Source organism: Bacillus sp. FSL R10-2780 (assembly GCF_038006125.1).
In the GTDB taxonomy this organism is placed as follows: Bacteria; Bacillota; Bacilli; order Bacillales; family Bacillaceae_G; genus Bacillus_A; species Bacillus_A cereus_U.
In genome coordinates, this window is the sequence record NZ_JBBOUQ010000001.1 from 3980001 (window position 1) to 4037671 (window position 57671).

Here is a 57671-nt window from a genome sequence, read left to right on the forward strand (position 1 = left end):
ATGTACCGGGGCTAAATACACCACCGAAGCTGCGAATTGATACCAATGGTATCAGTGGTAGGGGAGCGTTCTAAGTGCAGTGAAGTCAGACCGGAAGGACTGGTGGAGCGCTTAGAAGTGAGAATGCCGGTATGAGTAGCGAAAGACGGGTGAGAATCCCGTCCACCGAATGCCTAAGGTTTCCTGAGGAAGGCTCGTCCGCTCAGGGTTAGTCAGGACCTAAGCCGAGGCCGACAGGCGTAGGCGATGGACAACAGGTTGATATTCCTGTACCACCTCTTTATCGTTTGAGCAATGGAGGGACGCAGAAGGATAGAAGAAGCGTGCGATTGGTTGTGCACGTCCAAGCAGTTAGGCTGATAAGTAGGCAAATCCGCTTATCGTGAAGGCTGAGCTGTGATGGGGAAGCTCCTTATGGAGCGAAGTCTTTGATTCCCCGCTGCCAAGAAAAGCTTCTAGCGAGATAAAAGGTGCCTGTACCGCAAACCGACACAGGTAGGCGAGGAGAGAATCCTAAGGTGTGCGAGAGAACTCTGGTTAAGGAACTCGGCAAAATGACCCCGTAACTTCGGGAGAAGGGGTGCTTTCTTAACGGAAAGCCGCAGTGAATAGGCCCAAGCGACTGTTTAGCAAAAACACAGGTCTCTGCGAAGCCGTAAGGCGAAGTATAGGGGCTGACACCTGCCCGGTGCTGGAAGGTTAAGGAGAGGGGTTAGCGTAAGCGAAGCTCTGAACTGAAGCCCCAGTAAACGGCGGCCGTAACTATAACGGTCCTAAGGTAGCGAAATTCCTTGTCGGGTAAGTTCCGACCCGCACGAAAGGTGTAACGATTTGGGCACTGTCTCAACCAGAGACTCGGTGAAATTATAGTACCTGTGAAGATGCAGGTTACCCGCGACAGGACGGAAAGACCCCGTGGAGCTTTACTGTAGCCTGATATTGAATTTTGGTACAGTTTGTACAGGATAGGCGGGAGCCATTGAAACCGGAGCGCTAGCTTCGGTGGAGGCGCTGGTGGGATACCGCCCTGACTGTATTGAAATTCTAACCTACGGGTCTTATCGACCCGGGAGACAGTGTCAGGTGGGCAGTTTGACTGGGGCGGTCGCCTCCTAAAGTGTAACGGAGGCGCCCAAAGGTTCCCTCAGAATGGTTGGAAATCATTCGTAGAGTGCAAAGGCATAAGGGAGCTTGACTGCGAGACCTACAAGTCGAGCAGGGACGAAAGTCGGGCTTAGTGATCCGGTGGTTCCGCATGGAAGGGCCATCGCTCAACGGATAAAAGCTACCCCGGGGATAACAGGCTTATCTCCCCCAAGAGTCCACATCGACGGGGAGGTTTGGCACCTCGATGTCGGCTCATCGCATCCTGGGGCTGTAGTCGGTCCCAAGGGTTGGGCTGTTCGCCCATTAAAGCGGTACGCGAGCTGGGTTCAGAACGTCGTGAGACAGTTCGGTCCCTATCCGTCGTGGGCGCAGGAAATTTGAGAGGAGCTGTCCTTAGTACGAGAGGACCGGGATGGACGCACCGCTGGTGTACCAGTTGTTCTGCCAAGGGCATAGCTGGGTAGCTATGTGCGGAAGGGATAAGTGCTGAAAGCATCTAAGCATGAAGCCCCCCTCAAGATGAGATTTCCCATAGCGTAAGCTAGTAAGATCCCTGAAAGATGATCAGGTTGATAGGTTCGAGGTGGAAGCATGGTGACATGTGGAGCTGACGAATACTAATAGATCGAGGACTTAACCATATAATATGAAGCAAATGTTATCTAGTTTTGAAGGAATATACCTTCAATAGTTTGGTGATGATGGCAGAGAGGTCACACCCGTTCCCATACCGAACACGGAAGTTAAGCTCTCTAGCGCCGATGGTAGTTGGGACCTTGTCCCTGTGAGAGTAGGACGTCGCCAAGCAAGATAAAAACACAAGTCTTTTGACTTGTGTTTTTTTATTTCCCATGAAATAGGTTGGATTCCTTTAGTAAAAATGCTGAAATATAGTAAGGGATTTTTTGAGCAGAAATATTGAGAAACTGATAAATAAATGGATAATCTTCAGATCCATAGCTTCCAAGTAAGTCATACCACCAATCTGTTTCATACCTCGAAATCATACTTAAATTATAGAGCAATAAATAATGAACAAGGAGCTCAGGCAACACTGGCTTAGAGTTTCTAGGGTCGTTCGTAAGTGGTAAATAATAAGTATCAGCAAGATACTCGTAGTATAAAGGTGTGCTATACATAGGATTCCATGATTGAATAGGTGCTGAAAAAAACACATTTAATTCATTATTTTTCTCAGGTACGTGTTGTATTGATAAATGCTTACAAGCTGTTTCGATGTAACGAGAAAATCTCTCTTTAGTCATATGTAGTCGATCTAGTATGTTGACTGAAAAGGAGAGCTCATTTTTATTTGTTGAATCGATTTTATATAATGTTGTTCCTTTTTGACTATAGCGAAATAAATGTTGTAACTCAGGGATTGTCCCCATTAACTCTAACATATTAAACTTTTCTGTTTCCAAGTGTTTCATGTGAAACAGTTGTTCTGCAGCGTGAGTAAATAGTCCGTTTTTCTGTATTTTCACCTCATCTTCTAAAAATTGATATCCTTGTTTTTTTCGTTTACGGGTTGTCACTCCATGTGCTAAAACAGTTGTTGATTCTGGATAGTTTGGATTAATAGTTAATAAACAAGCTTTAAAAAGTTGTCCCATTCCATAAAATAACAGCATTGGCTGAATGGAAAATGGCGCTGTTTTATATAATTCATAATAATTTTTACCGTGTTCTAAGTAATAAATAAATGGATAACAATTTTCAAAACCTTTTTTTTCGGCATCCTGAATCGAGGATTTTTCATAACAACGGGCAAGATAATGTTGTACGTTTTGAGATGAAAAGAAGAAACTTAATTGCTGCCAAGCACAAGGTGTATGATGCATATATTACGCTCCTTTTATTGTCTAAAAATTCTAACATATTCATACTTTCTTGACAGTATTTTAACCAATTGATAAGCTACTAATAATAATTTCTGGTATTATGGGGGGAACAATTATGTGGGAATCTAAATTTGTTAAAGAAGGTTTGACTTTTGATGATGTATTACTTGTACCAGCAAAGTCAGATATATTACCAAGAGAAGTAAGTGTTAAAACAGTTTTATCTGAAAGCTTACAGTTAAACATCCCGTTAATTAGTGCAGGAATGGATACAGTAACAGAAGCTGATATGGCTATTGCAATGGCTCGTCAAGGCGGTTTAGGAATCATCCATAAGAATATGTCTATTGAGCATCAGGCAGAGCAAGTTGACAAAGTAAAACGCTCTGAAAGCGGCGTTATTTCAGATCCATTCTTTTTAACTCCAGAACATCAAGTATATGATGCGGAACATCTTATGGGAAAATACCGCATCTCAGGTGTACCAGTTGTAAATAATTTAGATGAGCGAAAATTAGTTGGTATTATTACAAACCGTGATATGCGCTTCATCCAAGACTACTCAATCAAAATTTCTGACGTAATGACAAAAGAACAGTTAATTACAGCCCCAGTTGGTACTACACTAGGAGAAGCTGAAAAGATCCTACAAAAGTATAAAATTGAAAAGCTTCCTCTTGTTGATAATAGCGGTGTATTACAAGGGCTTATTACAATAAAAGATATTGAAAAAGTAATTGAATTTCCAAACTCTGCAAAGGATAAGCAAGGACGCTTATTGGTTGGAGCGGCAGTTGGTGTAACAGCTGATGCAATGCTTCGTATCGATGCATTAGTAAAAGCGAGTGTAGATGCAATTGTACTTGATACAGCTCATGGACATTCTCAAGGTGTTATTGAAAAAGTAAAAGAAGTTCGCGCAAAATATCCAGCACTAAATATTATTGCTGGAAATGTTGCTACAGCTGAAGCAACGAAAGCATTAATTGAAGCTGGTGCAAATGTAGTTAAAGTTGGTATTGGACCAGGTTCTATTTGTACAACGCGTGTTGTAGCTGGAGTTGGTGTACCACAATTAACAGCAGTTTATGATTGTGCAACTGAAGCTCGTAAACATGGTATTCCAGTTATTGCAGATGGCGGTGTTAAGTACTCTGGTGATATGGTTAAAGCTTTAGCGGCAGGGGCACACGTTGTTATGCTAGGTAGTATGTTCGCTGGTGTAGCTGAAAGCCCTGGAGAAACTGAAATTTACCAAGGCCGTCAATTTAAAGTATATCGTGGTATGGGTTCTGTTGGAGCAATGGAAAAAGGAAGTAAAGATCGCTATTTCCAAGAAGGAAACAAAAAACTTGTTCCAGAAGGTATTGAAGGACGAGTACCATATAAAGGACCTTTAGCAGATACAGTTCATCAATTAGTTGGTGGATTACGTGCAGGTATGGGATACTGCGGAGCACAGAATTTAGAATTCTTACGTGAGAATGCGCAGTTCATTCGTATGTCAGGTGCTGGTTTACGTGAAAGCCATCCTCATCACGTACAGATTACAAAAGAGGCTCCAAACTACTCATTATAATGTCTTATATGTAAATAGACGGAGATTTGATATCTCTGTCTATTTTTTTTTGATTATGTTAGAATAACGGTTATGTGAGTACATAGATATTGGGGGTAGCAAAAGTGAAAGGTATGTTTTGCAAAAGATTCATTGCGTTGGTAACAGTGCTTACAATAGCTTGTAGCATGCTTGTACCATATAGCAATGCATCAGCAGAAACAGGAGCCGCTTTAAACATTGAAGCAGGTGCGGCAATTTTAGTAGAAGCGAATTCTGGGAAGATTTTATATCAAAAAAATGCAGATGAGTTATTATCAATTGCTAGTATGACAAAAATGATGAGTGAATACCTAGTGAACGAGGCTGTTGCGAAAGGGAAACTAAAATGGGATCAAAAAGTTAAGGTTTCCGAATATGCGTATAACATTTCGCAAGATCGTTCATTATCGAATGTGCCTCTACGAAACGGTGAGTCTTATACAGTAAAAGAGCTATACGAAGCAATGGCAATTTATTCTGCTAATGGTGCAACAATAGCGTTAGCTGAAGCAGTTGCTGGAAAAGAAGTAGACTTTGTAAAAATGATGAATGATAAATCGAAAGAGTTTGGATTAAAAAATTATAAGTTTGTAAATTCTACGGGCTTAACGAACAAAGATTTAAAAGGACACCATCCTGAAGGGACAACTCCAGATGAAGAAAATAAAATGTCTGCGAGAGATGTAGCAATTTTAGCACAACGTCTTATTCAAGATTTCCCTAAAACATTAGACATAGCAAAAATTTCAAAAAAAGTATTCCGTGAAGGTACTCCGGATCGGATCGAAATGCCTAACTGGAACTGGATGTTAAAAGGGTTAATTAAGGAATATGAAGGCGTAGATGGTCTGAAAACAGGATCAACTCCAGAAGCAGGAGATTGTTTCACTGGTACGATTGAAAGAAATGGTATGCGTTTCATTTCTGTAGTTATTAAAACAAAATCTCATACAGCAAGATTTGATGAGACAAAGAAATTATATGATTATGGCTTTGCTAACTTTGAAATGAAGAAAATGTATGAAAAAGGTTCTTCGGTTAAAGGAAAAGAAACAGTAAGAGTTGAAAATGCGAAAGATAAAGATGTAGCAGTTCAAACGAAGCAAGCTGTTTCAGTTCCGGTGCCAAAGGGAAGTAAAGACGTTTATAAAACAGAATTTAAAGAAGGAAATAAGGTACAAGAAGCACCTATGAAAAAAGGAGTTGCACTTGGCCAAATGGTTGTAACGTCTAAAGATAGTAATGACCCTGGATTTTTATCAGGAAAATCATTACAAGTAGACCTTGTAACAAAGTCTGAAGTAGAAGAGGCAGGCTGGTTCACACGTTCTATGCGCGGAATTGGTTCTTTCTTTAGTGGTATGTGGAATAGTGCTGTTGATACAGTAAAAGGTTGGTTTTAAAAGCTCCTCATTGTAGGAGCTTTTTCTTATTCCTATTTTTCATACCGACTTTATGAAAAAGTAGTGGACAAGCATCAGATAGTTAGTGGTAGAATGTAAGAGTATTCTTAATTTTCTTCTTTAACGGGGGAAAGCAATTCACCTAGGGGGGTTTTTGTACATGACAAATGTAACAGGGACAGAACGTGTAAAACGTGGAATGGCAGAAATGCAAAAAGGCGGCGTTATTATGGACGTAGTTAACGCTGAGCAAGCAAGGATTGCAGAAGAGGCAGGCGCAGTTGCTGTTATGGCATTAGAGCGTGTACCTGCAGATATTCGTGCAGTAGGTGGCGTTTCTCGTATGGCAGATCCAACAATTGTTGAAGAAGTTATGGGTGCTGTGTCAATTCCGGTTATGGCAAAATGCCGTATCGGTCACCTTGTAGAAGCACGTGTATTAGAATCATTAGGGGTAGACTATATCGATGAGAGTGAAGTATTAACTCCTGCTGATGAAGTATACCATTTAAATAAACGTGATTACACAGTTCCGTTTGTATGTGGTTGCCGTGATATCGGAGAAGCTGCACGTCGTATTGCAGAAGGTGCATCTATGCTTCGTACAAAAGGTGAGCCTGGAACAGGAAACATTGTAGAGGCAGTGCGTCATATGCGCCAAGTCAATGCAGAAATCCGTCAAGTTGCGAGTCTACGTGAAGATGAGTTAATGACATATGCAAAAAATACTGGTGCTCCTTATGAAGTACTACTTGAAATTAAACGCCTTGGTCGTTTACCAGTTGTAAACTTTGCAGCAGGTGGTGTAGCAACACCAGCAGATGCAGCGTTAATGATGCAACTTGGTGCTGATGGTGTATTTGTTGGATCTGGTATCTTCAAATCAGAAAACCCAGAGAAATTTGCACGTGCAATCGTTGAAGCAACGACTCATTATGAAGATTACGAACTAATTGCAAGCCTTTCTAAAGGACTAGGTAATGCAATGAAAGGTGTCGAAATTTCAACGTTATTACCAGAACAACGCATGCAAGAGCGTGGATGGTAATTAAAGGAGATCTTTAAAATGGTGAAAATCGGTGTGCTAGGTCTTCAAGGTGCTGTTCGTGAGCATGTGAAATCAGTTGAAGCAAGTGGTGCAGAAGCTGTTGTTGTAAAGCGTATAGAACAACTTGAAGAAATTGATGGTCTTATTTTACCAGGCGGTGAAAGTACAACAATGCGCCGTCTTATTGATAAGTATGCTTTCATGGAGCCTCTTCGTACATTTGCGAGGTCTGGTAAACCAATGTTTGGTACATGTGCAGGAATGATTCTTCTTGCGAAAACACTTATTGGCTATGAAGAAGCACATATTGGTGCTATGGATATAACGGTTGAGCGCAATGCGTTCGGACGCCAAAAAGATAGTTTTGAAGCTGCACTTTCAATGAAGGGTGTGGGAGAAGACTTTGTTGGTGTATTTATCCGTGCTCCGTATGTTGTAAATGTAGCTGATGATGTTGAAGTACTTTCTACACATGGCGATCGAATGGTAGCGGTAAGACAATGTCAGTTTTTAGCTGCTTCTTTCCATCCAGAATTAACGGATGATCACCGTGTAACAGCATACTTTGTAGAGATGGTAAAAGAAGCGAAAATGAAAAAAGTTGTATAAGTAACTTGCAACTTGTATAAGATTATAGTAAATTGATGGTAACAATTTTATAAAATAAGCGTGTTGATAGGAAGTAGTAACAAATGTTGTTTCTTATAGAGAGTCGATGGTTGGTGGAAATCGATAGAAACAGTTTGTGAATCCATCCTGGAATGGAATGTGGAATATCTTTTGATTAGTAAGCATTCCCGGTGAAGAGCCGTTATTTCTACTTGAGAGGAAAGCGGTAATGCTTTCAACTAGGGTGGCAACGCGGGTTAACTTCCGTCCCTTTGTATAGGGACGGGAGTTTTTTGTGTTTTATAAAATAAAAGGAGGAGTATATAATGCTTGATATTAAATTTTTACGTACAAATTTTGAAGAAGTAAAAGCAAAATTACAGCATAGAGGCGAAGATTTAACGGATTTTGGTCGCTTTGAAGAACTTGATACGAGAAGAAGAGAGCTACTTGTTCAAACTGAAGAACTAAAAAGTAAGCGTAACGAAGTATCTCAACAAATTTCAGTATTAAAGCGTGAAAAGAAAGATGCGGAAGCTCTAATTCTAGAAATGCGTGAAGTTGGGGAAAAAGTAAAAGATCTTGATAATGAGCTTCGTACAGTTGAAGAAGATTTAGAAAGATTAATGCTATCTATCCCAAATATTCCTCATGAATCTGCTCCAATAGGTGAAACAGAGGATGATAACGTAGTAGCACGTACTTGGGGAGAAGTGAAAGAATTTACTTATGAGCCAAAACCACATTGGGACCTTGCTACTGATTTAGGGATTTTAGATTTTGAACGTGCTGGGAAAGTAACAGGAAGCCGATTTGTATTTTACAAAGGTGCTGGTGCAAGATTAGAACGTGCTTTGATTAGCTTTATGCTTGACCTTCATACTGATGAGCATGGATATGAGGAAGTATTGCCTCCTTATATGGTAAACCGTGCAAGTATGACAGGAACAGGACAACTTCCGAAGTTTGAAGAAGATGCATTCCGTATTGAAAGTGAAGACTATTTCCTAATCCCAACAGCTGAAGTACCTGTAACGAATATGCATCGTGATGAGATTGTGAGTAAAGAGCAATTGCCGATACGATATGCTGCGTTTAGCTCATGCTTCCGTTCTGAAGCAGGTTCAGCTGGTCGTGATACACGCGGTTTAATTCGCCAACACCAATTTAATAAAGTTGAGCTTGTGAAGTTCGTGAAACCAGAAGATTCTTACGAAGAGTTAGAAAAATTAACAAATGATGCAGAGCGCGTGTTACAATTATTAGAGTTGCCATATCGCGTTATGAGCATGTGTACAGGAGATTTAGGATTTACAGCAGCGAAGAAATACGATATTGAAGTATGGATTCCAAGCTATGGCACATATCGTGAAATTTCTTCTTGTAGTAATTTTGAGGCTTTCCAAGCGAGACGTGCGAATATCCGTTTCCGCCGTGAGCCAAATGGCAAACCGGAACATGTTCATACACTAAATGGATCTGGTCTTGCAATTGGACGTACAGTGGCAGCTATTTTAGAGAACTACCAACAAGAAGATGGTACAATTATAATTCCAGAAGTTCTTCGCCCTTATATGGGAGGAAAAACAGTTATTAAATAAGTTAAAACATTCATCGGTATGAGTGATTGGTAATTATGGGCGTTGTCAGCAATGTCATAAAGGAGAGGGAAAGTAAAATTTCCCTTTCCTCATAATTTATTATAGTAGGGTTGACTAACTGTTTTTCTTTTGATATTATATTTGATGTCAATATGGAGGTATACCCAAGTCTGGCTGAAGGGATCGGTCTTGAAAACCGACAGGCGGCGAGAGTCGCGCGGGGGTTCGAATCCCTCTACCTCCTCCAGATATAATTGACAACAGCGCATATAAGTGGAGATTGGAGAACTCGTTACCAACACGTAACGAGTTTTTATTTTAAAACCAATCATAAAGTATGATGTAAGGATATAGTGTCCTTATTACACACTCATATTCCGATGATTATCTTCATAGATATGAAAGGAGTTAACATGGATCTTATTATACAAACGTTTCCTTTAGATGGAAAAACTTTATATTATGTACAATGTCCTGTCTGTAAGAACAATAGAATTTTAAACAGTGGTGCAAATGTGTCGCGCATTATAAGTGATGATACATTCCGTAAGCTTTGTGGTTGCACTTGTGATGTAAAACAGGTTGCAAAAAAAGTAGAGGTGCCAAAAGAAGCTGAAAAACCAGCTGTGCAAAAAGAAGTAACTCCAAAACGTACAGGGAAATTACTAACAGCAGTAATTAACGGGAAAGAAATGACCGTTAAAGAGATTGCTGAAACATATGATATTAGTACGAGTACTGTTCGTCAGCGTATTAATGCTGGAAAGCCAGAGAGTGAAATTATTGCTCCAACGAAAAAGAAAAAGTAATTTCATAGGAAAACCCGTGCATATGCACGGGTTTTTTATTTTACAAGTTTACGTGTTTGTTTTAAAAAATGTCCAATTTTTTTAATGATTGGTTCGACTGAATCGCCATCTTTTAAAATATCGTATTCATTAATGTTTAATCGTAAAATAGGGCATGAATTAAAGTTATTAATCCAGTTATCGTAACGTCCATGCATCTCTTTCCAATACTCGATTGGTGTTTGCTGCTCCATTGGACGTCCTCGTTCTTGAATACGATCGACAATATCATCAAACGAACCTTCTAGGTAAATTAATAAGTCTGGATGAGGGAAGTAAGGAGTCATGACCATAGCATCAAATAAACCTTTGTATGTTTCATAATCAGTTTCAGTCATTGTACCTTTTTCGTGATGCATCTTTGCGAAAATACCAGTGTCCTCATAGATAGAACGGTCTTGAACAAAACCGCCACCATATTCGAAAATTCTTTTTTGTTCTTTAAATCGTTCTGCTAAAAAGTACACTTGTAAGTGAAAGCTCCAGCGTGTGAAATCAGCATAGAACTTGTCCAAATATGGGTTGGAATCTACTTTTTCAAAAGATGTACGATAACCTAAAGCGTTAGCTAATGCAGTTGTCATAGTGGATTTACCGACACCTACTGTTCCAGCAATAGTGATAACTGCATCATTTGGTATATCATATTTTTGCCTTAAATTCATTGTTATTTCGACTCCTTCAAGAGAGTATTTTGAAGAGCGGATAAGATGACATTTAAATCATCAGGATTTCTTACAAAATCCATATCGTCTCCATTAAATTTCAATACTGGAATATCTGGATGGTCCTTTTTGAAAGCATCCATTGCTGTTTCGTAATCTTTTGTAAGCTGTAGTAAGTAATTTGGATCCATATTTTTTTCGAATTCTCTTCCGCGCATCGCAATTCGTTTTTGTAATGTTTCTAGGCTCGCTGTTAAATAAACGATGACATTTGGTACAGGCATATCTTGCGTAAGAATGCGATAAATTTGCATGTACTTGTCATATTGAGCATCTTTTAATGTACGGGATGCAAAAATTAAATTTTTAAATATATGATAATCTGCTACTACAGGCTTCCTTTGATTCAAATACTTTATGTTAATATCCTCTAGTTGTTTGTATCTATTACAAAGAAAGAACATCTCTGTTTGAAAACTCCATTCGTCGATGTCTTCATAGAATTTTCCTAAAAAAGGATTTTCATCAACAATCTCTTTTAGTAAGTGGAGTTGCATGTGAGTTGAAAGTTCCTTCGCAAGTGAAGTTTTTCCAACACCAATTGGTCCTTCAACCGTGATAAATGGTACTCCGGTCACGCTGTTTCCTCCTTTCAATCAGTGATTTACCGTGACTACTAAAAACACAAAACAGAATTATTGTAGCACAAGAGGGGAGCGAGCGGACTAATTTGATATAAAAAGTTAGAAAATAGATATGTATTAATTAAATTTTATTTGGGATGACGGTACAATATTTGCCTTTAATGTGGCCTCCATTATTTTTAAAGCATGTTCATTATCTTGCTCGTTATTAGAAGCGATGCAATCCCGTGGTACATAAAGTGTATAATTTCTCATATGGGCATCATTAGCTGTAAAAAGGATGCATATGTTCCCGGCAATTCCTGTTAAAATGAGATTTTCGATTTTCAAATAACCTAATAAAGAATTCAAAGGTGTTTCATAAAAAGCAGAATAATGTGGTTTAATAAAAATGTAATCGTCAGTATGCGGAGCAATGGCCTCGATAATATTTTTACTATACTTATTTGTACAATGAGTAATAAGTTGATTAATATCAGATCTCCAAAGTTGATAGTGATCATTGACATAAATTATTGGATAGCCCAATGATTTCATGGTGTCCTTTAATTGTAGAATGGGGTTCTTTATAATTTCACATTTCTGTGCCAGGATGGGCCCGTGGGAGAATTGAAAATCATTAATCATATCGATAATGAGTAAGGCAGTATTTTTCATATGTAATTCCCTCTCTTTCTTCTTTAGGTTGGATTGAATTTGCAAAAGTTATCCCACCTGCAAGAAATGAAAAAGTGTATTTTATTTTTGGTGAAAGGACTATATTATGGAGCGAGATATATATTTTATGCAGTTAGCAATAGAGGAAGCAAAGAAGGCAGAGGCGATACAAGAGGTACCAATTGGTGCTGTAATTGTGCTAGATGATGAAGTGATTAGTGTCGCGCATAATTTAAGAGAAACTGAACAGAGATCAATAGCTCACGCCGAGCTCTTAGCTATTGATGAAGCTTGCAAAAAATTAGGGACATGGCGTTTAGAAGATGCAACGTTATATGTAACATTAGAACCTTGTCCAATGTGTGCAGGGGGAATTGTTTTATCGCGTGTAAAAAGGGTTGTATATGGAGCGAGCGATCCGAAAGGTGGATGTGCAGGTACATTGATGAATCTTTTAACTGATGAGCGTTTTAATCATCAGTGTGAAGTAGTGGCTGGTGTACTTGAAGAGGAATGTGGTACGTTGTTAACGATTTTTTTTAGGGAGCTTCGTAAGAAAAGAAAAGAAGCGAAAAAACTAGAGAAAAGTAATGGTAACTAACGTATTTGCATTTTGTAAAAAAACAAGTTATACTGATAATGCCTTATCCAAGGCAACCGAATATTGGTTTTAACTTTGCCGTGCTAAGCGGGGAGGTAGCGGTGCCCTATACTCGCAATCCGCTCTAGCGAGGCTGAATCCCTTCTCGAGGTTATGCTGCTGTAAGGTCTGCCTTAAGTAAGTGGTGTTGACGTTTGGGTCCTGCGCAACGGGACCCCGTGAACCTTGTCAGGTCCGGAAGGAAGCAGCAATAAGCGGGTTTTCTCGTGTGCCGCAGGAGTGCCTGAACCGAGCTAACTGCTTGAGTAACGCTTATGGTACGTAATCGACAGAAGGTGCACGGCAGTTATATATGTATACAAAACTCACCTTAATATAAAGGTGAGTTTTTTGTATGGAAAATAACTTTTGGAATCTATAAACAGAATGGGTTATAATAAATGAGATAATAACCTTTGAGGGAGGCCGTATTTTCGTGTCATACCAAGCGTTATACCGAACATGGAGACCGCAAAAATTCGAAGATGTAGTCGGTCAAAAGCACGTGACAAAAACGTTGCAAAATGCCCTTCTTCAAGAGAAAGCTTCACATGCTTATTTGTTTTCTGGTCCGAGGGGAACAGGGAAAACGACAATTGCAAAAGTATTTGCAAAGGCAATTAACTGTGAACACGCCCCGGTAGCTGAACCTTGTAATGAATGTCCTTCTTGTTTAGGAATTACACAAGGATCTATTTCAGATGTATTAGAAATTGATGCGGCTTCAAATAACGGTGTAGATGAAATTCGAGATATAAGAGATAAAGTAAAATATGCTCCAAGTGCTGTAGGATATAAAGTATACATTATTGATGAAGTTCACATGCTTTCTATGGGTGCCTTTAATGCGCTTTTGAAAACTTTAGAAGAGCCGCCAGGACATGTTATTTTTATTCTGGCGACAACAGAACCGCATAAGATTCCAGCTACAATTATTTCACGTTGTCAGCGTTTTGAGTTTCGAAAGATATCAGTAAATGATATCGTTGAGAGGTTATCGACAGTCGTGACAAATGAAGGTACGCAAGTAGAAGATGAAGCGTTACAAATCGTAGCGCGTGCTGCTGAAGGTGGTATGCGTGATGCGCTCAGTCTTATCGATCAAGCTATTTCTTATAGTGATGAGACGGTGACGAGCGAGGATGTTTTAGCTGTAACGGGATCTGTATCTCAGCGATATTTAGGTGACCTGGTAGAATGTATACGTGAAAATGATGTATCAAGGGCGTTACGTATTATAGATGAGATGATGAGTAAAGGGAAAGATCCAGTTCGCTTTATGGAGGATTTCATTTACTACTATCGTGATATGCTTTTATATCAAACTTCACCACAATTAGAACATATGTTGGAACGGGTAATTGTAGATGATCAATTCCGTACGTTAATTGAAGAAATGCAACCGGAAGCAATCTATGAAATTATTCATACCCTTAGTAAGGGACAACAGGAGATGAAGTGGACAAACCATCCAAGAATATTCTTGGAAGTTGTTATGGTGCAACTGTGTCAGCAGTTTATGATGCAAGCAAACGGCGCAGATCGTTTACAAGCGATTATGAACAGGATGCAGCAACTGGAGAAAGAGTTAGAGCAAGTTAAAAAGAATGGCGTGCCAGCTGGTGTGCAGCAGGAAGTAAGAGAGACGCGGGCAACACCAAAACCGGTACGAACAGGAAGTATGAAAATTCCTGTTGGACGTGTGAATGAAGTGTTAAAGCAAGCAAAGCGTCAAGATTTAGAACAGTTAAAAGCTGTATGGGGCGAATTGTTAGGAAGGCTCAAATCACATAACAAAGTAGCATTTGCTGTTTTATTAGAAAATAGTGAACCAGTTGCGGCTTCGGATGATACCTATGTGTTAGCATTTCAATATGAGATTCATTGCAAAATGGCTAGTGAAAATCGAGAAGCGATGGATACATTGGAACAAACTCTTTTTGAATTGTTAAGTAAAAGGTTAAATATGATTGCTATCCCAAAAAGTGAATGGGGTAAAATTCGTGAAGACTTTTTACAACGCGAAGGCGGGGATTCCGAAGAAAGCCCAGAACAAAAAAAAGATCCTCTTATAGAAGAGGCTGTAAAATTAGTAGGGCAAGAACTTATTGAAATAAAAGAGTAATAATAATGAGGAGGAATTAATTATGATGCGTGGCGGAATGGGAAATATGAATAATATGATGAAACAAATGCAAAAGATGCAAAAAGACATGGCGAAGGCACAAGAAGAGCTTGGCGAAAAAACAGTTGAAGGTACAGCTGGTGGCGGAATGGTTACTGTTATCACAAATGGCCATAAGCAAGTTCTTGAAGTGAAAATTAAAGAAGAAGTTGTAGATCCAGAAGATATTGAAATGTTACAAGACTTAGTATTAGCTGCAACGAATGATGCACTTAAAAAGGTTGATGAACTTTCAAACTCTACAATGGGCAAATTTACAAAAGGCATGAACTTACCAGGTGGAATGTTCTAGGAGGATATTGATATATGCATTATCCAGAACCGATATCAAAATTAATCGATAGTTTTATGAAGTTGCCAGGAATCGGACCGAAAACAGCGGTTCGATTGGCGTTTTTCGTGTTAGATATGAAAGAGGATGATGTACTAGGTTTTGCAAAAGCACTTGTGAATGCGAAGCGAGATTTAGCGTATTGTTCTGTGTGCGGACATATCACTGACCGCGATCCTTGTTATATTTGTGACGATTCGCATAGGGATCAATCGGTTATTTGTGTAGTACAAGAGCCGAAAGATGTAATTGCGATGGAAAAAATGAAAGAGTATCAAGGTGTATATCATGTTTTGCGTGGTGCCATTTCTCCAATGGAGGGAATTGGACCTGAGGATATTAATATCCCGCAGTTATTAAAGAGACTACAAGATGAAACAGTACAAGAAGTGATATTAGCAACAAACCCTAATATTGAAGGGGAAGCTACAGCAATGTACATATCCCGCCTCTTAAAGCCAACAGGGATTAAAGTAACTCGTATTGCACATGGTCTGCCAGTTGGTGGAGATTTAGAATATGCAGATGAAGTAACGCTATCGAAAGCTTTAGAAGGCCGTAGAGAGATATAAGAGGAGAAGGAAAATGTTCTTTCAAAAAAAGGGTAAGTTGCGTAAAGAGTATGACGATAAGTTAATTACATTATTAGAAAAGGTAAAGAATGAATGGCTACGTCAGAAGAGACTGGTTGAACAAAGTGTTGAGCCGTCTCAAAATGTACTTTGTTCTTTAAAAATAGCAGAGGCGAAATATTTTTTCTTGTTAAAAGAAGCAAAACGTCGTCCTGTGAAAATGGAACAATGGTAAAAGGTCCTGCTTTTTAAAGCGGGACCTTTTGCTTTTTATCGATTTATTTATGAGTAACAGGGCTACTTTATTTTTGGGATATAAAGAGGAGAAGGAAAAGGTGTGAATGGAATTAGTTGTATCTAATTGTTAGTGCTTAGAAGAAATATTACTGATTAAAGGTTATAAAGATGAAGTGGTAGGAGTTATGTTATAGATGTTCTTTTTTATTGTCTTGTCCCATACAAATGGATATGTATAGGTCATTCATAAGGAGGAAAAAATGAATTCTACAATTATTATTGTTGGCATTCTTGCTTTGGTTTTTATTTTTCTTGTTTTTGGTGTTTCTGCTAAACCAATACGTTTTATAGGGAAAGCACTCTTTCATGTCACTTTAGGTATAGCGTTACTATTTATTGTGAATGTTGCAGGGACATATTTTGATTTTCATATTCCAATTAACATGGGCACGGCTATGGTATCAAGTTTATTAGGGGTGCCAGGTGTTGCTGCATTAGTGATTATTAAGCTATATATAATGCCAAGATAAATTTATTTTGGCATTTTTTAAAAAAGCGTTGACTTATCGATTAGTAATATGATAAATTAATAAGCGTCGTCAGGAACGAAAGAAAAAAGTTGTTGACAGATTCAATTCTAAATGTTAAATTATAAAAGTCGCTGAAACGCGACATTGAACTTTGAAAACTAAACGAAACAAACAACGTGAAACGTCAATTTTTATTTTTAGATGCTAGACAAACTAACTTTATTGGAGAGTTTGATCCTGGCTCAGGATGAACGCTGGCGGCGTGCCTAATACATGCAAGTCGAGCGAATGGATTAAGAGCTTGCTCTTATGAAGTTAGCGGCGGACGGGTGAGTAACACGTGGGTAACCTACCCATAAGACTGGGATAACTCCGGGAAACCGGGGCTAATACCGGATAATATTTTGAACTGCATAGTTCGAAATTGAAAGGCGGCTTCGGCTGTCACTTATGGATGGACCCGCGTCGCATTAGCTAGTTGGTGAGGTAACGGCTCACCAAGGCAACGATGCGTAGCCGACCTGAGAGGGTGATCGGCCACACTGGGACTGAGACACGGCCCAGACTCCTACGGGAGGCAGCAGTAGGGAATCTTCCGCAATGGACGAAAGTCTGACGGAGCAACGCCGCGTGAGTGATGAAGGCTTTCGGGTCGTAAAACTCTGTTGTTAGGGAAGAACAAGTGCTAGTTGAATAAGCTGGCACCTTGACGGTACCTAACCAGAAAGCCACGGCTAACTACGTGCCAGCAGCCGCGGTAATACGTAGGTGGCAAGCGTTATCCGGAATTATTGGGCGTAAAGCGCGCGCAGGTGGTTTCTTAAGTCTGATGTGAAAGCCCACGGCTCAACCGTGGAGGGTCATTGGAAACTGGGAGACTTGAGTGCAGAAGAGGAAAGTGGAATTCCATGTGTAGCGGTGAAATGCGTAGAGATATGGAGGAACACCAGTGGCGAAGGCGACTTTCTGGTCTGTAACTGACACTGAGGCGCGAAAGCGTGGGGAGCAAACAGGATTAGATACCCTGGTAGTCCACGCCGTAAACGATGAGTGCTAAGTGTTAGAGGGTTTCCGCCCTTTAGTGCTGAAGTTAACGCATTAAGCACTCCGCCTGGGGAGTACGGCCGCAAGGCTGAAACTCAAAGGAATTGACGGGGGCCCGCACAAGCGGTGGAGCATGTGGTTTAATTCGAAGCAACGCGAAGAACCTTACCAGGTCTTGACATCCTCTGAAAACTCTAGAGATAGAGCTTCTCCTTCGGGAGCAGAGTGACAGGTGGTGCATGGTTGTCGTCAGCTCGTGTCGTGAGATGTTGGGTTAAGTCCCGCAACGAGCGCAACCCTTGATCTTAGTTGCCATCATTAAGTTGGGCACTCTAAGGTGACTGCCGGTGACAAACCGGAGGAAGGTGGGGATGACGTCAAATCATCATGCCCCTTATGACCTGGGCTACACACGTGCTACAATGGACGGTACAAAGAGCTGCAAGACCGCGAGGTGGAGCTAATCTCATAAAACCGTTCTCAGTTCGGATTGTAGGCTGCAACTCGCCTACATGAAGCTGGAATCGCTAGTAATCGCGGATCAGCATGCCGCGGTGAATACGTTCCCGGGCCTTGTACACACCGCCCGTCACACCACGAGAGTTTGTAACACCCGAAGTCGGTGGGGTAACCTTTATGGAGCCAGCCGCCTAAGGTGGGACAGATGATTGGGGTGAAGTCGTAACAAGGTAGCCGTATCGGAAGGTGCGGCTGGATCACCTCCTTTCTATGGAGAATTGATGAACACTGTTCATCAATATAAGTTTCCGTGTTTCGTTTTCGTTTAGTTTTGAGAGTTCAATATAAGTATTGACTCTTAAATAGGAATATGATATAAATAAATTCCGCAATTTGTATGGGCCTATAGCTCAGCTGGTTAGAGCGCACGCCTGATAAGCGTGAGGTCGATGGTTCGAGTCCATTTAGGCCCACCATACATTTTACGGGGCCTTAGCTCAGCTGGGAGAGCGCCTGCCTTGCACGCAGGAGGTCAGCGGTTCGATCCCGCTAGGCTCCACCAAAAAGCTATTTTATATAGCAAATGGTATGTTCTTTGAAAACTAGATAACAGTGTAGCTCATATTTTTTTAATTTTAGTTTGGTTAAGTTAGAAAGGGCGCACGGTGGATGCCTTGACACTAGGAGTCGATGAAGGACGGGACTAACGCCGATATGCTTCGGGGAGCTGTAAGTAAGCTTTGATCCGAAGATTTCCGAATGGGGAAACCCACTATACGTAATGGTATGGTATCCTTACCTGAATACATAGGGTATGGAAGACAGACCCAGGGAACTGAAACATCTAAGTACCTGGAGGAAGAGAAAGCAAATGCGATTTCCTGAGTAGCGGCGAGCGAAACGGAATCTAGCCCAAACCAAGAGGCTTGCCTCTTGGGGTTGTAGGACATTCTATACGGAGTTACAAAGGAACGAGGTAGACGAAGCGACCTGGAAAGGTCCGTCACAGAGGGTAATAACCCCGTAGTCGAAACTTCGTTCTCTCTTGAATGTATCCTGAGTACGGCGGAACACGTGAAATTCCGTCGGAATCTGGGAGGACCATCTCCCAAGGCTAAATACTCCCTAGTGATCGATAGTGAACCAGTACCGTGAGGGAAAGGTGAAAAGCACCCCGGAAGGGGAGTGAAAGAGATCCTGAAACCGTGTGCCTACAAATAGTCAGAGCCCGTTAATGGGTGATGGCGTGCCTTTTGTAGAATGAACCGGCGAGTTACGATCCCGTGCGAGGTTAAGCTGAAGAGGCGGAGCCGCAGCGAAAGCGAGTCTGAATAGGGCGTTTAGTACGTGGTCGTAGACCCGAAACCAGGTGATCTACCCATGTCCAGGGTGAAGTTCAGGTAACACTGAATGGAGGCCCGAACCCACGCACGTTGAAAAGTGCGGGGATGAGGTGTGGGTAGCGGAGAAATTCCAATCGAACCTGGAGATAGCTGGTTCTCCCCGAAATAGCTTTAGGGCTAGCCTTAAGTGTAAGAGTCTTGGAGGTAGAGCACTGATTGAACTAGGGGTCCTCATCGGATTACCGAATTCAGTCAAACTCCGAATGCCAATGACTTATCCTTAGGAGTCAGACTGCGAGTGATAAGATCCGTAGTCAAGAGGGAAACAGCCCAGATCGCCAGCTAAGGTCCCAAAGTGTGTATTAAGTGGAAAAGGATGTGGAGTTGCTTAGACAACTAGGATGTTGGCTCAGAAGCAGCCACCATTTAAAGAGTGCGTAATAGCTCACTAGTCGAGTGACTCTGCGCCGAAAATGTACCGGGGCTAAATACACCACCGAAGCTGCGAATTGATACCAATGGTATCAGTGGTAGGGGAGCGTTCTAAGTGCAGTGAAGTCAGACCGGAAGGACTGGTGGAGCGCTTAGAAGTGAGAATGCCGGTATGAGTAGCGAAAGACGGGTGAGAATCCCGTCCACCGAATGCCTAAGGTTTCCTGAGGAAGGCTCGTCCGCTCAGGGTTAGTCAGGACCTAAGCCGAGGCCGACAGGCGTAGGCGATGGACAACAGGTTGATATTCCTGTACCACCTCTTTATCGTTTGAGCAATGGAGGGACGCAGAAGGATAGAAGAAGCGTGCGATTGGTTGTGCACGTCCAAGCAGTTAGGCTGATAAGTAGGCAAATCCGCTTATCGTGAAGGCTGAGCTGTGATGGGGAAGCTCCTTATGGAGCGAAGTCTTTGATTCCCCGCTGCCAAGAAAAGCTTCTAGCGAGATAAAAGGTGCCTGTACCGCAAACCGACACAGGTAGGCGAGGAGAGAATCCTAAGGTGTGCGAGAGAACTCTGGTTAAGGAACTCGGCAAAATGACCCCGTAACTTCGGGAGAAGGGGTGCTTTCTTAACGGAAAGCCGCAGTGAATAGGCCCAAGCGACTGTTTAGCAAAAACACAGGTCTCTGCGAAGCCGTAAGGCGAAGTATAGGGGCTGACACCTGCCCGGTGCTGGAAGGTTAAGGAGAGGGGTTAGCGTAAGCGAAGCTCTGAACTGAAGCCCCAGTAAACGGCGGCCGTAACTATAACGGTCCTAAGGTAGCGAAATTCCTTGTCGGGTAAGTTCCGACCCGCACGAAAGGTGTAACGATTTGGGCACTGTCTCAACCAGAGACTCGGTGAAATTATAGTACCTGTGAAGATGCAGGTTACCCGCGACAGGACGGAAAGACCCCGTGGAGCTTTACTGTAGCCTGATATTGAATTTTGGTACAGTTTGTACAGGATAGGCGGGAGCCATTGAAACCGGAGCGCTAGCTTCGGTGGAGGCGCTGGTGGGATACCGCCCTGACTGTATTGAAATTCTAACCTACGGGTCTTATCGACCCGGGAGACAGTGTCAGGTGGGCAGTTTGACTGGGGCGGTCGCCTCCTAAAGTGTAACGGAGGCGCCCAAAGGTTCCCTCAGAATGGTTGGAAATCATTCGTAGAGTGCAAAGGCATAAGGGAGCTTGACTGCGAGACCTACAAGTCGAGCAGGGACGAAAGTCGGGCTTAGTGATCCGGTGGTTCCGCATGGAAGGGCCATCGCTCAACGGATAAAAGCTACCCCGGGGATAACAGGCTTATCTCCCCCAAGAGTCCACATCGACGGGGAGGTTTGGCACCTCGATGTCGGCTCATCGCATCCTGGGGCTGTAGTCGGTCCCAAGGGTTGGGCTGTTCGCCCATTAAAGCGGTACGCGAGCTGGGTTCAGAACGTCGTGAGACAGTTCGGTCCCTATCCGTCGTGGGCGCAGGAAATTTGAGAGGAGCTGTCCTTAGTACGAGAGGACCGGGATGGACGCACCGCTGGTGTACCAGTTGTTCTGCCAAGGGCATAGCTGGGTAGCTATGTGCGGAAGGGATAAGTGCTGAAAGCATCTAAGCATGAAGCCCCCCTCAAGATGAGATTTCCCATAGCGTAAGCTAGTAAGATCCCTGAAAGATGATCAGGTTGATAGGTTCGAGGTGGAAGCATGGTGACATGTGGAGCTGACGAATACTAATAGATCGAGGACTTAACCATATAATATGAAGCAATGTTATCTAGTTTTGAAGGAATATGCCTTCAATAGTTTGGTGATGATGGCAGAGAGGTCACACCCGTTCCCATACCGAACACGGAAGTTAAGCTCTCTAGCGCCGATGGTAGTTGGGACCTTGTCCCTGTGAGAGTAGGACGTCGCCAAGCAAGATAAAAACACAAGTCTTTTGACTTGTGTTTTTTTGTTTTTAAACAGTACACGAAAGAAGTAAAGGGAATACATAAGTAATACAAACACGTTGCCCAAGAATAAATCATATTATATAAGAAATTGATGTATATTTTCTGGAAATTTGTTAAGGAATAGAGGTATATAATATGTTTACTTAAAAAGGGAGGAAAGATTATGAAATTACCAAGTGAAATTTGCATCGTTTGTGAGACAAAAAGAGGAGAAGGAATATATGTATATAATAATTTAATATGTTATGAGTGCGAAAGAAATCTGGTGAATACTGAAACAAATGACCCGAAGTATATACATTATTTAACACAACTGCGAAAATTAGAAGTATCATATTTTTAAATAGGCATTATGCCTATTATTTTTTTTGCCCTAATATCTGTATAATAGATACAGAATGAATAATAAGGAAGAGATGTATATGAATCAAAATCGTATGCCTTTATATGAGGCGTTAATGGAATTTAAAGAAAGGCGACTACTATCTTTTCATGTTCCGGGTCATAAGAATGGTTTAAACTTCCCTAAGAAAGCTTCAGGGGGGTTTAAGGACATATTATCGATTGATGTAACAGAGTTAACAGGATTAGATGATTTACATAGTCCGTTTGAATGTATAGATGAAGCACAGCAATTATTAGCTGAAGTATATGGCGTGCACAAAAGTTATTTTTTAATTAATGGTTCAACAGTTGGAAATTTAGCAATGATTTTGTCTTGCTGCGGCGAACATGATATTGTCCTCGTACAAAGAAATTGTCATAAATCAATCATTAATGGTTTGAAATTAGCAGGGGCGAATCCGGTCTTTTTAAACCCATGGATTGATGAAGTACATAACGTACCAGTAGGTGTTCATGATGACATTATTAAGGAGGCAATTACAAAGTATCCAAATGCAAAAGCACTTATTTTAACACATCCTAATTACTATGGTATGGGAATTGATTTAGAGGCAAGTATCGCTTACGCACATGCACATAAAATTCCTGTTCTAGTAGATGAAGCCCATGGGGCACATTTTTGTATAGGGGACCCCTTTCCGAAGTCAGCATTAGTTTATGGTGCGGATATTGTGGTTCATTCCGCACATAAAACATTACCTGCGATGACAATGGGATCTTATTTACATATAAATAGCCGTTTAGTGAGCGAAGAAAAAGTTTCCTCCTATTTAAGTATGCTACAATCTAGTAGCCCATCGTATCCAATTATGGCTTCTCTTGATATAGCACGTTTTGCAATAGCAGTTATAAAGGAAGAGGGTCATGATGAAATTGTTGAGTTTTTACGCCGATTTAAAGAAGGATTGCGATCTATCCCACAAATAGCCATCTTGCAATATCCATCGCAAGATGAATTAAAGGTTACGGTGCAAACTCGCTGTCAGTTATCGGGGTATGAATTACAGTCTGTATTTGAAAAGGTCGGTATATATACGGAAATGGCAGATCCATATAACGTCCTATTTATATTACCGTTACAAGTAAATGAGGGGTATATGAAAGCTATAGAGATAATTCGAGTAGCTTTGCAGCAATATAAGGTAAAAGACAAGACAGCATCAATTCGTTATACTTATAAAGGGGAAATTTCCCCTTTACCGTATACGTATAAACAATTAGAGAGATACGAAACGAAGTTAGTATCTCTAGAAGAAGCCGTTGGTATGATAGCGGCAGAAATGGTGATTCCGTATCCACCTGGAATTCCATTGATCATGTATGGAGAGAGAATTACTCAAGAACATACAAAGCAAATTACTCATTTAGAGAAAACAGGGGCTCGTTTTCAAGGTAGTACGAAATATATGAACGTGTATGATATAGAAAGTAGGTTTTAGGATGAAGGGATTATTTGTAACAATTGAAGGGCCAGAAGGTTCGGGTAAAACAACATTAATTAAAAGTTTATTACCATATTTTGAGCAAAAGGCACAAAAGGTAATGGCGACCAGGGAACCGGGTGGTATTGCAATTTCTGAAGATATTAGAACAATTTTACATAAACAAGAGTATACGATGATGGAGGCACGTACAGAGGCGCTCTTATATGCTGCTGCACGTAGACAACATTTAGTGGAAAAAGTTATGCCGGCACTTGAGGAAAACTATCTTGTACTATGTGATCGTTTTATAGATAGCTCTTTAGCGTATCAAGGGTATGCAAGAGGCTTAGGTATGGATAAAGTATTTGAAATTAATCGTTTCGCAACGGAAGATTGTATGCCTAGTTTAACAATCTATTTAGATATTGAGCCAGAGGTAGGTTTAGCACGAATTGAAAAAGATGCAGGACGTGAAGTAAATCGACTAGACATGGAAGATATCTCTTTCCATAAACGTGTGCGTGAAGGGTATTTACAAGTTGTAGAGCGTTTTTCTAATCGCATTGTATTAGTAAATGCTGATCAACCAATGAAAAAACTTATAGAAGAAGTTGTTCAGATTATAGAAGATAAATTGTTATAATAGAAGGAAAGAATGAAATAAGTGAGGTATGCAGTATGATAAATACGTGGGAGCAGCTTTCTGCTATACAGCCCATCGGTGTCAAAATGTTGATGAATAGCATTGCAAAAGAGCGTATATCCCACGCTTACTTGTTAGAGGGAGGGAAAGGGACTGGGAAGTTCGCCACAGCAATTCAAATGGCAAAAAGTTTCCTCTGTTCACAAAGAAATGGTGTAGAGCCTTGTCATGTATGTACGAATTGTCGCCGAATTGATTCAGGTAACTACCCAAACTTACATATTGTAAAACCAGATGGATTATCTATTAAAAAACAGCAAATTCACGATTTACAAGAAGAGTTTTCAAAAACAGGATTAGAAGCAAATAAAAAAGTATATATTATTGAGCATGCAGATCGTATGACAGCAAATGCAGCGAATACGCTTTTAAAGTTTTTAGAAGAACCAAGTAGTGATACAACAGCTATTTTACTTACTGAACAAAGTCATCAGATTTTAAATACAATTTTATCTCGTTGTCAAGTTGTTACATTTAGACCGTTGCCTACAAAATCTTTAATTAAGAGATTAGAGGAAGAGGGTATTACAGTTTCTTTATCTACACTTGCTGCGCAGCTTACAAACAGTTTTGAAGAAGCTTTATTAATGTGTAATGATGAATGGTTTGCACAAGCGAGAGCTTTAGTGATAAAATTATGTGAAGCGCTCGAAAAAGATAAGGCCTCTATTTTTTTTGTACAAGAAAAATGGGGGAAGCACTTTGGAGAGAAAGAACAATTACAGCAAGGCTTAGATATGTTACTCCTTATTTATAAGGATTTATTATATGTTCAACTTGGAGAAGAAGATCGTCTTGTTTTTCATGAGCAGAAAGAGATGTTTGAATCCTTTTCTTATGCTCAGAAGCGCATTGTATCAGCTCTCTTTAATATATTAGAGGCAAAAAATAGAATCAACGCTAATGTAAATGCGCAGCTTGTGTTCGAACAGTTAGTGTTGCGGTTGCAGGAGGGATGACCGTTTTGTATGATGTAGTAGGTGTTCGCTTTAAGAAGGCCGGAAAGGTATATTACTTTGATCCAAATCAGTTCGATATCTCAGAAAATGAGTTTGTAATTGTAGAAACGGTAAGAGGTATTGAATACGGAAAAGTAGTTATTACCAAAAAGCAAGTTGATGAAAACGACGTTGTATTACCGCTTAAAAAAGTTATTCGTATTGCAAATGAAAATGATCGTACCATTGTTGAAGAGAATAGGCATGCTGCGAAAGAAGCATATCAAGTTTGTCAACAAAAGGTAGGAGAACATAATCTTGATATGAAGCTTGTAGATGTAGAGTATACGTTCGATCGTAATAAGATTATTTTTTACTTTACTGCGGATGGTCGGATTGATTTCCGGGAACTAGTGAAAGACTTAGCGGCAATTTTTAGGACAAGAATTGAGCTGAGACAGATAGGTGTTCGTGACGAAGCAAAAATGCTTGGTGGTATTGGTCCATGTGGTCGTATGCTTTGTTGTTCTACTTTCTTAGGAGATTTTGAACCTGTATCCATTAAAATGGCAAAGGATCAAAATTTATCATTAAATCCTGCAAAAATCTCTGGTTTATGTGGTCGCTTAATGTGTTGCTTAAAATATGAGAATGATGAATATGAGGCAGCAAAGGAACAACTTCCTGATTTAGATCAACGTATACAAACACCGCAAGGTACTGGCCGTGTTATCGGATTAAATATTTTAGAAAGATTAATTCAAGTGGAACTAGTAGACAAGGAACGGATAGTAGAATATACGTTAGATGAATTAATTAATAAAGGGGTCGTTTCGAGTCAAACCACAGATTAATGAGGTGGGTGCTTGTGGAGAAAAAGGATATTTTTGCATCGGTTTCTAGTATGGAAGAGCAAATTGGACATTTATACAAACAGTTGGGAGAATTAAAACAACATCTTGCAGAATTATTGGAAGAAAACCAACATATAAAAATGGAAAATGAAAATTTGCGACATCGTTTTGAAGAAGTGCAGAACAAGGAGAAACAAAAAACTCAAAAACGCAAAGAAATGAAGGCGAAGACAGATATTGGTGAAGGCTACGATAACCTAGCGAGACTATATCAAGAAGGTTTTCATATTTGCAATCTACATTATGGAAGTGTACGTAAAGAGGGAGATTGTTTATTCTGTCTGTCATTTTTAAATAAAAAGTGAGATTACCTTTCCAATATAATTGGAAAGGTAATTTTTTATACATGAGGGTAGAATGAAATTTATTTTTACATTAATAGCGGATGAAATAGGGTAGGTTAAGTGTAAGAAAGGGAGCAATATATGAATTTATATGAAGATGAGCGTTTAGATTACTTATTAGCGCAAGATATGAAGATTGTACAAAGTCCATCAGTATTTAATTTTTCTTTGGATGCCGTTTTACTTGCAGATTTTGCTTGGGTGCCAATTCAAAAAGGTAATTTACTTGATTTGTGTACAGGTAACGCAGTTATCCCTCTTTTATTAAGTACAAGGACAAAAGGGAAAATTACAGGTGTAGAAATTCAAGAGCGCTTATATGATATGGGAATAAGAAGCGTTCAATACAATAATTTAGAAGAAAGAATTCATTTAATCCATGGAGATTTGAAAGATATGCCGGAGAAACTTGGACGGCATCAATATGATGTTGTAACATGTAATCCTCCCTATTTTCAAACACCACAAACTTCTGAGAAGAATATCAATGAACATTTAGCGATAGCTCGTCATGAAATTATGTGCACATTAGAGGATGTTGTATATGCAAGTAGCCAGTTAGTGAAACAGGGTGGGAAAGTAGCATTTGTACATCGTCCAGGTCGTTTACTCGACATCGTCACATTAATGCGTAAATACAAAATCGAACCGAAACGTGTGCGATTTGTTTATCCTAAGGCTGGTAAAGAAGCGAATACATTGTTAATTGAAGGAATTAAGGATGGGAATGCAGATTTAAAAATCTTACCACCTCTTTTTGTATATGAAGAAAACAACGAATATACAAAGGAGCTTCGTTCAATTTTATATGGAGAAGAATAAGCATTGTTTTTATGTGGTGGAGTGTTCTGATGGAAGTTATTATGCTGGATATACAAATCATATAGAAAAACGGATTCAGACCCATAATAGTGGAAAAGGTGCTAGATATACCCGCGCTAGGCTTCCAGTTGGTTTAAAATATGTAGAGGATCATGAGGATAAACGAACGGCTATGCAAGCTGAATATCACTTTAAACAGTTAACGAGGAAACAAAAAGAAGAATATATGCAAAAAGGAGAACGCTATGTGGCAGCAAAAAAGCTTTCAGCAAAATGAAAAGGGAGTTTTATATTTAGTACCGACTCCAATCGGAAATTTAGAGGATATGACATTTCGTGCAATCCGAATTTTAAAAGAGGCAGACATTATTGCTGCGGAAGATACAAGGCAAACGAAGAAACTTTGTAATTACTTTGAAATTGAAACACCAGTTATGAGTTATCATGAGCATAATAAAGGAGTAAGTGGACGGAAAATTTTAGATAAGTTAGAAGAAGGTAAGACTGTAGCCATTGTGAGCGATGCTGGTATGCCATGTATTTCAGATCCTGGTTATGATATCGTTGTAGAGGCTGTAGCAGAACAATATCATGTTATTCCGCTTCCTGGGGCAAATGCGGCTCTTACAGCATTAATTGCATCAGGACTTGAGACAAAACATTTTTATTTCTATGGTTTCCTGCAAAGAAATAAAAAGGGACGTAAGCTTGAATTAGAAAAACTACGCTATATTCCAACTACAATGATGTTTTACGAGGCACCGCATCGTTTAGATGACACTTTAATCTCGATGCAAGAAGTATTAGGAGATAGGGAAATCGTATTATGTCGTGAGCTAACGAAAAAATTTGAAGAGTTTATTCGTGGAACAATTGAAGAAGCGATTGAGTGGACGAAGCAAAATGAAGTTCGTGGTGAGTTTTGTATTTTAGTAGCAGGTTCAACAGAAGAACCTACTCAAGAAGAACAATGGTGGGAAGCTATTTCAGTATATAATCATATTGAACATTATATAAATGAAAAAGGTATGAATTCAAAAGAAGCGATTAAAACAGTTGCTAAAGACCGAGATTTGTCGAAACGTGATGTATATCAAATCTATCATGTTGATAAAAAATAAGCTTCTCATAATTGAGAAGCTTATTTTGCTGTTTCGATATAATCTTGAAGTTCGTTTAAGACCTGTTCAGCGCCTTCTTTACTTAAGATAATTTTACCTTCAGCTAAAGATAGGTTACCATCAGATACTTCACCAGTTACTTGGCAAGTCATGTTTGGTTTATATTTCTTTAAGATGATTTTTTCTTCATCCACGTAGATTTCAAGAGCATCCTTTTCTGCAATACCTAAAGTACGGCGTAATTCGATTGGAATTACTACACGACCTAATTCATCAACTTTACGAACGATACCAGTAGATTTCATAATTCTTTTCCTCCTAAATAAATAGTTTATAAGTTTCGAGTCTATTTTTTTGATTCGTCATTTTTCGACAAAATACCCTATGGACATATGATACCAATCATTTACATTTCCGTCAATTCTTAAATTCTATATTTTTAAAAAAGATTTATAGATTTTTATACTTCTTATATATAATAGAATGTGAGTCATTTCTATAATTGTTTCGTATTATTTTTTATAATATTTATACTTTTCGGAAAAAATATTGTATATTTTTTTTGAATATGAGTAATAGATGGTAAAGATATCGAGCATTAACTCGTTTTTATATGTGAGTTTTTGATATACTGTTTATAAATACATATGAGGTTATTCGGGAGGTCCAAAACGATGAAAGAGGAAAATAAGTCCTTTTATATTACTACCCCAATTTATTATCCAAGTGGAAAGTTACACATTGGACATGCTTATACGACAGTAGCAGGAGATGCGATGGCACGATATAAGCGTATGCAAGGATACAATGTTCATTATTTAACAGGAACTGATGAGCATGGACAGAAGATCCAAAAGAAAGCAGAAGAACTAAATGTTACACCACAAGCATATGTGGATAACATTGTATCAGGGATTAAAGAACTTTGGGAGAAGATGGATATCTCTTATGATGATTTTATTCGTACAACTGAAGATCGTCATAAAGATGTTGTTGAGAAAATCTTCAAGCAGCTAGTAGATCAAGGTGATATTTATCTTGATGAATATGAAGGTTGGTATTCTGTACAAGATGAAACATTCTATACAGCGCATCAATTAGTAGATCCAATTATGGAAGGTGACAAAGTAGTTGGTGGGAAAAGCCCAGATAGTGGTCACGCTGTAGAACTTGTTCGCGAAGAATCGTATTTCTTTAGAATGGGTAAATATGTAGACCGACTATTAAAGTTCTATGAAGATAACCCTCATTTCATTCAGCCGGAGTCCCGTAAAAATGAAATGATTAATAACTTCATTAAACCAGGATTAGAAGATTTAGCTGTTTCTCGTACTTCATTTGACTGGGGAGTTCGTGTTCCAGGTAACCCAAAACACGTTATTTACGTATGGGTAGATGCGTTGTCTAATTACATTACTGCATTAGGATATGGAACAGAAAATGAAGAGAAGTATAAAAAATTCTGGCCAGCAGATGTCCATTTAGTTGGGAAAGAAATCGTTCGTTTCCATACAATTTATTGGCCAATTATTTTAATGGCTTTAGATTTACCACTTCCGAAGAAAGTCTTTGCTCATGGCTGGATTTTAATGAAGGATGGAAAAATGAGTAAGTCAAAAGGAAACGTAGTAGATCCAGTTACACTAATTGATCGTTACGGATTAGATGCATTGCGTTACTACTTACTTCGCGAAGTTCCATTTGGATCTGATGGAGTATTCACACCAGAAGGATTTGTTGAACGAATCAACTTTGATTTAGCGAATGATTTAGGGAACTTATTAAATCGTACAGTAGCTATGATTGATAAATACTTTAATGGGGAAATCCCTGCATTTAAAGAAAATGTAACTGAGTTCGATGAAACGCTAGTGACATTTGCCAAAGATACATTGAAAAAAGTAGAAGAGGCAATGGAGAATATGGAGTTCTCTGTAGCGTTAAGTTCCATTTGGCAATTAGTTAGCCGTACGAACAAATATATTGATGAAACGCAGCCATGGGTATTAGCGAAGGATGAGAATGATCGTGAAAAACTTGCGTCTGTAATGGCCCACTTAGCTGAGGTACTTCGTCAAACAGGTATTATGCTTATGCCATTCCTAACAGTAGCACCAAGTAAGATGTTTGCTCAACTTGGGCTTACTGAAGAGGCGCATAAATCTTGGGAAAGCCTATCTACAATTGGATGTATTCCAGCTGGAACAAAAGTAGAAAAAGGAAACCCTATTTTCCCTCGTTTGGAAATGGAAGTAGAAGTGGGGTATATTAAAGAACAAATGCAAGGTTCTGCTCCTAAAGTAGAAGAGAAAAAAGCAGAAGAACCAAAGGCAGAAGAAATTACAATTGATGATTTCTTTAAAGTAGAATTACGAGTAGCTGAAGTAATATCTGCTGAACCTGTGAAAAAAGCAGATAAGTTGTTAAAAATTCAGCTTGATTTAGGTACAGAGAAGCGTCAAGTGGTTTCTGGGATTGCTAAATTCTATTCCCCAGAAGAACTAAAAGGTAAAAAGGTTATTTGTGTAACGAATTTAAAACCTGTAAAATTACGTGGTGAATTATCACAAGGTATGATTTTAGCAGGTGAAGAGAATGGCGTATTGTCATTAGCATCGATTGACCAAAATTTACCAAATGGTACAAAAATCAAGTAATTGAGACAAGAAAAGAGATGTTTCACGTGTAACATTGGTGAAGCGTCTTTTTTCTTTTTACATTCCCTTTTTTTGCATTAAAATTGTAGTATTGTTATCGTTAAGTTAGAAAGAGCGTAGTTTTCTATGAGAGAATTGATTTCAATATAAAAGGAGCTATTTATTATGTTGTTTGATACACATTCACATTTAAATGCAGAGCAATTTGAAGAAGATTTACAAGAAGTTATCGCGAGGATGAAAGAAGCGGGAGTTACCTATACAGTTGTTGTTGGATTTGATGAAGTAACGATAAAGAAAGCAATTGAATTAGCAGAGGCTTATGATTTTATTTACGCTGCAGTTGGATGGCATCCCGTTGATGCAATCGACATGAATGAAGAACATTTAGCTTGGTTAGAAGAATTAGCTGCTCACCCTAAAGTAGTTGCCATTGGAGAAATGGGATTAGATTATCACTGGGATAAGTCTCCAAAAGAAATACAGAAGGAAGTATTCCGTAAACAAATTGCATTAGCAAAAAAGGTGAAATTACCGATTATTATACATAACCGCGATGCAACTCAAGATATTGTTGATATCCTAGAGGAAGAGAATGCAGCTGAAGTAGGAGGCATTATGCATTGCTTTAGCGGTAGTGTAGAAGTAGCGCAGCGATGTGTCGATATGAACTTTTTAATTTCATTAGGTGGGCCAGTAACATTTAAAAATGCCAAGAAACCGAAAGAAGTTGCTATGGAGATTCCGTTAGAAAAATTATTGATAGAGACAGATTGTCCATATTTAACACCACACCCATTTCGAGGGAAACGAAATGAACCGAGTTATGTAAAACTGGTAGCAGAAGAAATTGCGAATTTAAAAGGAATTTCTTATGAGGAAGTAGCACAAACAACAACAAAGAATGCCAAAGCCTTATTTGGTGTTGAATAAAAAAGAATGGGGAGTCCCATTCTTTTTTTGTTTTTTGAGAAGAGAGATAATAGAAATGATAAGAACCCACTATTTACTCATAACATAAGTGTAGAAATATTGCGGATAAATTAAGATAGAGATAGAAGTGTTACAATAAGGGGAGTGAACAAAGATTTTTCTCTTCTACTTTTTAAAATGTAAGATTGGGAAAATAATAATGGAAAAGTCGTCATTTTTTTGTTTTACTAAGTAGAGATGAAACGAGTGTGGAGGCAAGCATGAAAATTAAAGAGATTATCGTTGTAGAAGGTAAAGATGATACAGTTGCGATTAAACGTGCTGTTGATGGAGATACAATCGAAACGAACGGTTCAGCAATCGGTGATCATGTTATTGAGCGAGTGAAATTAGCGCAGCAAAAACGAGGCGTTATTATTTTCACAGATCCAGATTATCCTGGAGAGCGTATTCGAAAGATTATTTCTGACAAGGTTCCTGGATGTAAGCATGCTTTTTTACCGAAGGAAGAAGCACTTGCGAAAAGGAAGAAAGGCGTTGGAATCGAACATGCTTCTAATGAGTCGATTCGCCGTGCTTTAGAGAATATACATGAAGAAATGGAAGCTTACACAAGTGAAATTAGTTGGAGTGACCTAGTCGATGCGGGCTTAGTGGGCGGAGAAATGGCAAAGAGTCGCAGAGAAAGAGTGGGTAAGCTATTAAAGATTGGTTATACAAATGCAAAACAGTTACATAAACGTTTACAAATGTTTCAAGTTTCAAAGGAATCATTTGCAGAAGCTTATAAGCAAGTAATACAGGAGGAAAAAAAATGAAGGATATCGCAACACCAAATCGTACGAAAGACATTGTTGAAAAGTATGGATTTTCATTCAAAAAAAGTTTAGGACAAAATTTTTTAATTGATACAAATGTATTAAATCGTATCGTTGATCACGCAGAAATCGGTTCAGAAAGTGGCGCAATTGAAATTGGACCAGGTATCGGTGCGTTAACAGAGCAATTGGCGAAGCGTGCTAAAAAAGTAGTGGCTTTTGAAATTGATCAGAGATTATTACCAATTTTAGACGAGACGTTAGCTCCATATAGCAACGTTACAGTTATAAATAAAGATGTACTAAAAGCAGATGTACATGAAGTGTTTAGTGAGCAATTTGAAGAAGGGCAAGATGTAATGGTAGTAGCTAACTTACCATACTATATTACAACGCCAATCTTATTTAAATTGCTTGAAGAAAAATTACCGGTTCGCGGTTTTGTTGTTATGATGCAAAAAGAAGTTGGGGATCGTTTAGCTGCTAAACCAGGAACGAAAGAGTATGGTTCTTTATCAATTGCCATTCAGTATTATACGGAGGTAGAAACAGTTATGACTGTACCGCGTACAGTGTTTGTGCCACAACCAAATGTTGATTCTGCGATTATCCGTCTTCTAAAGCGTCCTAAACCAGTTGTAGAAGTGACAGATGAAACTTTCTTCTTTGAAGTAGTACGAGCAAGTTTCGCACAGCGTCGTAAAACTTTAATGAATAACTTATCAAATAATTTAAATGGTTTCCCGAAAGATAAAGAGCTGTTGGATCGAATTTTAACAGAGGTAGGAATTGATCCGAAGCGAAGAGGCGAAACGCTATCTATCGAAGAGTTTGCAACATTAAGTAATGCATTAATTCTTCATAAATTGTCATAAGAATATGAAAGGGACAGTTCAACTTGAACTGTCCCTTTTGTCACCTTTCCTTTCCTAAATTCATACTTTAAAAACAGGTAAGATGGCCTAACGAGTTTGGAGGTAGGAGAATGGCTTTACATGTTGGAGAATTAGTTGAACGATATTCTCATAATAGGGATATTCTTTTTCGTATTATAGAAATAAAAGGCGATATGGCAATATTATTTGGAGAGGAAATTAGACTTGTGGCGGATGCACCACTTGCAGATTTAGTTAGTATAGATCAACGAGAACATAAAAATAGAGTGAAGCGTGAAAAAGAAACGATGGAGCGTACTTACCGGTTGTTTCAGCAAGATTACGTGTTGATGAAACAAAGACATGAACATAATTCAACTGGTGGATATACAAGTGAAGTGAATTATTTTCAAATGCCAGGGCGTGTATTGCATATAGATGGAGATCCTTTATATTTGCGCAAGTGCTTAGATTTATATAATAAAATAGGCGTTCCTGTTCAAGGTATTCATTGTAAGGAAACGGAGATGCATGAAAAGGTAGTAGACTTAATAGATCATTTTCGCCCAGACATTTTAGTTATTACAGGACATGATGCATATACAAAGTCAAAAGGAGTTATGGGAGATTTAGCAGCATATAGACATTCTAGACATTTTGTACAGGCTGTTCGAGAAGTGCGGAAAAAGTATCCATCATTAGATCAACTCGTTATTTTTGCTGGGGCTTGTCAATCACACTTTGAGGCGTTGATTCGAGCAGGTGCTAATTTTGCTAGTTCACCGTCTAGAATTAATATTCATGCTCTAGATCCGGTATATGTAGTTGGCAAAGTTAGTTTCACCTCATTTATGGAAAGAGTCAATGTATGGGACGTTGTGCGTAATACAATTACTGGTGAAAAGGGACTAGGAGGAATTGAAACAAGAGGGATTTTACGAACGGGATTACCCTTTCAACATTATGATGAATGAGCAAGGTACATACGTATCTTGCTTTTTTATGTGGAAATGATTTAAATGAATCTGGATAAAAAGCGACAAGAATGTGCAGACTATACAATGATACTTGTACAATATAGTATTTCTTCTATCTATTCGAACGCATGATGCTTTTATAATGATATTGTCTGTAAATTGCGGTTAATAATTGGGATAGATATATCGTGTTTTAAGTGTTCAATCTAAATTACAGCGAGGTGTAGCAAGGTATATGTCAAAACGTTTAGATGAAATTAAAAGCGAATTAGATCACCATCTTGGACAGCGACTTGTGTTAAAGGCAAATAGCGGAAGAAGAAAAACTGTGGAGCAATCAGGTGTACTTGCAGAAACGTATCGTTCTGTGTTTGTTGTCCAGTTAGATCAGCAAGAAGATGCATTGCAACGTGTATCTTATAGTTATGCAGATGTTTTAACAGAGACAGTAGAGTTAACATTTTACGATGAACCTCATAATGAAGCATTTTATAATTAATGTGTTACTTGTTACATATATTCCCACAAATGAAAAGCTATATTATTTTGCATACTAATTATACCGTAGCAAAATAAGGAGGGACTCTGCATTGAGTAGACGAAGAGGAGTCATGTCAAATCAATTTAAAGAAGAGCTTGCAAAAGAGCTTGGCTTTTATGATGTTGTTCAGAAAGAAGGATGGGGCGGAATTCGTGCGAAAGATGCTGGTAATATGGTGAAACGTGCTATAGAAATTGCAGAACAGCAATTAATGAAGCAAAACCAGTAGTTGTAAGATACTTTCTATGCTGCGGTAGCCGAGGAGAGATTCCTCGGCTTTTTGCACGCTAAAAGGTGCCATCATTTTACATAAGTAGTTTCATTCTGAATGCTTTTCGTTATAATTAGGGAAGTTTCATCGTCTTACTATAAATTTATGGTAAAATAAACGATAAAAGATTGAGTACATAGAGTGGGTGAATAGATTGAAGCTACTAGTGAAAGCACCAGCAAAGATTAATCTGTCGTTAGATGTACTGGGAAAAAGACAAGATGGATATCATGAAGTGAAAATGATTATGACAACAATCGACTTAGCAGATCGTTTAGAGCTAATGGAATTAGCAGAAGACCGTATTGAAATTTTGTCCCATAATCGGTATGTCCCAGACGACCAACGCAACTTAGCTTATCAAGCAGCGAAATTATTAAAAGAGAAGTTTAATGTGAAAAAAGGTGTATCTATTACTATTGAAAAAACGATTCCAGTAGCAGCTGGATTAGCAGGTGGAAGTAGTGATGCAGCAGCGACATTACGCGGCCTTAATAAGTTATGGGATTTAGGGCTTACAATTAAGGAATTAGCAGAGCTTGGCGCAGAAATTGGATCAGATGTATCGTTCTGTGTATATGGCGGAACTGCAATTGCCACTGGAAGAGGAGAAAAAATTGAACATATAAAGACTCCACCTTCTTGTTGGGTTATTTTAGCAAAGCCCCACATCGGTGTATCTACTGCTGATGTGTATGGAAATTTAAAATTAAATCGTGTTACACATCCAAATGTAGATAAAATGGTTGAAGTTATTAATGACGGGGACTATAAAGGAATTTGTGATACTGTTGGCAACATTTTAGAAGATGTGACGTTTGTGATGCATCCTGAGGTTGCACGTATTAAGGCGCAGATGAAACGATTCGGTGCGGATGCCGTATTAATGAGTGGAAGTGGCCCAACTGTATTTGGTCTTGTACACCATGATTCGCGAATGCATCGTATATATAACGGTTTAAAAGGATTTTGCGAACAAGTATATGCAGTTCGTTTATTAGGAGAGCGAGAAACGCTTGAATAAAGACGTATAATACGTTATGATTTGTTTAGAATATTCGTGATTTGAGGTGAGAGTATGAAAATTAGACGAAGTACAAGATTGGTCGATCTGACTTATTACTTGCTACAAAATCCTCGTCAGCTAGTTTCCCTCACTTTTTTTGCTGAAAGGTATCAATCGGCTAAATCTTCCATTAGTGAAGATCTAGTTATTATTAAGCAAACGTTTGAACAACAAGGGGTCGGCACATTGCAAACGATACCAGGAGCAGCAGGAGGAGTGAAATATATTCCCTATATAAGTGAAGAAGAGGCGAATCTGATTATTAATGAGCTTTGTAGCTTATTTGAAAAACCAGACCGTATTTTGCCTGGCGGTTACTTATATATGACGGATCTTTTAAGTAATCCTCGCCAAATTAATGGTGCAGGTCGTTTATTTGCTTCTGTTTTTGCTAGGCAACCAATTGATGCGGTTATGACGGTAGCGACAAAAGGAATTCCGCTTGCTTATGCAGTAGCGAACTACTTAGATGTACCGGTAGTAATTGCGAGAAAAGATAATAAGGTAACAGAAGGACCCACTGTTAGTATTAACTATGTATCAGGTTCCTCTAAGCGAATCCAAACGATGACTTTAGCAAAGCGTAGCCTTCCAGAAGGATCCAATGTTTTAATTATTGATGACTTTATGAAAGCTGGCGGAACTATTCAAGGCATGATGAGCATGCTAGAAGAGTTTAAAGCTAATGTTGTTGGAATTGGCGTATTAGTAGAGTCTACGGATATTGAAGAAAGACTTATTAATAACTTTGTATCATTAATTCGTCTGTCAGAAGTTGATGTGAAAGAAAAAGCGATTCAAGTGGAAAAGGGAAATTATTCACTTGCACCATTTGATAAAGGGCTTGTAGAGGCTGAGTAAAAAGGTAAAGCAGATAGCTTTACCTTTTTTTATTCCTATTTATAAATTACAAAATAGATGGACAAACTGCCTTTGGTACACTATTTTTAAAGAGTAAAAATAAATAATAAAAGGGTGAAAAGTATGAAAGTTGTTCAAACAAGCAAAGCACCACAGGCAATCGGACCATATTCACAAGGGATTATTGTAAATAATATGTTCTATAGTTCAGGACAAATTCCGTTAACGGCAAGTGGAGAACTTGTAACAGGAGATGTAACAGTACAAACAGAGCAAGTATTTGAAAATTTACAAGCGGTATTAGCAGAAGCAGGTGCTTCATTTGATACAGTGGTAAAAACAACAGTATTCTTAAAGGATATGGATGATTTTAATTCTGTTAATGAAGTATACGGTTCTTATTTCTCTACTCATAAACCAGCGCGTTCTTGTGTACAAGTAGCAAAATTACCGAAAGATGTTTCTGTTGAAATCGAAGTAATTGCCCTAGTTAAGTAACTCTTTGTAAGCGATAACCTCTACTAATCCTTATATTCAACTAACTTAAAAATTTTTATCTTAAAAATTTTTAAAAAATTAAAGGGAAAATAGAAATTTTGTGGAATTTATACAAATATATCGCTTATTTAGAAAAGGGTGGTGAACACAAGATGGAAGTGACTGACGTAAGATTACGCCGCGTAAACACAGAAGGCCGCATGAGAGCAATTGCCTCTATTACTCTAGACCATGAATTTGTTGTTCATGATATTCGTGTAATTGATGGTAATAATGGATTATTTGTAGCAATGCCAAGTAAACGTACTCCAGATGGAGAATTCCGTGACATTGCACATCCAATTAATTCTAATACACGCTCTAAAATTCAAGATGCGGTTTTAACAGAGTATCATCGTTTAGGCGAGTTAGAAGAGGTTGAGTTTGAAGAAGCAGGCGCTTCGTAAAATTCGAATGAAAAGGGCTTTTGAAAGAAAGTCTTATAATTTTGTAGCAAACTCCTGTAAGCATTTACAGGAGTTTGTTTTTTTTTTTGAATAATACACGTTTCTAATTATAAAAATTCATATTTTGAAAAAATAAAGATGAAAAACTTCTAATTTTTTCAAAATCATTTAAAATAGTATAGCTTATTCCTTAAAAAAGATACTAAAGAGTAAAACATCTTATAAGAATTATGGTAAAATTTAATAGTTATAATGTGTTTCTTGAAATATATGATGATTTAGGATAATATCGTTAATGGATAAATAGGTTGCGATGGAGGGTCTATATGTCAAACAGATTTGCAGTGATTCTAGCTGCAGGTAAAGGCACACGTATGAAGTCCAAGCTATACAAAGTGCTGCATCCTGTATGTGGAAAACCAATGGTACAACATGTAGTCAATGAAGTATCTCAATTAGGATTGCAGAAACTTGTAACAGTCGTTGGACATGGTGCTGAAAAGGTACAAGAACAGCTAGGAAATGTAAGTGAGTTTGCATTACAAGCAGAACAACTTGGTACAGCTCATGCTGTCGATCAAGCTGCAAGTGTACTTGCAAATGAAGAAGGAACAACTTTAGTTATTTGTGGTGATACACCTCTAATAACTGCTGAAACGATGGAAGCATTGCTTCAGCAACACGAAGAAGCGGGAGCAATGGCGACGGTACTAACAGCGTACATAGAAGAGCCTGCTGGATATGGCCGTATCGTTCGTAATGAGAATGGTCATGTTGAAAAGATTGTTGAGCATAAGGATGCAAATGAAAAAGAATTAGCTATTAAAGAAATCAATACAGGTACGTATTGTTTTGATAATAAAGCTTTATTTGCTTCACTTTCTAAAGTTTCAAATGATAATGTACAGGGCGAATATTACCTTCCGGACGTTATTGAAATTTTAAAAAATGAGGGTCATATTGTATCAGCTTATCAAACAGAGCACTTCGATGAAACGTTAGGTGTTAACGACAGAGTCGCTCTATCGCAAGCGGAAATTATTATGAAAAATCGTATCAACCGAAAGAACATGGTAAATGGTGTTACAATTATTGATCCAAGTAACACATACATTTCTGCGGATGCAATTATTGGTAGTGATACAGTTCTTCACCCAGGAACGGTTATTGAGGGTAACACTGTAATTGGTTCTGATTGTGAAATTGGACCGCATACAGTAATTCGCGATAGTGAAATTGGAGATCGTACGGTAATTCGTCAATCTACTGTACATGACAGCAAACTTGGTACAGAAGTATCGGTTGGTCCATTTGCACATATTCGCCCAGATTCAGTTATTGGAGATGAAGTGCGCGTTGGAAACTTCGTAGAAATCAAAAAAACTGTTTTTGGTAATAGAAGTAAAGCTTCACACTTAAGTTATATCGGGGATGCACAAGTTGGAGAAGACGTGAATCTTGGTTGTGGTTCAATTACGGTGAACTACGACGGCAAGAATAAATTTAAAACTGTAATTGGTAACGGGGTATTTATTGGATGTAATTCAAACCTTGTTGCTCCTGTAACAGTTGAAGATGGTGCTTATGTGGCAGCAGGCTCTACAATAACAGAGAATGTTCCATCAAAAGCATTATCAGTAGCACGTGCACGTCAAGTTAACAAAGAAGACTATGTTGATCAATTGCTGAATAAGAAAAAATCATAATGTGGAGGGTTAATCTAGATGTCGACTCAATATCTAAATTCTAATTTGAAAGTATTCTCTTTAAACTCTAATAAGGAACTTGCTGAGCAAATCGCAAAGCATATTGGAGTAGGACTAGGAAAATGTTCTGTTGATCGTTTTAGTGATGGAGAAGTTCAAATTAACATTGAAGAAAGTATCCGTGGTTGCGATGTATTCATTATTCAATCTACAAGCTTCCCAGTAAACGAACATATCATGGAATTACTTATTATGATTGATGCATTGAAACGTGCATCTGCAAAAACAATTAATATTGTTATTCCTTACTATGGTTATGCGCGTCAAGACCGTAAAGCGCGTTCTCGTGAACCAATTACATCGAAACTTGTAGCAAACTTGCTTGAAACAGCAGGTGCAACTCGTGTAATCACTCTAGATTTACATGCTCCACAAATTCAAGGATTCTTTGATATCCCGATTGACCACTTAATGGGTGTACCGATTCTTTCAGATTACTTTGAAGCAAAAGGCCTTAAAGATATCGTAATCGTATCTCCTGATCACGGTGGTGTAACGCGTGCTAGAAAAATGGCGGATCGCCTAAAAGCGCCAATCGCTATTATTGATAAGCGTCGTCCTCGTCCGAATGTATCGGAGGTAATGAACATTATCGGTAACATTGAAGGCAAAACAGCAATTTTAATTGATGACATCATTGATACAGCTGGTACAATTACATTAGCGGCAAACGCTCTTGTTGAGAACGGTGCTTCTGAAGTATATGCTTGCTGTACACACCCAGTATTATCTGGCCCAGCAATTGAGCGTATTCAAAATTCGAATATTAAAGAGTTAGTTGTCACGAACTCTATTGTATTACCAGAAGAGAAGAAAATTGATAAAGTACATGAACTTTCAGTTGCTCCATTAATCGGAGAAGCAATCATTCGTGTATACGAAGAAGAATCTGTAAGTGTATTATTCAATTAATTGGATAGAATGAGACGTAACCAAGCTTGGTTACGTCTTTTCGTATCGAAAAAAGAAAGTAGTGGTACAAGAATGAAATTAATAGTAGGACTTGGGAACCCAGGTAGAGAATATGAATTAACAAGGCATAATATTGGATTTATGGCGATCGATGAACTTGCAAAGCGTTGGAGTATTTCTTTGAATGAACAAAAGTTTAAAGGAGTATTTGGCGCTGGCTTTGTTAATGGGGAAAAAGTAATCTTACTAAAGCCGCTTACATATATGAATTTATCTGGGGAAAGTATCCGTCCGCTCATGGATTATTATAAAATTGATGTTGAGGACTTCATTGTTATGTACGATGATTTAGATATTCCTGTAGGTAAGTTACGCCTTCGCATGAAAGGTAGTGCGGGTGGACATAATGGTGTGAAATCAACAATTTCACATTTAGGAACACAAGAATTTCAACGTATCCGTATGGGAATCGATCGTCCGAAAAATGGGATGAAAGTAGTGGATTACGTATTAGGACGTTTTACATCTGAAGAAATATCTGGCGTTAATCAATCCATTGAAAATGCAGCAGATGCATGTGAGGAATGGTTAAATAAACCTTTTCTCCAAATCATGAATACTTTTAATAGTTAAGCGCACAATCTGGAATATTTTATTTTGTTTTATCCCATACTAGTAGCAATTGGATATTTAGGAGGCTAGTATGGAAGGTTATTATTACTGTAGACATTGCGGAAGTAATGTGGGCTCCATTATCGCAGAAAAAGTATATAGCGACGTTTTGTTTCAACTAACAGAGCAAGAAGTAGTGGATATGATTCATTTTCATGAGAATGGAAATATATATATAAAAACGATTTGTGAATCGTGTCAAGAAACGCTCGCATCTTATCCTGAGTATTATGAATATGAAAAATTTCTGCAATAAAATGTTGTCGCTTTGGCATGTCCAAAGCATTTTTCTGTTTTCTTTTTCCAAAATATTTGCATAAAATATAGTAACTTGCTCTTTATGTTGAGAGGAGTTTTGAAAATGATAGGTTTATTAGAGCAATTTTATAAAAATGAAGAAATACAATCGGTTATTAATGGGCTAGAAGATGGGTTGAAAGAACAACTTGTATCGGGTATGGCAACATCCTCTCGTTCATTATTAATGGCAGCTTTATATAAAAAAACAAAGCAATCACAACTTATTGTGACGCACAATTTATACCAAGCACAAAAAGTACATGAAGATTTAGTGGCGTTACTTGGTGAAAAAGATGTTTGGCTATATCCGGTAAATGAATTGATAGCATCGGAAGTTGGTGTTGCAAGTCCAGAATTGAAGGCGCAGCGTATTGAAGTGTTAAATCGCTTAGCGGCGGGAGAGAATGGGATTATTGTAGCGCCAGTTGCAGGGCTGCGTAGGTTTTTACCAATAAAAGAATTATGGAAGCAAAGGCAAATTGAAATCAATCTAGGGCAAGAGATTGATTTAGATGCGCTCTTGCATACCTTACATCATATTGGCTACGAGCGTAAGTCGATGGTAGAAGCTCCAGGAGAGTTTAGTTTGCGCGGGGGAATATTAGATATTTACCCATTAACTGAAGAATTACCATTTCGTATTGAATTCTTTGATACACAGGTTGATTCTATTCGATTATTTGATGTGGAAGAACAGCGCTCTCAAGATAAAAGGGAAAGTGTTCGGTTTGGTCCGGCAACAGAGTTTTTATTTTCACAGGAAGAATTGAAATCGGGAATTAAGCATCTTGAAGAAGGTTTGACTAAGACGATGCAAAAGCTTTCCGATGATAAATTAAAGACTGCTGTACTTGAGACGGTTAGTCATGAAATTGAAATGTTGAAAAACGGACAAAGTATAGAACAAATGTTTAAATATTTATCTATTTTCTATAAAGAACCTGCTAGTCTGATAGATTATTTACCAGAAAACGGTGTTGTAATTTTAGATGAGATTTCCCGTATTCAAGAAACAGCATCACATCTTGAAACCGAAGAAGCGGAATGGTATATCTCACTTCTTGGCGAAGGAACAATTATTCAGGATTTATCTTTCTCCCACTCATTTGAGGAATTTCTTCATAATAAAAAAAGAAGTTTTGTATATTTAACGTTATTCTTACGCCATATAGCACACACACATCCTCAAAACATTGTGAATGTGACATGTAAAACGATGCAAGATTTCCACGGACAGATGCAGTTGTTAAAAACTGAAATTGATAGATGGAATGAAGGGCATTTTACGACCGTTGTGCTTGGAACAGATGAGGAACGCGTAAAAAAACTACAACATATTTTAAGTGATTATGATATTGATGCAGACATTGTAGAGGCCACAGATGTCTTATTGCCTGGAAGGTTACAAATTGCTGTAGGTGATTTACATGCAGGCTTTGAAATGCCGATGCAAAAGTTTGTTGTCATTACTGAAAAAGAGCTTTTTCATAAGAAGGTTAAAAAATCACAACGTAAGCAAAAGTTATCTAACGCTGAACGTATTAAAAGTTATTCGGAATTAAAAGTTGGAGACCATGTAGTTCATGTAAATCATGGTATAGGTAAATTTTTAGGTATTGAGACATTAGAGATTAATGGTGTTCATAAAGATTATTTAAATATTAAATATCAAGGTAATGATAAGTTATACGTTCCAATTGAACAAATTGATCAAGTGCAAAAATACGTAGGGTCTGAAGGTAAGGATCCAAAAGTTTATAAATTAGGCGGAAATGATTGGAAGAAGGTCAAAACGAAAGTTGAAAAATCTGTACAAGACATTGCAGATGACCTAATTAAATTATATGCCGAGCGTGAAGCTTCGAAAGGTTATGCATATACACCAGATACGGCAGAACAACAGGAATTTGAATCCTCTTTCCCATATCAAGAGACAGAGGATCAATTACGTTCTATTGAAGAGATTAAGAAAGATATGGAACGCGGACGTCCGATGGATAGGCTTCTTTGTGGCGACGTAGGATATGGAAAGACTGAAGTAGCTATTCGTGCGGCATTTAAAGCAATTATGGATGAAAAACAAGTTGCGATTTTAGTACCGACAACAATCCTTGCACAACAACACTATGAAACAATTCGAGAGCGTTTTCAAGATTACCCGATTAATATAGGGTTACTAAGTAGATTCCGCACACGAAAACAACAAAATGAAACGATTAAAGGTTTAAAAGATGGAATGGTGGATATTGTAATCGGAACACATCGTATTTTATCTAAAGATGTTACGTATAAAGATTTAGGACTTCTTATTATTGATGAAGAACAAAGATTCGGTGTTACACATAAAGAAAAAATTAAACAATTGAAAGCAAATGTTGACGTGTTAACATTAACGGCAACTCCGATTCCACGTACACTTCATATGTCTATGCTTGGTGTGCGCGATTTATCTGTTATTGAGACACCACCAGAGAATCGTTTCCCAGTACAAACATATGTAGTAGAGTATAATCCAGCGTTAATGCGAGAAGCAATAGAGCGAGAGTTGGCAAGAGGCGGTCAAATTTACTTCCTATATAACCGTGTGGAGGATATTGAAAGAAAAGCAGATGAAATTTCGATGTTAGTTCCAGATGCTCGTGTAACATACGCGCATGGGAAAATGAATGAAGGTGAATTAGAGTCTGTTATGCTATCGTTTTTAGAAGGGCAGCATGATGTTCTTGTAAGTACAACAATTATCGAGACGGGTGTAGATATTCCGAATGTAAATACATTAATTGTATTTGATGCAGATCGTATGGGATTATCGCAGTTGTATCAGCTTCGTGGGCGTGTTGGACGTTCTAATCGCGTCGCGTATGCCTACTTTGCATACAAACGTGATAAAGTGTTATCGGAAGTTGCAGAGAGGCGTCTGCAGGCAATTAAAGAGTTTACAGAGCTTGGATCTGGTTTCAAAATTGCGATGAGAGACTTATCAATTCGTGGTGCGGGTAATTTGTTAGGGGCAGAACAACATGGATTTATTGATTCTGTCGGATTTGATCTATATTCTCAAATGTTAAAAGATGCAATTGAGCAACGTAGAGGGACAGATGGAGTTGAAAATACCGTTAATGTTGAAATTGATTTAGAAGTAGACGCATATTTACCGGATGCGTATATTTCAGATAGTAAACAAAAAATTATGATGTATAAACAATTTAGAGGTATTTCTGCAATTGAAGATATTGAAGAGTTGCAGGAAGAGATGATCGACAGATTTGGTGATTATCCACAAGAAGTTGGTTATTTATTACAAATTGCAAACATTAAAGTGTTGGCGATGAAAGAACAAATTGAGTTAATTAAGCAAAATAAGTTTGAAGTAACATTCCTGTTTTCTGAACAAGCGAGCCAAAATATAGATGGTGGAAAATTATTCATGCTAGGAAGTAGTTTTGGTCGTATGATCGGTCTTGGTATGGAGGGGTCACAATTGAAAATTGTGATGAAAACGAATGGATTAGAGACATCGAAATGGTTAACAATTGCTGAAAATTTATTAAAAGGCTTACCAGATGTAAAAAAAGAAGTAATAAATGCCTAATATAAGATAAAAAATACAATTCGACGTGCATAGAAGAACTAATGTGTAAAATACTATGTTTAATAGTTGGTGATTTTTACATGAACAGGTAAATTCACCACTTTGATCATCAGTAGAAAGTGAGGCAGCATAGAATGAAAGCAACTGGAATCGTACGTCGAATTGATGATTTAGGCAGGGTAGTAATCCCAAAGGAAATTCGTAGAACTTTACGTATTCGAGAAGGGGACCCACTAGAAATATTTGTTGATCGCGATGGAGAAGTCATTTTAAAGAAATATTCTCCGATTAGTGAACTAGGTAATTTTGCAAAAGAATATACGGAAGCTTTATATGATAGCTTAGGACATAATGTGCTTGTATGCGATCGTGATTCTATTATCGCAGTAGCAGGCGTATCTAAAAAAGAATACTTAAATAAAAGTGTTGGCGATTTAATTGAGAAGACAATGGAAGAGCGCAAGTCTGTAATTATGACAGATGAAAGTGAAATTTCAATTATTGATGGAGTAACAGAAAAAGTCAGCTCCTATACAATTGGCCCGATTGTTGCGAATGGGGATCCAATTGGGGCTGTTGTTATCTTCTCTAAAGAGGCTATTATAAGTGAAGTAGAGCATAAGTCAGTAAATACAGCTGCAAGCTTTTTAGCGAAACAAATGGAGCAGTAGTGAAGTGTAATTTCTATAAGTAGCAATCTTTCCTAATTATGATATTTCTATTTGAGAAATTAACTATTTGGAGATATAAGCATTGAATGAAGGTAGCGCTTTGCTACCTTTTTTCATTGAGTATTTTTGCTGTTGAAAGAAGTCAGTGAATGTAAGGAATATGAAGGAGAGACAGTTTTTCTTTGTGATATAATACGAGGGGTGAGAATAGAAAAAGGAGTTTTCTTGTATGGAAGCGAAGAAGTACCAAGCCTTTTGGCGTGGGGCTATTATATTAACAATCGCAAGTTTTGTTACAAAGGTATTAAGCGCTTTTTACCGTATTCCATATCAAAATATAGCGGGTGATGTTGGTTTTTATATTTACCAACAAATTTATCCATTTTATGGATTTTGTTTAATTTTAGCCACTTATGGGTTTCCCATTATTATTTCAAAAATGGTCGCAGAAAGATTAGAACGAGGAAAACAAAAAGAAGCAGAAGAAATTATTTGTGTATCTTTTTGGTTTTTATTAGGAATTGGATTTATAGGTTTTTTTACATTATTCTTTGGGGCCGAAACAATTGCATCGGCTATGGGCGATATACATTTAGATAAATTATTACGTGTTATTTCGTTTTCATTCCTACTAATGCCATTTTTATCTGTAGCGAGAGGATATTTTCAAGGATTCAATAATATGATGCCGACGGCTGTTTCACAAGTAATTGAACAAACAATTCGTGTTTCTATTATTGTATTTTTATCACTATTCCTTATTGCTCATGGATTTGATTTATATACAGTTGGTGCGGGTGCTATGCTAGGTTCAATTGCAGGCGGGCTTATTGGGATTATCGTACTTTTACTTTATATGCGTCATGATTTTCATGCTATTTTCTTTAAAAGTTGGAAGAGAATTGGAGGTAGAAAAAGGATTATTCGAATCCTTTTTTGGCAGGGATTAGCGATTTGTGTTAGTAATTTAGTCCTTATTTTTATACAAATGGCGGATTCTATTTCCTTTTATACCTTGCTTATTCGCGCGGGAGAGCAAGTTGAAAATGCAAAGGTACTAAAAGGTGTTTATGATAGAAGTATCCCGCTTATGCAATTAGGTACTGTTGTGACAACTTCTTTCTCATTGTCACTTATTCCTATTATTACAGCGGCGAAAGAAAGAGGAGATCTTTCATTTATTCAAGAAAAGGTAAAATTAGCAATGAAAATAACATTTGTTATTGGATTTGCAGCTGCTATTGGATTAACTTGTATTATTCAACCTACGAATATTATGTTGTTTGAAAATAGTGATGGATCAGATGTGTTATCGATTTTATCTTTATCTATTTTATTTAGTTCATTGTCAATTACAACTGCTTCTATTTTGCAAGGAGTGGGACAAACATTAAAACCAGCAATATTCGTTGTATTTGGAGGTTGTTTGAAGCTAGCTTTAAACTATATATTAATGCCGTATTTTGGTGTAAAGGGAGCTGCAATTGCAACTTTAGTTGCGCTTATTGTAATTGCCTTGCTAAATAGTGTGTTACTTATGCGAGCTGTATCGGAGCCGCTTATTGATAGGCGGAATATGTTAGGTGTGGCTATTAGTGGTATCGGTATGGGGTTTGTATTAATAATCTTTATGCGTATATTGCGAATGTCTGGATTAGTAATTGATACAGGACATAGAGGGATTGCGACGCTTGAAGCGCTGTTAGGTGTAGCTATCGGCGGATTAGCATATATGTTTTTAATTTTAAAATTACGTGTATTTACAAAAGAAGAATTAGGAACCGTTATGAAACAAGAGAAAAAAGAAGGTTCATTGAAGAAGAGTGGATAGAGGTGACTGGTTGTGAGTGGAATTATTACTATTTTAGGATTAGGTGCTGGTGAGTTAGATCAGTTAACGATGGGCGTATATCGAAAGATAAAAGAAGCGGACCATATGTTTGTTAGAACGAAGGAACACCCAGTTATAGAAGAATTGGAGCAAGAAGGTATAAAGTATACAGCCTTTGATAATGTATATGAGGCACATGATACATTTGAAATCGTATATGAAACAATCGCGAATACATTGCTAGAACAAGCGAAAGGTGCAGAAATTATTTATGCTGTTCCAGGTCATCCGCTTGTAGCAGAAAGAACAGTTCAGCTACTTTTGGAAAAAGGAGAAGTAGCAAATATTGAAGTGCGAATTGAAGGTGGACAAAGTTTCCTTGATCCGATGTTTGCAAGTCTAAAAATTGATCCGATTGAAGGGTTCCAATTAATTGATGCTACATCATTTGAAAGAGGACAATTAGAATTACGTCAACATTTAATCTTTTGCCAAGTGTATGATGCGTTCGTTGCTTCAGATGTGAAACTGATGTTAATGGAGATGTTGCCAGATGATTATGAAGTGTATATCGTAACAGCTGCAGGAACTTCATTTGAGCAAGTAAAAAAGGTACCGTTATACATGTTAGATCATGAAACGGAGTTAAATAATTTAACGAGTGTATATGTACCCCCGGTTAAGGAACGTGCGTCTTTGTATCAGCAGTTTGATGTGCTTAGAGCAATTATTGCGGAACTGCGTGGACCGAATGGTTGCCCGTGGGATAAAAAACAAACTCATCAATCTTTAAAGAAATACTTAATTGAAGAAGCATATGAAGTGCTAGAAGCAATTGATGAAGAGGATGATGATCATTTAGTAGAAGAACTGGGTGATATATTATTACAAGTTATGCTTCATGCTCAAATTGGAGAGGATGAAGGTTGGTTCTCTATAGATGATATTATTCGGACTTTAGCTGAGAAAATGGTTCGTCGTCATCCGCATGTGTTTGGGAATACGGATGTAAATAATGCTGATGAAGTGATTGCAAATTGGGAAGAAATTAAAAAACAAGAAAAGGGATTCGTGAAAGAATCTGTTTTAGAGGGTATTCCAAAAAGCTTGCCACAGCTAATGCGTGCTTATGAAATTCAGAAGAAAGCTGGAAAGGTTGGATTTGATTGGGTTGATGTGCAGCCGATGATAGAGAAGGCCTTAGAAGAATGGCAAGAATTCCAACAAGAAGTTGTAAACATGGATGAGAAAAAGATGCTAGGTGAATTTGGTGATTTACTATTTGCATTTGTTAATATAGCTCGTCATTATAAATTAGATCCAGAAGAAGCGTTACGTTCAACTAATGAGAAATTTATGGCTCGCTTTTTATACATGGAAGCAAAAGTAGCTGAAATGAATAAGGAAATGCAAGATTTATCATTAGAACAGTTAGATATTTTATGGGAAGAGGCAAAACAAACAGAGCGTTAATAGGGGGATTTGATATGCGTCTAGATAAATTTTTGAAAGTATCACGTTTAATTAAAAGAAGAACATTAGCAAAAGAAGTGTCTGACCAAGGAAGAATTTCGATTAATGGCCAAGTGGCAAAAGCGAGTTCAGATGTGAAGGTAGAGGATGAATTAACAATTCGTTTCGGGCAAAAAATAGTAACTGTGAAAGTAAATGAATTGAAAGAAACAACTAAAAAAGAAGATGCAGCAAACATGTATAGTCTCGTTCGTGAGGAAAAAGTGAAAGCGGAAGAAGGCTTGTTCTAAAATAGGTTAGCCCCTCATACATTACTATTAGCTAGTATAAAGCTATGGGGGGATTTTCGTGAATAATGGTTACTCACCTATGTCTTCTAATCAACAAAATGTTTCTGTAGAGCATGATATTATCATGCGTGGCAGGCGTGTAATCGATATTACTGGTGTAAAGCAAGTAGAGAGTTTTGATAGCGAAGAGTTTTTACTTGAGACTGTAATGGGTTTTTTAACAATTCGTGGTCAAAATTTGCAAATGAAGAATTTAGATGTAGAAAAGGGTGTTGTATCAATTAAAGGGAAAGTTCATGAAATGCTGTATATTGATGAGAACCAAGGGGAGAAAACTAAAGGCTTCTTTAGTAAGTTGTTTAAATGAGCCTAACAATTCAGTTGTATACAATGCTTTCAATGATTGGAATGGGTGCTTGGATTGGTGCTTCTTTAGATACATACCAACGGTTTTTAAAACGCCAAGAGCGTAAACGTTGGCTTGTATTTATACATGATATACTATTTTGGATTGTCCAAGCATTATTCGTTTTTTATGTATTACTGCGTGTAAATGAAGCCGAACTACGTATATATGTATTTTTGGCGTTACTATGTGGTTTTGCAGCATATCAAAGCTTATTGAAAGCACTATACATGAAGATGTTAAATTTTCTCATCTATATTTTTGTACAAACAACACAATTTTTTGTTCGAATTATACAGCTACTCATGATAAAACCTGTTATTATTATAGCACAGCTATTTATTGCATTTATATTATTCTTATTTCGTATACTGCTTTCAATTGGACATGTGTTATGGAAAATGGTGATTTGGATATTACTTTTCATATGGAAAGTTTTTTTCTCGCCTGTTCGGTTTATTGCTTCGCTCATATGGAAACTTCTCCCTAATCGTGTTAAACTTTTTATAATGAAGCATGTAGGGTTCCTGCAATATGTAGCAAAATTGAAGGGACATATCTTCCAATTATGGGTGCGTATAAAAAAGAAGTTAGGGGGACCTCGGAAATGAGGGAACTGAGACAAAGAACAATCGAAAAACAGAGTCCAAATCCTGTTAAAGAACATATAATACAAACGGATGAGAACAGGAAGCGACTTTATCGCCGTTTAGCGGTTTTTCTTGTCTTTGCTTTTACAATTATTGCTAGTATTAGTGTGACGTTTTATCAACAAAACAGTTCCATTAAAGCAAAAGAAGCGAAAGTTAAGGACATGAAAAAAGAACTGGATTCATTAACGAAAAAAGAAAAGAATCTAAAAGATGAAGTTCAAAAGTTGAATGATGAAGAGTACGTTTTAAAGATTGCTAGAAGGGATTATTTCTTCTCCGGAAAAGGGGAGATAATTTTTCCTGTTTCTAAGTAGAGTATGTCTTATTGACACTGTATTTTAGGATTATATATAATAAAGTAAAATTTGACTTTTTAACCACTAAGGAGGAGCATTTTTTTTATGTCAATCGAGGTAGGCAGCAAGTTACAGGGTAAAGTAACAGGTATTACAAATTTTGGGGCTTTTGTGGAGCTGCCAGAAGGCTTAACAGGTCTTGTTCATATTAGTGAAGTTGCTGATAATTATGTGAAAGATATTAACGATCACTTAAAAGTAGGCGACCAAGTAGAAGTAAAAGTTATCAATGTTGAAAAAGATGGCAAAATTGGCCTATCTATTAAGAAAGCGAAAGAACGTGAAAAAACAGAAGGAGATCGTCCACGTGGTGAATACCAACGTGGTGGTGATCAACAACGTTCTGGACGTCCACAACGTAATAATAATCGTTCTTCCAACAGAGATAACCGCGGTGGCGGTAACGAACGAGCTCCAAAAGAAACATTTGAGCAAAAGATGGCACGCTTTTTAAAAGATAGTGAAGATCGTTTAACTTCTTTAAAGCGTAACACAGAATCTAAACGTGGTGGCCGTGGCGCACGTCGCGGATAATAAGTCCGTTTAATTCTTAACATATAGAGAGGTACCCAGAGTGATTACTCGGGTACTTTTTTATGTGAGAGAATATATTTTTAAAAAAGTTTTTGAGATGTGTTGACTTTAAAACATATCTGATGTAAGATACTAATTGTCCGTTAAATACGACGACATGGCGGTGTAGCTCAGCTGGCTAGAGCGTACGGTTCATACCCGTGAGGTCGGGGGTTCGATCCCCTCCGCCGCTATATTTAATTTAACGGCCCGTTGGTCAAGTGGTTAAGACACCGCCCTTTCACGGCGGTAACACGGGTTCGAATCCCGTACGGGTCATCTAAAAAGATCATGCAAATTTGCATGATCTTTTTTTGTTAAATATAAATTAAGATGTACAATACTTCTACAAAATCATCCTATATTTTCTGAACATTCTTTCAACTTTCTTTAAATAAATTAAATACTATGTATATATGTAGATTTATTTCGAATAAAAAGTCGAACGATTATAAAAGTCAAAACTGTTGTTTTGACAAAAATCCCAATAATCATCTTTTATAATAACAGTAATTAAACTATGCAGGTGGTGTTAAAAATATGCCTAAAGCAGGAAGGAATACTATGAACACAAGTGCATTGGCGATGAATGAAAGTCAGCTTGGAACAATAAAGTGGACGAGTAAGTTGCGAATGAAGTTTGAACAAGTTTTCTTTAGATGGGGATTCATTATTGCTGTTATTGGTTTTCTTTTGGGACGAGCATATATATTAACAAACATTTTACCGTTTGCATTGCCGTTTTTTGCTGCTGTTTATGTTATGAAGCGAGATAAAATGCCGCTCGCGTTTTTAGCCCTAATGGGGGGGGCACTTTCAGTTTCAATAGACAATTTATTTTTTACTTTTGCATCTATCTTTACCTTCTTTATTTATAATATCTTCTTTAGTCGGTTTACACGTAAAACTGTTGGACTTGTACCATTCCAAGTATTTATCTCCGCATTAACCGCGCATTTAGTTGTTGTATATTTTGCACAGCAAACCGTCACCATGTATGATCTGCTCGTCAGTACGATCGAAGCGGGGCTTAGCTTCGTATTAACGATGATATTTTTACAAAGTGTTCCGCTTTTAGTGGAAAGGAAAGGGAAGCAACAAGCGTTAGAAACAGAAGAAATTGTTTGTTTAATTATATTACTAGCATCTGTTTTAACGGGCACAACGGATTGGTTTGTTTATGATGCTTCTATTCAACATATTTTTACTAGATATTTAGTATTAGTATTTGCCTTTATTGCAGGGGCAGCTACAGGGTCCACAGTAGGAGTTGTCACTGGGTTAATATTAAGTTTAGCGAATGTGGCTAGCTTGTCTCAACTTAGTCTCCTTGCCTTTTCAGGATTGCTTGGGGGATTGTTAAAAGAAGGGAAGCGTATAGGAGTTAGTTTAGGTTTATTAATTGGTACAAGCTTAATTACATTATATGTAGACAAGCAAACAAGTATTGTAACAACTTTAATTGAATCTGGTGTAGCAATTGTTTTCTTCTTATTAACACCGAAGCTTGTTATGGATCGTATTGCTAAATTTATGCCAGGTACACAGGAGCATTCACAAGATCAACAACAATATTTAAGAAGAGTGCGCGATGTTACAGCGAACAAAATCAATCAATTTGCTAATGTATTTGCTGCTTTGTCCAATAGCTTTTCTGTATATGGGTATGTGGAGGAGGAAGATAAAGAAACAGAAGCTGATTTATTTTTAAGTACAATTACTGCAAAAACATGTCAAACATGCTTTAAGAAGGATCAATGTTGGGTAGTTAATTTTGATAAAACATACGATTATATGAAACAAATAATGAGTGAAACAGAAGAAGGAACGCTGCAGCATAATCGGAAGTTAGTTCGTGAATGGGACAAGCATTGTGTGAGAGGGAAGAAAGTAACGGATTTAGTAGCGGGTGAATTAGATCACTTCTATGAGGGGCAGAAATTAAGAAAACAAATGAAGGAAAATCGTAGAATTGTAGCGGAGCAATTACTAGGTGTATCAAAAGTGATGGAGGATTTCGCTAAGGAGATACAACGAGAAAGAGAGAACCATCAAGCACAGGAGGAGCAAATTTTACAAGCGTTTCGTGATTTTGGTGTCGAAGTGGAGCATGTTGATATTTATTGTTTAGATAGAGGAAGTATTGATATTGAAATGTTGATTCCGGCTGCATCTAATGAACACGGGGAATGTGAGAAGTTGGTTGCTCCAATGCTTTCAGATATTTTGAAAGAGAATATCGTCGTTAAGCATGAAGAGAAATCCTCATATCCAAATGGGCACAGTTTAATATCATTTGGTTCAGCGAAGACGTATTCTCTTGATACAGGATTGGCCACAGCTGCAAAAGGTGGTGGGTTTGTTTCAGGTGATTCCTACGCGATGATGGATTTGAGTGTTGGTAAATATGCACTTGCGATTAGTGATGGTATGGGAAATGGACAAAGGGCTCATATGGAGAGTAGGGAAACGGTAAAATTATTACAAAAGATACTTCAATCCGGTATTGATGAAGAAATAGCGATTAAGTCCATCAATTCGATTCTTTCTTTAAGGACGACAGAGGAGATGTATACAACGCTTGACTTGGCTATGGTAGATTTACGGGATGCGAGTGCGAAGTTTTTAAAGATTGGATCGACGCCGAGTTTTGTTAAACGCGGAAATAATATTTTGAAAATTGAGGCAAGTAATTTGCCGATGGGAATCATTGAAGATGTTGAAGTTGATGTGGTTGGTGAGCAATTAAAAACGGGTGATCTTCTTATCATGATGAGTGACGGCATTTTTGAGGGAGCGCAACATGTGGAGAATCACGAATTATGGATAAAACGTAAAATTAAAGAACTACAAACAGAGGATCCACAGGAAATTGCTGATATCATTATGGAAGAAGTAATTCGCTCTGGTGATGGTTATATAAATGATGATATGACTATTGTGGTGGCGAAAGTAAAGAAAAATATGCCGAAGTGGGCTACGATTCCAATAGTAGGAATGCAGGCACAATAAAATAATCAAAAAACCTAGGTAGATGCCTAGGTTTTTTTGATTAAAAAGGTAATGCGATTATTTTGTTAAATATACAGGAGGGATGTAAGATAAAAATGTGGATTTTGTACATCTTTTTTTTGCACAATGTTTGTAAAAGTTGTACCATTATATACAAGGTAACTAATGTTGTTGTTCTTGTTTAATGAAAGGTGATTGCGAAGTTGAAAGATGCATTTGTTGAAAAAGTAGATGACTTTGTAAAGCAGCATGATGTATTAAAGAAACATTCAACAATTGTTGTAGGGGTTTCTGGTGGTCCTGACTCTTTGGCTCTTTTATATTATTTGTTAGAAAAAAGGGCAGAAAAACAGCTCGAAATTGTAGTAGCACATGTGGACCATATGTTTAGAGGTAATGAATCTTATGAGGATTTACAGTTTGTACAGGGTCTTTGCAAAGAGCTAGGAGTTATTTGTGAAACGCTAAGGATTAATGTGTCGCAATATCAACAGCAATATGGAATGAATGCACAAGTTGCAGCTAGAGAATGCAGATATGCATTTTTGGAAAGAATAATGAAGAAATATGATGCGAGATATGTAGCTCTTGGTCACCATGGAGATGATCAAGTAGAGACGATTTTAATGCGCCTTGTACGAGGGAGTACTCCGAAAGGATACGCAGGAATTGCAGTGAAGCGATCTTTTCATAATGGATATTTAATTAGGCCGTTACTTGGGGTAACTAAGGAAGAAATTGTTGATTACTGTAATAAATTAAAAGTTATTCCGCGTATAGATCCGAGTAATAAAAAAGAAGTATATACAAGGAATCGATTACGTAAATATGTCCTTCCTTATTTGAAAGAAGAAAATCCACAAATGCATGAGAAATTTCAAAAATTTAGCGTGCAGATGCAAGAGGATGAGGCTTATTTGCAGGAATTAGCTTTTGAGAAAATGAATAAAGTAATTACAAAAAAAAGCGATAAACAAATTAGCTTATCAATTCCTGCCTTTGAATCCATGTCTATGCCTTTACAAAGAAGAGGGATTCAACTAATATTAAACTATCTTTATGAATATAAGATTCCATCTTCGCTTTCTTCTATACATATTGACAAGGTGATTGAATTTTTTAAGCGGGCACAACCTTCAGGTTCACTAGATTTTCCAGGTGGTTTGAAAATTGTTCGCACATACGAAGAATGTGGTTTTGGATTTAAACAAGAAATTGTTTCTCCTTTTTCGCAAGATTTATCAGTACCTGGGACAATTATATTGCCGAATGGGGATAAACTTGTAACAGAGGTGAGCGAAGATATACCGAGTAACATGAATGAAACAGTATTTGTTGCTAAGTATAATGATATATCGTATCCACTTCGTATTCGGTCTAGGGAAAATGGAGATCGCATGTCAATGCAAGGTATGGATGGTACAAAAAAGATAAAAGCTGTTTTTATCGAAGCGAAAGTACCAAAAGAAAAAAGAGAAGAATGGCCGATCGTTTGTGACGCAAGTGGAAATATTATTTGGGTACCCTTGTTGAAACGATCTGCATTTGCTACTTCGAAAGAGCTAGCAAAGAAGGGTAAATACATGATTATTCACTACAAAAGCAAGGAGTCTTCCGGGAGGATAATGAAATGATGAATCAAGATATCGAAAAAGTATTAATTTCTGAAGAACAAATACAAGAAAAGGTGCACGAACTAGGTGCAGTTATTGCAGAGGATTACAAAAATACAATACCTCTTGCGATTGGTGTACTAAAGGGCGCAATGCCATTTATGGCAGATTTATTAAAAAGAACAGATACATATCTTGAAATGGATTTTATGGCTGTATCTAGCTACGGTCACTCTACAGTTTCGACAGGCGAAGTAAAAATCTTAAAAGATCTTGATACTTCGGTAGAAGGTCGCGATATTTTAATCGTTGAAGATATTATTGATAGCGGTCTTACACTAAGCTATTTAGTGGACCTGTTTAAATATCGTAAAGCGAAATCTGTAAAAATTGTTACGTTATTAGATAAGCCAACAGGCCGTAAGGTTGATCTGAAAGCAGATTATGTTGGATTTACTGTTCCTCATGAATTTGTTGTAGGATATGGATTAGATTATAAAGAGCAGTACCGTAATCTTCCTTATGTAGGAGTATTAAAACCAAGTGTTTACTCAAATTAATTAAATATAGGCGTTACAATTGTATAGGAAATTTTTTCTGTGTTACGATTTACTATAGTGTTTATGCCGTGAGAGGAGGTTAGGAATGAATCGTATCTTCCGTAATACCATCTTTTATTTACTGATATTCTTAGTAGTAATTGGAATCGTGAGCTATTTTAATGGTTCGACGCAAAAAACGACATCAGTTAGCTACGATAAATTCATTACTCAACTTGAAAAAGGTGAAGTGCGTAATGTGCAGCTTCAACCGAAAAATGGTGTGTTTGAGGTAAAGGGACAATTCAAAACTTCTAGCCAAGGAGAACAATTTGTTACTTATGCACCAAATACTGAGGAATTACAAAAGAAAATTAATGATAAAGCGCAAGGGGCTGAAGTTAAGTATCAACCAGCAGAAGAAACAAGTGCTTGGGTAACGTTCTTCACTTCTATCATTCCGTTTGTCATTATCTTCATTTTATTCTTCTTCTTATTAAATCAAGCTCAGGGCGGCGGTAGCCGTGTTATGAACTTCGGGAAAAGTAAGGCGAAGCTATACAATGATGAAAAGAAAAAAATTCGTTTCAGAGATGTTGCTGGAGCGGA

General features: G+C 37.9%; 54 protein-coding genes, 5 tRNA genes, 5 rRNA genes, 1 other RNA gene and 1 other annotated feature (2 of these 66 cut by a window edge). Of the genes, 60 read left to right on the forward strand and 5 right to left on the reverse strand.

The genetic code is table 11. From position 1 onward, the window contains the following. Together NSQ47_RS20680 and rrf (NSQ47_RS20685) are read left to right on the forward strand one after the other, a co-directional pair. Positions 1-1748, forward strand: a 23S ribosomal RNA gene (locus tag NSQ47_RS20680) (it extends 1174 nt beyond the left edge of the window). A gap of 50 nt (positions 1749-1798) precedes the next feature. After that, positions 1799-1914, forward strand: a 5S ribosomal RNA gene (rrf, locus tag NSQ47_RS20685). 35 nt (positions 1915-1949) lie between these two features. Here rrf (NSQ47_RS20685) and NSQ47_RS20690 read toward each other — a convergent pair. Beyond that, on the reverse strand, positions 1950-2951 hold the full coding sequence (locus NSQ47_RS20690) for a YaaC family protein (RefSeq protein WP_341037935.1): 1002 nt from the start codon (positions 2949-2951) through the stop codon (positions 1950-1952). 115 nt (positions 2952-3066) lie between these two features. On the opposite strand from NSQ47_RS20690, the gene guaB reads away from it, so the two are divergent. From guaB to NSQ47_RS20725, 7 genes are all read left to right on the forward strand, one after another. Then, complete coding sequence (guaB, locus tag NSQ47_RS20695; protein ID WP_002159656.1) at positions 3067-4530, forward strand: IMP dehydrogenase; 1464 nt, start codon at positions 3067-3069, stop codon at positions 4528-4530. Between the two features lie 113 nt (positions 4531-4643). Continuing rightward, on the forward strand, positions 4644-5954 hold the full coding sequence (locus tag NSQ47_RS20700; RefSeq protein WP_341038253.1) for a D-alanyl-D-alanine carboxypeptidase family protein: 1311 nt from the start codon (positions 4644-4646) through the stop codon (positions 5952-5954). A gap of 160 nt (positions 5955-6114) precedes the next feature. Then, positions 6115-7002 carry a pyridoxal 5'-phosphate synthase lyase subunit PdxS gene (gene pdxS / locus NSQ47_RS20705; protein WP_002151929.1) on the forward strand — a complete coding sequence of 296 codons (888 nt, stop codon included), beginning with the start codon at positions 6115-6117 and terminating at the stop codon, positions 7000-7002. Between the two features lie 18 nt (positions 7003-7020). After that, on the forward strand, positions 7021-7611 hold the full coding sequence (gene pdxT, locus NSQ47_RS20710) for a pyridoxal 5'-phosphate synthase glutaminase subunit PdxT (protein WP_016106807.1): 591 nt from the start codon (positions 7021-7023) through the stop codon (positions 7609-7611). Positions 7612-7665: 54 nt separating this feature from the next. Further along, positions 7666-7886: a binding site (T-box leader), on the forward strand. A 51-nt stretch (positions 7887-7937) separates the two neighbouring features. Continuing rightward, positions 7938-9212 carry a serine--tRNA ligase gene (gene serS / locus NSQ47_RS20715; protein WP_002009617.1) on the forward strand — a complete coding sequence of 425 codons (1275 nt, stop codon included), beginning with the start codon at positions 7938-7940 and terminating at the stop codon, positions 9210-9212. A gap of 154 nt (positions 9213-9366) precedes the next feature. Continuing rightward, a tRNA-Ser gene (locus NSQ47_RS20720) sits at positions 9367-9459 on the forward strand. Between the two features lie 166 nt (positions 9460-9625). Further along, a complete protein-coding gene (locus NSQ47_RS20725) occupies positions 9626-10021 on the forward strand; it encodes a DUF3797 domain-containing protein (RefSeq protein WP_002107271.1) in 396 nt (131 codons plus the stop codon). A 35-nt stretch (positions 10022-10056) separates the two neighbouring features. Here NSQ47_RS20725 and NSQ47_RS20730 read toward each other — a convergent pair whose 3' ends face one another. The 3 genes from NSQ47_RS20730 to NSQ47_RS20740 form a co-directional block, all read right to left on the reverse strand. Continuing rightward, complete coding sequence (locus tag NSQ47_RS20730) at positions 10057-10725, reverse strand: deoxynucleoside kinase (RefSeq protein ID WP_016106808.1); 669 nt, start codon at positions 10723-10725, stop codon at positions 10057-10059. A gap of 2 nt (positions 10726-10727) precedes the next feature. Next, positions 10728-11363, reverse strand: coding sequence for a deoxynucleoside kinase (locus tag NSQ47_RS20735; protein WP_002159650.1), 636 nt, complete (start codon positions 11361-11363; stop codon positions 10728-10730). 123 nt (positions 11364-11486) lie between these two features. Then, complete coding sequence (locus NSQ47_RS20740) at positions 11487-12026, reverse strand: isochorismatase family cysteine hydrolase (protein ID WP_002107274.1); 540 nt, start codon at positions 12024-12026, stop codon at positions 11487-11489. 106 nt (positions 12027-12132) lie between these two features. Here NSQ47_RS20740 and tadA point away from each other — a divergent pair, with 106 nt between their 5' ends. The 21 genes from tadA (at position 12133) to rsmI (ending at position 28460) form a co-directional block, all read left to right on the forward strand. Next, positions 12133-12627 carry a tRNA adenosine(34) deaminase TadA gene (gene tadA, locus NSQ47_RS20745; protein ID WP_002151937.1) on the forward strand — a complete coding sequence of 165 codons (495 nt, stop codon included), beginning with the start codon at positions 12133-12135 and terminating at the stop codon, positions 12625-12627. Positions 12628-12705: 78 nt separating this feature from the next. Continuing rightward, an RNA gene (ffs, locus tag NSQ47_RS20750) (signal recognition particle sRNA large type) lies at positions 12706-12970 on the forward strand. Between the two features lie 132 nt (positions 12971-13102). After that, on the forward strand, positions 13103-14791 hold the full coding sequence (gene dnaX, locus NSQ47_RS20755; RefSeq protein ID WP_341037938.1) for a DNA polymerase III subunit gamma/tau: 1689 nt from the start codon (positions 13103-13105) through the stop codon (positions 14789-14791). Positions 14792-14816: 25 nt separating this feature from the next. Further along, positions 14817-15143, forward strand: coding sequence for a YbaB/EbfC family nucleoid-associated protein (locus NSQ47_RS20760; RefSeq protein ID WP_171902539.1), 327 nt, complete (start codon positions 14817-14819; stop codon positions 15141-15143). Between the two features lie 14 nt (positions 15144-15157). Beyond that, positions 15158-15754, forward strand: a complete 597-nt coding sequence (gene recR / locus NSQ47_RS20765; RefSeq protein WP_002159648.1) for a recombination protein RecR — start codon at positions 15158-15160, stop codon at positions 15752-15754. Positions 15755-15767: 13 nt separating this feature from the next. Then, entirely contained in the window at positions 15768-15989 is a 222-nt protein-coding gene (locus NSQ47_RS20770; RefSeq protein ID WP_078175197.1) for a YaaL family protein, read from the forward strand. A gap of 262 nt (positions 15990-16251) precedes the next feature. Continuing rightward, positions 16252-16521: a pro-sigmaK processing inhibitor BofA family protein gene (locus NSQ47_RS20775; RefSeq protein ID WP_002159646.1), complete on the forward strand. Its 270-nt coding sequence runs from the start codon at positions 16252-16254 to the stop codon at positions 16519-16521. Positions 16522-16740: 219 nt separating this feature from the next. Beyond that, a 16S ribosomal RNA gene (locus NSQ47_RS20780) occupies positions 16741-18292 on the forward strand. Positions 18293-18423: 131 nt separating this feature from the next. After that, positions 18424-18500 (forward strand) — tRNA-Ile (locus tag NSQ47_RS20785). A 10-nt stretch (positions 18501-18510) separates the two neighbouring features. After that, positions 18511-18586, forward strand: a tRNA-Ala gene (locus tag NSQ47_RS20790). A gap of 80 nt (positions 18587-18666) precedes the next feature. Continuing rightward, positions 18667-21588 (forward strand): 23S ribosomal RNA (locus tag NSQ47_RS20795). A gap of 49 nt (positions 21589-21637) precedes the next feature. Beyond that, positions 21638-21753: ribosomal RNA gene (gene rrf, locus NSQ47_RS20800) — 5S ribosomal RNA — on the forward strand. The 16S, 23S and 5S rRNA genes sit together here with 2 tRNA genes alongside, the layout of an rRNA operon. Before the next feature lie 199 nt (positions 21754-21952). Beyond that, the gene (locus NSQ47_RS20805; RefSeq protein WP_002159645.1) at positions 21953-22132 is read left to right on the forward strand and encodes a sigma factor G inhibitor Gin; all 180 of its coding nucleotides are present in this window, start codon (positions 21953-21955) and stop codon (positions 22130-22132) included. Between the two features lie 79 nt (positions 22133-22211). Then, positions 22212-23633: an aminotransferase class I/II-fold pyridoxal phosphate-dependent enzyme gene (locus NSQ47_RS20810; RefSeq protein WP_341037940.1), complete on the forward strand. Its 1422-nt coding sequence runs from the start codon at positions 22212-22214 to the stop codon at positions 23631-23633. 1 nt (position 23634) lies between these two features. Further along, entirely contained in the window at positions 23635-24261 is a 627-nt protein-coding gene (gene tmk, locus NSQ47_RS20815) for a dTMP kinase (protein ID WP_002107283.1), read from the forward strand. 35 nt (positions 24262-24296) lie between these two features. Beyond that, positions 24297-25280: a DNA polymerase III subunit delta' gene (gene holB / locus NSQ47_RS20820; protein ID WP_002159641.1), complete on the forward strand. Its 984-nt coding sequence runs from the start codon at positions 24297-24299 to the stop codon at positions 25278-25280. 5 nt (positions 25281-25285) lie between these two features. Continuing rightward, positions 25286-26113, forward strand: coding sequence for a PSP1 domain-containing protein (locus tag NSQ47_RS20825; RefSeq protein WP_002144546.1), 828 nt, complete (start codon positions 25286-25288; stop codon positions 26111-26113). A 14-nt stretch (positions 26114-26127) separates the two neighbouring features. Next, positions 26128-26478, forward strand: a complete 351-nt coding sequence (gene yabA, locus NSQ47_RS20830; RefSeq protein ID WP_002009639.1) for a DNA replication initiation control protein YabA — start codon at positions 26128-26130, stop codon at positions 26476-26478. 120 nt (positions 26479-26598) lie between these two features. After that, positions 26599-27339, forward strand: a complete 741-nt coding sequence (locus NSQ47_RS20835) for a tRNA1(Val) (adenine(37)-N6)-methyltransferase (protein ID WP_016106811.1) — start codon at positions 26599-26601, stop codon at positions 27337-27339. Beyond that, the gene (locus NSQ47_RS20840; protein WP_002107287.1) at positions 27326-27616 is read left to right on the forward strand and encodes a GIY-YIG nuclease family protein; all 291 of its coding nucleotides are present in this window, start codon (positions 27326-27328) and stop codon (positions 27614-27616) included. Before NSQ47_RS20835 ends, NSQ47_RS20840 begins: the two co-directional genes overlap by 14 nt. Further along, positions 27585-28460: a 16S rRNA (cytidine(1402)-2'-O)-methyltransferase gene (rsmI, locus tag NSQ47_RS20845; protein ID WP_341037941.1), complete on the forward strand. Its 876-nt coding sequence runs from the start codon at positions 27585-27587 to the stop codon at positions 28458-28460. The genes NSQ47_RS20840 and rsmI overlap by 32 nt, the downstream gene beginning before the upstream one ends. A gap of 20 nt (positions 28461-28480) precedes the next feature. On the opposite strand, the gene NSQ47_RS20850 is transcribed toward rsmI, so the two are convergent. Beyond that, positions 28481-28765, reverse strand: a complete 285-nt coding sequence (locus NSQ47_RS20850) for an AbrB/MazE/SpoVT family DNA-binding domain-containing protein (protein WP_002063374.1) — start codon at positions 28763-28765, stop codon at positions 28481-28483. 369 nt (positions 28766-29134) lie between these two features. On the opposite strand from NSQ47_RS20850, the gene metG reads away from it, so the two are divergent. The 30 genes from metG to ftsH form a co-directional block, all read left to right on the forward strand. After that, a complete protein-coding gene (gene metG / locus NSQ47_RS20855) occupies positions 29135-31117 on the forward strand; it encodes a methionine--tRNA ligase (protein ID WP_002143973.1) in 1983 nt (660 codons plus the stop codon). 165 nt (positions 31118-31282) lie between these two features. Continuing rightward, complete coding sequence (locus NSQ47_RS20860; protein ID WP_002159638.1) at positions 31283-32050, forward strand: TatD family hydrolase; 768 nt, start codon at positions 31283-31285, stop codon at positions 32048-32050. Between the two features lie 260 nt (positions 32051-32310). Beyond that, entirely contained in the window at positions 32311-32868 is a 558-nt protein-coding gene (rnmV, locus tag NSQ47_RS20865; protein WP_002159637.1) for a ribonuclease M5, read from the forward strand. Next, positions 32865-33743, forward strand: coding sequence for a 16S rRNA (adenine(1518)-N(6)/adenine(1519)-N(6))-dimethyltransferase RsmA (gene rsmA, locus NSQ47_RS20870; RefSeq protein ID WP_002091590.1), 879 nt, complete (start codon positions 32865-32867; stop codon positions 33741-33743). The genes rnmV and rsmA overlap by 4 nt, the downstream gene beginning before the upstream one ends. A gap of 110 nt (positions 33744-33853) precedes the next feature. Beyond that, positions 33854-34717: a sporulation peptidase YabG gene (yabG, locus tag NSQ47_RS20875; protein ID WP_002107293.1), complete on the forward strand. Its 864-nt coding sequence runs from the start codon at positions 33854-33856 to the stop codon at positions 34715-34717. Positions 34718-34955: 238 nt separating this feature from the next. Next, positions 34956-35219 (forward strand): biofilm formation stimulator Veg, encoded by a 264-nt coding sequence (gene veg, locus NSQ47_RS20880; protein ID WP_002107294.1) that lies wholly within the window; start codon positions 34956-34958, stop codon positions 35217-35219. A gap of 91 nt (positions 35220-35310) precedes the next feature. Further along, positions 35311-35490: an acid-soluble spore protein SspF gene (gene sspF, locus NSQ47_RS20885; protein WP_001985066.1), complete on the forward strand. Its 180-nt coding sequence runs from the start codon at positions 35311-35313 to the stop codon at positions 35488-35490. Positions 35491-35686: 196 nt separating this feature from the next. Beyond that, the gene (gene ispE / locus NSQ47_RS20890; protein WP_131232837.1) at positions 35687-36556 is read left to right on the forward strand and encodes a 4-(cytidine 5'-diphospho)-2-C-methyl-D-erythritol kinase; all 870 of its coding nucleotides are present in this window, start codon (positions 35687-35689) and stop codon (positions 36554-36556) included. Positions 36557-36610: 54 nt separating this feature from the next. Continuing rightward, positions 36611-37459: a pur operon repressor gene (purR, locus tag NSQ47_RS20895; RefSeq protein WP_002159635.1), complete on the forward strand. Its 849-nt coding sequence runs from the start codon at positions 36611-36613 to the stop codon at positions 37457-37459. Between the two features lie 123 nt (positions 37460-37582). Continuing rightward, positions 37583-37957 carry a RidA family protein gene (locus tag NSQ47_RS20900; protein ID WP_341037943.1) on the forward strand — a complete coding sequence of 125 codons (375 nt, stop codon included), beginning with the start codon at positions 37583-37585 and terminating at the stop codon, positions 37955-37957. Between the two features lie 152 nt (positions 37958-38109). Further along, positions 38110-38403, forward strand: a complete 294-nt coding sequence (gene spoVG, locus NSQ47_RS20905) for a septation regulator SpoVG (protein WP_000454042.1) — start codon at positions 38110-38112, stop codon at positions 38401-38403. Between the two features lie 326 nt (positions 38404-38729). Then, positions 38730-40109 carry a bifunctional UDP-N-acetylglucosamine diphosphorylase/glucosamine-1-phosphate N-acetyltransferase GlmU gene (glmU, locus tag NSQ47_RS20910; protein WP_002091584.1) on the forward strand — a complete coding sequence of 460 codons (1380 nt, stop codon included), beginning with the start codon at positions 38730-38732 and terminating at the stop codon, positions 40107-40109. An 18-nt stretch (positions 40110-40127) separates the two neighbouring features. Next, positions 40128-41081 (forward strand): ribose-phosphate diphosphokinase, encoded by a 954-nt coding sequence (locus NSQ47_RS20915; protein ID WP_002091580.1) that lies wholly within the window; start codon positions 40128-40130, stop codon positions 41079-41081. Between the two features lie 72 nt (positions 41082-41153). Next, positions 41154-41714: an aminoacyl-tRNA hydrolase gene (pth, locus tag NSQ47_RS20920; RefSeq protein ID WP_002144538.1), complete on the forward strand. Its 561-nt coding sequence runs from the start codon at positions 41154-41156 to the stop codon at positions 41712-41714. A gap of 70 nt (positions 41715-41784) precedes the next feature. Further along, positions 41785-42009, forward strand: coding sequence for an anti-sigma-F factor Fin family protein (locus tag NSQ47_RS20925; protein WP_002091576.1), 225 nt, complete (start codon positions 41785-41787; stop codon positions 42007-42009). Between the two features lie 105 nt (positions 42010-42114). Continuing rightward, positions 42115-45645: a transcription-repair coupling factor gene (mfd, locus tag NSQ47_RS20930; protein ID WP_341037944.1), complete on the forward strand. Its 3531-nt coding sequence runs from the start codon at positions 42115-42117 to the stop codon at positions 45643-45645. A gap of 134 nt (positions 45646-45779) precedes the next feature. Then, the gene (gene spoVT, locus NSQ47_RS20935; RefSeq protein ID WP_000648312.1) at positions 45780-46316 is read left to right on the forward strand and encodes a stage V sporulation protein T; all 537 of its coding nucleotides are present in this window, start codon (positions 45780-45782) and stop codon (positions 46314-46316) included. A 229-nt stretch (positions 46317-46545) separates the two neighbouring features. Next, entirely contained in the window at positions 46546-48147 is a 1602-nt protein-coding gene (locus NSQ47_RS20940; protein WP_341037945.1) for a putative polysaccharide biosynthesis protein, read from the forward strand. A 12-nt stretch (positions 48148-48159) separates the two neighbouring features. Then, positions 48160-49620, forward strand: coding sequence for a nucleoside triphosphate pyrophosphohydrolase (gene mazG / locus NSQ47_RS20945; RefSeq protein WP_204209993.1), 1461 nt, complete (start codon positions 48160-48162; stop codon positions 49618-49620). A gap of 14 nt (positions 49621-49634) precedes the next feature. Next, on the forward strand, positions 49635-49910 hold the full coding sequence (locus tag NSQ47_RS20950; protein ID WP_002009677.1) for an RNA-binding S4 domain-containing protein: 276 nt from the start codon (positions 49635-49637) through the stop codon (positions 49908-49910). A 58-nt stretch (positions 49911-49968) separates the two neighbouring features. Continuing rightward, positions 49969-50277 carry a sporulation protein YabP gene (gene yabP / locus NSQ47_RS20955; RefSeq protein ID WP_001059101.1) on the forward strand — a complete coding sequence of 103 codons (309 nt, stop codon included), beginning with the start codon at positions 49969-49971 and terminating at the stop codon, positions 50275-50277. Continuing rightward, positions 50274-50927 carry a spore cortex biosynthesis protein YabQ gene (gene yabQ / locus NSQ47_RS20960; protein WP_002091573.1) on the forward strand — a complete coding sequence of 218 codons (654 nt, stop codon included), beginning with the start codon at positions 50274-50276 and terminating at the stop codon, positions 50925-50927. Before yabP ends, yabQ begins: the two co-directional genes overlap by 4 nt. After that, the gene (gene divIC / locus NSQ47_RS20965; RefSeq protein ID WP_002124547.1) at positions 50924-51283 is read left to right on the forward strand and encodes a cell division protein DivIC; all 360 of its coding nucleotides are present in this window, start codon (positions 50924-50926) and stop codon (positions 51281-51283) included. Before yabQ ends, divIC begins: the two co-directional genes overlap by 4 nt. A gap of 87 nt (positions 51284-51370) precedes the next feature. Then, the gene (locus NSQ47_RS20970; protein ID WP_002063394.1) at positions 51371-51859 is read left to right on the forward strand and encodes a S1 domain-containing RNA-binding protein; all 489 of its coding nucleotides are present in this window, start codon (positions 51371-51373) and stop codon (positions 51857-51859) included. 159 nt (positions 51860-52018) lie between these two features. Then, positions 52019-52092, forward strand: a tRNA-Met gene (locus tag NSQ47_RS20975). A 13-nt stretch (positions 52093-52105) separates the two neighbouring features. After that, positions 52106-52177 (forward strand) — tRNA-Glu (locus NSQ47_RS20980). A 261-nt stretch (positions 52178-52438) separates the two neighbouring features. Continuing rightward, on the forward strand, positions 52439-54910 hold the full coding sequence (spoIIE, locus tag NSQ47_RS20985) for a stage II sporulation protein E (RefSeq protein WP_002107303.1): 2472 nt from the start codon (positions 52439-52441) through the stop codon (positions 54908-54910). A gap of 203 nt (positions 54911-55113) precedes the next feature. Next, complete coding sequence (gene tilS, locus NSQ47_RS20990) at positions 55114-56544, forward strand: tRNA lysidine(34) synthetase TilS (protein WP_002107305.1); 1431 nt, start codon at positions 55114-55116, stop codon at positions 56542-56544. Beyond that, entirely contained in the window at positions 56541-57083 is a 543-nt protein-coding gene (hpt, locus tag NSQ47_RS20995) for a hypoxanthine phosphoribosyltransferase (RefSeq protein ID WP_002107307.1), read from the forward strand. Before tilS ends, hpt begins: the two co-directional genes overlap by 4 nt. A gap of 85 nt (positions 57084-57168) precedes the next feature. Next, positions 57169-57671: the 5' end (the start) of an ATP-dependent zinc metalloprotease FtsH gene (ftsH, locus tag NSQ47_RS21000; protein WP_016106821.1), read on the forward strand. Its footprint extends 1399 nt past the window's final position; 503 of the gene's 1902 nt are visible here — the first part of the coding sequence; its start codon is at positions 57169-57171; the stop codon falls past the right edge of the window.

What these genes read in the sequence shown, in the direction of transcription:
- yabG (WP_002107293.1), top strand. Translation starts at nt 33,854, where the DNA reads ATGGCTTTACATGTTGGAGAATTAGTTGAACGATATTCTCATAATAGG.
- pdxS (WP_002151929.1), top strand. Translation starts at nt 6,115, where the DNA reads ATGACAAATGTAACAGGGACAGAACGTGTAAAACGTGGAATGGCAGAA.
- rnmV (WP_002159637.1), top strand. Translation starts at nt 32,311, where the DNA reads ATGAAAATTAAAGAGATTATCGTTGTAGAAGGTAAAGATGATACAGTT.
- rsmA (WP_002091590.1), top strand. Translation starts at nt 32,865, where the DNA reads ATGAAGGATATCGCAACACCAAATCGTACGAAAGACATTGTTGAAAAG.
- NSQ47_RS20840 (WP_002107287.1), top strand. Translation starts at nt 27,326, where the DNA reads ATGGAGAAGAATAAGCATTGTTTTTATGTGGTGGAGTGTTCTGATGGA.
- metG (WP_002143973.1), top strand. Translation starts at nt 29,135, where the DNA reads ATGAAAGAGGAAAATAAGTCCTTTTATATTACTACCCCAATTTATTAT.
- NSQ47_RS20725 (WP_002107271.1), top strand. Translation starts at nt 9,626, where the DNA reads ATGGATCTTATTATACAAACGTTTCCTTTAGATGGAAAAACTTTATAT.
- divIC (WP_002124547.1), top strand. Translation starts at nt 50,924, where the DNA reads ATGAGGGAACTGAGACAAAGAACAATCGAAAAACAGAGTCCAAATCCT.
- yabQ (WP_002091573.1), top strand. Translation starts at nt 50,274, where the DNA reads ATGAGCCTAACAATTCAGTTGTATACAATGCTTTCAATGATTGGAATG.
- guaB (WP_002159656.1), top strand. Translation starts at nt 3,067, where the DNA reads ATGTGGGAATCTAAATTTGTTAAAGAAGGTTTGACTTTTGATGATGTA.
- tadA (WP_002151937.1), top strand. Translation starts at nt 12,133, where the DNA reads ATGGAGCGAGATATATATTTTATGCAGTTAGCAATAGAGGAAGCAAAG.
- spoVG (WP_000454042.1), top strand. Translation starts at nt 38,110, where the DNA reads ATGGAAGTGACTGACGTAAGATTACGCCGCGTAAACACAGAAGGCCGC.
- holB (WP_002159641.1), top strand. Translation starts at nt 24,297, where the DNA reads ATGATAAATACGTGGGAGCAGCTTTCTGCTATACAGCCCATCGGTGTC.
- NSQ47_RS20740 (WP_002107274.1), bottom strand. Translation starts at nt 12,026, where the DNA reads ATGAAAAATACTGCCTTACTCATTATCGATATGATTAATGATTTTCAA.
- NSQ47_RS20700 (WP_341038253.1), top strand. Translation starts at nt 4,644, where the DNA reads ATGTTTTGCAAAAGATTCATTGCGTTGGTAACAGTGCTTACAATAGCT.
- NSQ47_RS20805 (WP_002159645.1), top strand. Translation starts at nt 21,953, where the DNA reads ATGAAATTACCAAGTGAAATTTGCATCGTTTGTGAGACAAAAAGAGGA.
- NSQ47_RS20770 (WP_078175197.1), top strand. Translation starts at nt 15,768, where the DNA reads ATGTTCTTTCAAAAAAAGGGTAAGTTGCGTAAAGAGTATGACGATAAG.
- spoVT (WP_000648312.1), top strand. Translation starts at nt 45,780, where the DNA reads ATGAAAGCAACTGGAATCGTACGTCGAATTGATGATTTAGGCAGGGTA.
- NSQ47_RS20730 (WP_016106808.1), bottom strand. Translation starts at nt 10,725, where the DNA reads ATGAATTTAAGGCAAAAATATGATATACCAAATGATGCAGTTATCACT.
- NSQ47_RS20940 (WP_341037945.1), top strand. Translation starts at nt 46,546, where the DNA reads ATGGAAGCGAAGAAGTACCAAGCCTTTTGGCGTGGGGCTATTATATTA.
- veg (WP_002107294.1), top strand. Translation starts at nt 34,956, where the DNA reads ATGTCAAAACGTTTAGATGAAATTAAAAGCGAATTAGATCACCATCTT.
- purR (WP_002159635.1), top strand. Translation starts at nt 36,611, where the DNA reads ATGAAAATTAGACGAAGTACAAGATTGGTCGATCTGACTTATTACTTG.
- tmk (WP_002107283.1), top strand. Translation starts at nt 23,635, where the DNA reads ATGAAGGGATTATTTGTAACAATTGAAGGGCCAGAAGGTTCGGGTAAA.
- NSQ47_RS20860 (WP_002159638.1), top strand. Translation starts at nt 31,283, where the DNA reads ATGTTGTTTGATACACATTCACATTTAAATGCAGAGCAATTTGAAGAA.
- pdxT (WP_016106807.1), top strand. Translation starts at nt 7,021, where the DNA reads ATGGTGAAAATCGGTGTGCTAGGTCTTCAAGGTGCTGTTCGTGAGCAT.
- NSQ47_RS20850 (WP_002063374.1), bottom strand. Translation starts at nt 28,765, where the DNA reads ATGAAATCTACTGGTATCGTTCGTAAAGTTGATGAATTAGGTCGTGTA.
- serS (WP_002009617.1), top strand. Translation starts at nt 7,938, where the DNA reads ATGCTTGATATTAAATTTTTACGTACAAATTTTGAAGAAGTAAAAGCA.
- NSQ47_RS20900 (WP_341037943.1), top strand. Translation starts at nt 37,583, where the DNA reads ATGAAAGTTGTTCAAACAAGCAAAGCACCACAGGCAATCGGACCATAT.
- NSQ47_RS20970 (WP_002063394.1), top strand. Translation starts at nt 51,371, where the DNA reads ATGTCAATCGAGGTAGGCAGCAAGTTACAGGGTAAAGTAACAGGTATT.
- recR (WP_002159648.1), top strand. Translation starts at nt 15,158, where the DNA reads ATGCATTATCCAGAACCGATATCAAAATTAATCGATAGTTTTATGAAG.
- NSQ47_RS20760 (WP_171902539.1), top strand. Translation starts at nt 14,817, where the DNA reads ATGCGTGGCGGAATGGGAAATATGAATAATATGATGAAACAAATGCAA.
- NSQ47_RS20775 (WP_002159646.1), top strand. Translation starts at nt 16,252, where the DNA reads ATGAATTCTACAATTATTATTGTTGGCATTCTTGCTTTGGTTTTTATT.
- NSQ47_RS20690 (WP_341037935.1), bottom strand. Translation starts at nt 2,951, where the DNA reads ATGCATCATACACCTTGTGCTTGGCAGCAATTAAGTTTCTTCTTTTCA.
- hpt (WP_002107307.1), top strand. Translation starts at nt 56,541, where the DNA reads ATGATGAATCAAGATATCGAAAAAGTATTAATTTCTGAAGAACAAATA.
- NSQ47_RS20915 (WP_002091580.1), top strand. Translation starts at nt 40,128, where the DNA reads ATGTCGACTCAATATCTAAATTCTAATTTGAAAGTATTCTCTTTAAAC.
- NSQ47_RS20950 (WP_002009677.1), top strand. Translation starts at nt 49,635, where the DNA reads ATGCGTCTAGATAAATTTTTGAAAGTATCACGTTTAATTAAAAGAAGA.
- mfd (WP_341037944.1), top strand. Translation starts at nt 42,115, where the DNA reads ATGATAGGTTTATTAGAGCAATTTTATAAAAATGAAGAAATACAATCG.
- spoIIE (WP_002107303.1), top strand. Translation starts at nt 52,439, where the DNA reads ATGCCTAAAGCAGGAAGGAATACTATGAACACAAGTGCATTGGCGATG.
- pth (WP_002144538.1), top strand. Translation starts at nt 41,154, where the DNA reads ATGAAATTAATAGTAGGACTTGGGAACCCAGGTAGAGAATATGAATTA.
- glmU (WP_002091584.1), top strand. Translation starts at nt 38,730, where the DNA reads ATGTCAAACAGATTTGCAGTGATTCTAGCTGCAGGTAAAGGCACACGT.
- NSQ47_RS20925 (WP_002091576.1), top strand. Translation starts at nt 41,785, where the DNA reads ATGGAAGGTTATTATTACTGTAGACATTGCGGAAGTAATGTGGGCTCC.
- NSQ47_RS20810 (WP_341037940.1), top strand. Translation starts at nt 22,212, where the DNA reads ATGAATCAAAATCGTATGCCTTTATATGAGGCGTTAATGGAATTTAAA.
- NSQ47_RS20835 (WP_016106811.1), top strand. Translation starts at nt 26,599, where the DNA reads ATGAATTTATATGAAGATGAGCGTTTAGATTACTTATTAGCGCAAGAT.
- rsmI (WP_341037941.1), top strand. Translation starts at nt 27,585, where the DNA reads ATGTGGCAGCAAAAAAGCTTTCAGCAAAATGAAAAGGGAGTTTTATAT.